The organism is Bacillus sp. 7705b (genome assembly GCF_002289525.1).
Classification (GTDB): Bacteria; Bacillota; Bacilli; order Bacillales; family Bacillaceae; genus Bacillus; species Bacillus halotolerans.
The window spans coordinates 1-57,671 of the sequence record NZ_NSDH01000013.1; the positions used below are offsets into that span (position 1 = coordinate 1).

At 40.4% G+C, this 57,671-nt stretch carries 47 protein-coding genes, 1 tRNA gene, 3 pseudogenes and 1 riboswitch; of the genes and pseudogenes, 18 read left to right on the forward strand and 33 right to left on the reverse strand.

Annotation, left to right across the window (positions count from 1 at the left end; genetic code table 11):
- Positions 1-358: 358 nt before the first annotated feature.
- From dacB to CJU60_RS04115, 3 genes are all read right to left on the reverse strand, one after another.
- Entirely contained in the window at positions 359-1,834 is a 1,476-nt protein-coding gene (dacB, locus tag CJU60_RS04105) for a D-alanyl-D-alanine carboxypeptidase/D-alanyl-D-alanine endopeptidase (protein WP_095713032.1), read from the reverse strand.
- A 26-nt stretch (positions 1,835-1,860) separates the two neighbouring features.
- Positions 1,861-2,835 carry an aldose 1-epimerase gene (galM, locus tag CJU60_RS04110; RefSeq protein ID WP_095713033.1) on the reverse strand — a complete coding sequence of 325 codons (975 nt, stop codon included), beginning with the start codon at positions 2,833-2,835 and terminating at the stop codon, positions 1,861-1,863.
- A gap of 140 nt (positions 2,836-2,975) precedes the next feature.
- Positions 2,976-4,367: an MATE family efflux transporter gene (locus tag CJU60_RS04115; RefSeq protein WP_095713034.1), complete on the reverse strand. Its 1,392-nt coding sequence runs from the start codon at positions 4,365-4,367 to the stop codon at positions 2,976-2,978.
- Positions 4,368-4,655: 288 nt separating this feature from the next.
- On the opposite strand from CJU60_RS04115, the gene CJU60_RS04120 reads away from it, so the two are divergent.
- Positions 4,656-5,201 (forward strand): IseA DL-endopeptidase inhibitor family protein, encoded by a 546-nt coding sequence (locus CJU60_RS04120; protein ID WP_095713035.1) that lies wholly within the window; start codon positions 4,656-4,658, stop codon positions 5,199-5,201.
- 89 nt (positions 5,202-5,290) lie between these two features.
- On the opposite strand, the gene CJU60_RS04125 is transcribed toward CJU60_RS04120, so the two are convergent.
- The 3 genes from CJU60_RS04125 to CJU60_RS04135 all read right to left on the reverse strand — a co-directional run bounded on the left by CJU60_RS04125 (position 5,291) and on the right by CJU60_RS04135 (position 6,509).
- Positions 5,291-5,363 (reverse strand) — tRNA-Arg (locus CJU60_RS04125).
- Positions 5,364-5,417: 54 nt separating this feature from the next.
- Complete coding sequence (locus CJU60_RS04130) at positions 5,418-5,963, reverse strand: site-specific integrase (protein WP_095713036.1); 546 nt, start codon at positions 5,961-5,963, stop codon at positions 5,418-5,420.
- 315 nt (positions 5,964-6,278) lie between these two features.
- Complete coding sequence (locus CJU60_RS04135) at positions 6,279-6,509, reverse strand: excisionase family DNA-binding protein (RefSeq protein WP_024121629.1); 231 nt, start codon at positions 6,507-6,509, stop codon at positions 6,279-6,281.
- Positions 6,510-6,691: 182 nt separating this feature from the next.
- Here CJU60_RS04135 and ggt point away from each other — a divergent pair, with 182 nt between their 5' ends.
- The gene (gene ggt, locus CJU60_RS04140; RefSeq protein ID WP_095713037.1) at positions 6,692-8,455 is read left to right on the forward strand and encodes a gamma-glutamyltransferase; all 1,764 of its coding nucleotides are present in this window, start codon (positions 6,692-6,694) and stop codon (positions 8,453-8,455) included.
- A 280-nt stretch (positions 8,456-8,735) separates the two neighbouring features.
- On the opposite strand, the gene yofA is transcribed toward ggt, so the two are convergent.
- Complete coding sequence (gene yofA, locus CJU60_RS04145) at positions 8,736-9,605, reverse strand: LysR family transcriptional regulator YofA (protein ID WP_095713038.1); 870 nt, start codon at positions 9,603-9,605, stop codon at positions 8,736-8,738.
- A gap of 128 nt (positions 9,606-9,733) precedes the next feature.
- Between yofA and CJU60_RS04150 the strand changes: the two genes are divergently transcribed.
- Complete coding sequence (locus tag CJU60_RS04150; protein WP_095713039.1) at positions 9,734-10,723, forward strand: zinc-binding dehydrogenase; 990 nt, start codon at positions 9,734-9,736, stop codon at positions 10,721-10,723.
- Positions 10,724-10,778: 55 nt separating this feature from the next.
- Here the strand turns inward: CJU60_RS04150 and gltD are convergent, their stop codons facing one another.
- Positions 10,779-12,260: a glutamate synthase small subunit gene (gene gltD, locus CJU60_RS04155; RefSeq protein WP_095713040.1), complete on the reverse strand. Its 1,482-nt coding sequence runs from the start codon at positions 12,258-12,260 to the stop codon at positions 10,779-10,781.
- A 16-nt stretch (positions 12,261-12,276) separates the two neighbouring features.
- Positions 12,277-16,839, reverse strand: coding sequence for a glutamate synthase large subunit (gene gltB, locus CJU60_RS04160; RefSeq protein WP_095713041.1), 4,563 nt, complete (start codon positions 16,837-16,839; stop codon positions 12,277-12,279).
- A 146-nt stretch (positions 16,840-16,985) separates the two neighbouring features.
- Here gltB and gltC point away from each other — a divergent pair, with 146 nt between their 5' ends.
- Positions 16,986-17,888 (forward strand): glutamate biosynthesis transcriptional regulator GltC, encoded by a 903-nt coding sequence (gene gltC / locus CJU60_RS04165; RefSeq protein WP_024121635.1) that lies wholly within the window; start codon positions 16,986-16,988, stop codon positions 17,886-17,888.
- A 59-nt stretch (positions 17,889-17,947) separates the two neighbouring features.
- Here the strand turns inward: gltC and proB are convergent, their stop codons facing one another.
- From proB to rtp, 3 genes are all read right to left on the reverse strand, one after another.
- Positions 17,948-19,045, reverse strand: coding sequence for a glutamate 5-kinase (gene proB, locus CJU60_RS04170; RefSeq protein WP_483294924.1), 1,098 nt, complete (start codon positions 19,043-19,045; stop codon positions 17,948-17,950).
- A 27-nt stretch (positions 19,046-19,072) separates the two neighbouring features.
- Positions 19,073-19,951, reverse strand: coding sequence for a pyrroline-5-carboxylate reductase (gene proC, locus CJU60_RS04175; protein ID WP_095713073.1), 879 nt, complete (start codon positions 19,949-19,951; stop codon positions 19,073-19,075).
- A gap of 146 nt (positions 19,952-20,097) precedes the next feature.
- Positions 20,098-20,466, reverse strand: coding sequence for a replication termination protein (rtp, locus tag CJU60_RS04180; protein WP_010334473.1), 369 nt, complete (start codon positions 20,464-20,466; stop codon positions 20,098-20,100).
- 304 nt (positions 20,467-20,770) lie between these two features.
- On the opposite strand from rtp, the gene CJU60_RS04185 reads away from it, so the two are divergent.
- Positions 20,771-21,988 (forward strand): cytochrome P450, encoded by a 1,218-nt coding sequence (locus tag CJU60_RS04185; protein WP_095713043.1) that lies wholly within the window; start codon positions 20,771-20,773, stop codon positions 21,986-21,988.
- 30 nt (positions 21,989-22,018) lie between these two features.
- Here CJU60_RS04185 and CJU60_RS04190 read toward each other — a convergent pair whose 3' ends face one another.
- Positions 22,019-22,735, reverse strand: coding sequence for a 3-ketoacyl-ACP reductase (locus CJU60_RS04190; RefSeq protein WP_059293344.1), 717 nt, complete (start codon positions 22,733-22,735; stop codon positions 22,019-22,021).
- A gap of 149 nt (positions 22,736-22,884) precedes the next feature.
- Between CJU60_RS04190 and CJU60_RS04195 the strand changes: the two genes are divergently transcribed.
- From CJU60_RS04195 to CJU60_RS04205, 3 genes and pseudogenes are all read left to right on the forward strand, one after another.
- Complete coding sequence (locus CJU60_RS04195; protein WP_095713044.1) at positions 22,885-23,190, forward strand: DUF948 domain-containing protein; 306 nt, start codon at positions 22,885-22,887, stop codon at positions 23,188-23,190.
- 68 nt (positions 23,191-23,258) lie between these two features.
- Positions 23,259-24,037 (forward strand): annotated as a pseudogene (locus tag CJU60_RS04200) (hypothetical protein).
- Positions 24,038-24,080: 43 nt separating this feature from the next.
- Entirely contained in the window at positions 24,081-24,608 is a 528-nt protein-coding gene (locus CJU60_RS04205; protein ID WP_095713045.1) for a GNAT family N-acetyltransferase, read from the forward strand.
- A gap of 380 nt (positions 24,609-24,988) precedes the next feature.
- Here the strand turns inward: CJU60_RS04205 and CJU60_RS04210 are convergent, their stop codons facing one another.
- From CJU60_RS04210 to CJU60_RS04220, 3 genes are all read right to left on the reverse strand, one after another.
- The gene (locus CJU60_RS04210; RefSeq protein WP_095713046.1) at positions 24,989-26,233 is read right to left on the reverse strand and encodes an MFS transporter; all 1,245 of its coding nucleotides are present in this window, start codon (positions 26,231-26,233) and stop codon (positions 24,989-24,991) included.
- A 93-nt stretch (positions 26,234-26,326) separates the two neighbouring features.
- Positions 26,327-27,805, reverse strand: coding sequence for an FGGY-family carbohydrate kinase (locus CJU60_RS04215; RefSeq protein ID WP_095713047.1), 1,479 nt, complete (start codon positions 27,803-27,805; stop codon positions 26,327-26,329).
- A gap of 16 nt (positions 27,806-27,821) precedes the next feature.
- Positions 27,822-28,844 carry a 2-hydroxyacid dehydrogenase gene (locus CJU60_RS04220; RefSeq protein WP_095713048.1) on the reverse strand — a complete coding sequence of 341 codons (1,023 nt, stop codon included), beginning with the start codon at positions 28,842-28,844 and terminating at the stop codon, positions 27,822-27,824.
- Positions 28,845-28,941: 97 nt separating this feature from the next.
- A riboswitch (SAM riboswitch) is annotated at positions 28,942-29,033 on the reverse strand.
- A gap of 148 nt (positions 29,034-29,181) precedes the next feature.
- On the opposite strand from CJU60_RS04220, the gene CJU60_RS04225 reads away from it, so the two are divergent.
- Both CJU60_RS04225 and CJU60_RS04230 read left to right on the forward strand, forming a co-directional pair.
- Entirely contained in the window at positions 29,182-31,224 is a 2,043-nt protein-coding gene (locus tag CJU60_RS04225; RefSeq protein WP_095713049.1) for a molybdopterin oxidoreductase family protein, read from the forward strand.
- A 112-nt stretch (positions 31,225-31,336) separates the two neighbouring features.
- Positions 31,337-31,633: a hypothetical protein gene (locus tag CJU60_RS04230; RefSeq protein ID WP_024121653.1), complete on the forward strand. Its 297-nt coding sequence runs from the start codon at positions 31,337-31,339 to the stop codon at positions 31,631-31,633.
- Positions 31,634-32,069: 436 nt separating this feature from the next.
- Here the strand turns inward: CJU60_RS04230 and exlX are convergent, their stop codons facing one another.
- Entirely contained in the window at positions 32,070-32,768 is a 699-nt protein-coding gene (gene exlX, locus CJU60_RS04235; protein WP_044155645.1) for an expansin ExlX, read from the reverse strand.
- A 281-nt stretch (positions 32,769-33,049) separates the two neighbouring features.
- Positions 33,050-33,727, reverse strand: a complete 678-nt coding sequence (locus CJU60_RS04240) for a YoaK family protein (RefSeq protein ID WP_095713050.1) — start codon at positions 33,725-33,727, stop codon at positions 33,050-33,052.
- 169 nt (positions 33,728-33,896) lie between these two features.
- Here CJU60_RS04240 and CJU60_RS04245 point away from each other — a divergent pair, with 169 nt between their 5' ends.
- Complete coding sequence (locus CJU60_RS04245) at positions 33,897-34,934, forward strand: polysaccharide lyase family 1 protein (protein ID WP_095713051.1); 1,038 nt, start codon at positions 33,897-33,899, stop codon at positions 34,932-34,934.
- A gap of 298 nt (positions 34,935-35,232) precedes the next feature.
- Here the strand turns inward: CJU60_RS04245 and CJU60_RS04250 are convergent, their stop codons facing one another.
- Entirely contained in the window at positions 35,233-36,006 is a 774-nt protein-coding gene (locus CJU60_RS04250; RefSeq protein WP_095713052.1) for an acetoin reductase, read from the reverse strand.
- 248 nt (positions 36,007-36,254) lie between these two features.
- Positions 36,255-36,567 (reverse strand): annotated as a pseudogene (locus CJU60_RS22135) (thymidylate synthase); the annotation flags it as partial.
- A gap of 845 nt (positions 36,568-37,412) precedes the next feature.
- Between CJU60_RS22135 and CJU60_RS04255 the strand changes: the two are divergent.
- Together CJU60_RS04255 and CJU60_RS04260 are read left to right on the forward strand one after the other, a co-directional pair.
- Entirely contained in the window at positions 37,413-37,877 is a 465-nt protein-coding gene (locus tag CJU60_RS04255) for a VanZ family protein (RefSeq protein ID WP_255238274.1), read from the forward strand.
- A 239-nt stretch (positions 37,878-38,116) separates the two neighbouring features.
- Positions 38,117-38,662: a hypothetical protein gene (locus CJU60_RS04260; protein ID WP_095713053.1), complete on the forward strand. Its 546-nt coding sequence runs from the start codon at positions 38,117-38,119 to the stop codon at positions 38,660-38,662.
- A 298-nt stretch (positions 38,663-38,960) separates the two neighbouring features.
- Here the strand turns inward: CJU60_RS04260 and CJU60_RS04265 are convergent, their stop codons facing one another.
- On the reverse strand, positions 38,961-39,317 hold the full coding sequence (locus CJU60_RS04265; protein WP_095713054.1) for a DUF3221 domain-containing protein: 357 nt from the start codon (positions 39,315-39,317) through the stop codon (positions 38,961-38,963).
- Positions 39,318-39,670: 353 nt separating this feature from the next.
- On the opposite strand from CJU60_RS04265, the gene CJU60_RS04270 reads away from it, so the two are divergent.
- Complete coding sequence (locus CJU60_RS04270; RefSeq protein WP_095713055.1) at positions 39,671-40,027, forward strand: YoqO family protein; 357 nt, start codon at positions 39,671-39,673, stop codon at positions 40,025-40,027.
- 153 nt (positions 40,028-40,180) lie between these two features.
- Here the strand turns inward: CJU60_RS04270 and CJU60_RS04275 are convergent, their stop codons facing one another.
- The 3 genes from CJU60_RS04275 to CJU60_RS04285 all read right to left on the reverse strand — a co-directional run bounded on the left by CJU60_RS04275 (position 40,181) and on the right by CJU60_RS04285 (position 43,074).
- Positions 40,181-40,660, reverse strand: coding sequence for a DUF4944 domain-containing protein (locus CJU60_RS04275; RefSeq protein ID WP_095713074.1), 480 nt, complete (start codon positions 40,658-40,660; stop codon positions 40,181-40,183).
- Between the two features lie 288 nt (positions 40,661-40,948).
- Positions 40,949-41,425, reverse strand: a complete 477-nt coding sequence (locus CJU60_RS04280; RefSeq protein ID WP_095713056.1) for a hypothetical protein — start codon at positions 41,423-41,425, stop codon at positions 40,949-40,951.
- Between the two features lie 233 nt (positions 41,426-41,658).
- Positions 41,659-43,074 (reverse strand): sugar porter family MFS transporter, encoded by a 1,416-nt coding sequence (locus CJU60_RS04285; protein WP_095713057.1) that lies wholly within the window; start codon positions 43,072-43,074, stop codon positions 41,659-41,661.
- 601 nt (positions 43,075-43,675) lie between these two features.
- Between CJU60_RS04285 and CJU60_RS04290 the strand changes: the two genes are divergently transcribed.
- Together CJU60_RS04290 and CJU60_RS04295 are read left to right on the forward strand one after the other, a co-directional pair.
- Entirely contained in the window at positions 43,676-44,287 is a 612-nt protein-coding gene (locus CJU60_RS04290) for a thermonuclease family protein (RefSeq protein ID WP_176471066.1), read from the forward strand.
- 79 nt (positions 44,288-44,366) lie between these two features.
- Complete coding sequence (locus CJU60_RS04295; protein WP_141243763.1) at positions 44,367-45,806, forward strand: flavin monoamine oxidase family protein; 1,440 nt, start codon at positions 44,367-44,369, stop codon at positions 45,804-45,806.
- A gap of 311 nt (positions 45,807-46,117) precedes the next feature.
- On the opposite strand, the pseudogene CJU60_RS21710 reads toward CJU60_RS04295, so the two are convergent.
- The 3 genes and pseudogenes from CJU60_RS21710 to xylA all read right to left on the reverse strand — a co-directional run.
- Positions 46,118-46,232, reverse strand: a pseudogene (locus CJU60_RS21710) (glycoside hydrolase family 11 protein); the annotation flags it as partial.
- Between the two features lie 139 nt (positions 46,233-46,371).
- On the reverse strand, positions 46,372-47,871 hold the full coding sequence (xylB, locus tag CJU60_RS04305; protein WP_095713059.1) for a xylulokinase: 1,500 nt from the start codon (positions 47,869-47,871) through the stop codon (positions 46,372-46,374).
- A 161-nt stretch (positions 47,872-48,032) separates the two neighbouring features.
- A complete protein-coding gene (xylA, locus tag CJU60_RS04310; protein WP_095713060.1) occupies positions 48,033-49,370 on the reverse strand; it encodes a xylose isomerase in 1,338 nt (445 codons plus the stop codon).
- Between the two features lie 257 nt (positions 49,371-49,627).
- Here xylA and xylR point away from each other — a divergent pair, with 257 nt between their 5' ends.
- Complete coding sequence (xylR, locus tag CJU60_RS04315; RefSeq protein WP_095713061.1) at positions 49,628-50,782, forward strand: transcriptional repressor XylR; 1,155 nt, start codon at positions 49,628-49,630, stop codon at positions 50,780-50,782.
- Between the two features lie 151 nt (positions 50,783-50,933).
- Here the strand turns inward: xylR and xynB are convergent, their stop codons facing one another.
- The 3 genes from xynB to CJU60_RS04335 all read right to left on the reverse strand — a co-directional run bounded on the left by xynB (position 50,934) and on the right by CJU60_RS04335 (position 54,839).
- A complete protein-coding gene (gene xynB, locus CJU60_RS04320) occupies positions 50,934-52,535 on the reverse strand; it encodes a xylan 1,4-beta-xylosidase (RefSeq protein ID WP_095713062.1) in 1,602 nt (533 codons plus the stop codon).
- A gap of 54 nt (positions 52,536-52,589) precedes the next feature.
- Complete coding sequence (locus tag CJU60_RS04325) at positions 52,590-53,981, reverse strand: MFS transporter (RefSeq protein ID WP_095713063.1); 1,392 nt, start codon at positions 53,979-53,981, stop codon at positions 52,590-52,592.
- A gap of 576 nt (positions 53,982-54,557) precedes the next feature.
- Positions 54,558-54,839: a hypothetical protein gene (locus CJU60_RS04335; protein ID WP_049809935.1), complete on the reverse strand. Its 282-nt coding sequence runs from the start codon at positions 54,837-54,839 to the stop codon at positions 54,558-54,560.
- 541 nt (positions 54,840-55,380) lie between these two features.
- On the opposite strand from CJU60_RS04335, the gene CJU60_RS21720 reads away from it, so the two are divergent.
- A complete protein-coding gene (locus tag CJU60_RS21720; RefSeq protein ID WP_044155615.1) occupies positions 55,381-55,611 on the forward strand; it encodes a membrane protein in 231 nt (76 codons plus the stop codon).
- 12 nt (positions 55,612-55,623) lie between these two features.
- On the opposite strand, the gene CJU60_RS04350 is transcribed toward CJU60_RS21720, so the two are convergent.
- From CJU60_RS04350 to CJU60_RS04365, 3 genes are all read right to left on the reverse strand, one after another.
- Positions 55,624-56,019 (reverse strand): UPF0715 family protein, encoded by a 396-nt coding sequence (locus tag CJU60_RS04350; protein ID WP_095713065.1) that lies wholly within the window; start codon positions 56,017-56,019, stop codon positions 55,624-55,626.
- Positions 56,020-56,102: 83 nt separating this feature from the next.
- A complete protein-coding gene (locus CJU60_RS22040; RefSeq protein ID WP_024121681.1) occupies positions 56,103-56,378 on the reverse strand; it encodes a hypothetical protein in 276 nt (91 codons plus the stop codon).
- A gap of 544 nt (positions 56,379-56,922) precedes the next feature.
- Positions 56,923-57,543 (reverse strand): lytic polysaccharide monooxygenase auxiliary activity family 9 protein, encoded by a 621-nt coding sequence (locus tag CJU60_RS04365; protein ID WP_095713076.1) that lies wholly within the window; start codon positions 57,541-57,543, stop codon positions 56,923-56,925.
- Between the last annotated feature and the right edge of the window lie 128 nt (positions 57,544-57,671).

The following is a 57,671-nucleotide window of genomic DNA, read 5'->3' on the forward strand; positions in this document are numbered from 1 at the left end:
ATATAATCCATATATGCATTATATTAACCGAATTTTTTTAAAGTACAATAAAAAATATAAAATTTTTATAACATTTTTTTGAATATAGTATTAATTATTTATTTTTTTTGATTAATTTTATTAGGATTTCGAATGTAAAGTTATGAAAGTATCGATTTTTAATAGTTCTTCATAACTAGATTTTTTCTTCATTTATTTAATTTCATATGAGGATAGTGTTGAACCGTTTATAAGATATTCTCCGCCTCAGTATCAGTTACATTTCTACAATATTTAGATGGATGTTTTAAAAACAAGCGCAATAATGTAAAAAGAAATATAAAAAAACCTGTTTTCGCGGAAAACAGGTTTAGCGTTTTTATTGATTTGCCAAAATAACAGCAATTTGATCCTCAATGTCTTTGCCATCCGAGTCATCAATCAAACCGTTTAGAAGAATAGAGAAAACGAGCGTTTTTCCGCTCTTTGTTTCTGCATAGCCAGACAGAGAGCTGACAGTGCTTAAGGACCCGGTCTTTGCCCTTATTTTTCCTTCTGCCGGAGTGTCTTTCATGCGGTTTCTTAGCGTCCCGCCTACCAGTCTGTCACTGTTCCCCGCTTCCGGCAGAGCATGCAGATAAGGTTGAAACCACTTTTCATCTTGGATGTCATATAACAGCTTTGTGATTTGGTCTGATGATACGGCGTTGATATGAGAGACCCCGGAACCGTCCCTCAAAATAAGTGTTTTGGGATCAACGCTGAAATTCGGAAGCGTACTGTTTAGCACTTCAAGCCCTTTTTCCCAGCTGCCCTCTCCTTTTTCCACTTTCCCCATCTCTTTTACAAGTACCTCGGCGTGTCCGTTATTGCTTAATTTCATAAAAGGGAGAAATAGCTTAGACAAAGGCATTGAGTGATGAGTGGCCAGTACGTCTGAAGAGTCGGGCGCTGTGCCCATTATGATTTTCCCTTTTACTGTAATGCCTTGTTTTTTAAGAGCCTGCTTAAATAAATCTAAAGCATATCCTGCCGGCTCCCAGACGGAAATCCACTCTTTTGTTTTGCTTGCATCAACCGGTATGCTCCCTTTAATCGTGATGGTATTGGTTCCATGTTCTCTTTCGATAGAAAGATCTTTCTTTTTTCCCGCCTCAACTGTTTTCGCCTCATTCTCAATCGCTACATAATCCGTTTTTGGTGACACTGATATTGCTGGCTTTTGTCCTTCTTTCTTTCCCGGGCTGGCTTCTACTATCACAGTGCCTGCATCATAGTCCTCATTTGGAGACGCTGTCAGTGCGGAAATTTGCGCGCCGTAATAAGTGTACTCATCACTCCATGGCAAATCAGGCGAATAGCGGATATGATCATACCATGAGTCATCGGCGACAAGATTGCCTTTTATGGACTTGATGCCGGATTTTTTCAGCTTTTCGGCCATTTGATCAAAATCAGATGGTAAAAGTGTCGGATCTCCTTTTCCTTTCAGATAAAGGTTGCCATTCAGTTTTTGTCCTTTAAGGCGGCCGTCTGTCCGCACTTCTGTTGTGAAAGAATAATCCTCACCGAGAACAGAAAGTGCCGCAGCGGCTGTAAAAAGCTTCAAAGTAGAGGCGGGTCTCATCCGGACATCCCCTAAATGGTCGTAAATGACGTCGCCTGTTTCTGCAGAACGGACAGTAATGCCGGCCATTGCGCCTTTTAAAGCAGGTTCATTGGCTAAAATGGTTTCAATCTGCCCGGCAAGTGTATCCTGTTCTTCAGCCGCCTGTACAGCATGATGCATATATGGAATGGAAGCAAAGATGAAAAGCAGCAATATTACAAAATAAAGCTTCATGCTTTTTCCCATTTTCTTATCCCGCCTCTCCTGATTGGCTATCGATGATTACGCTCAATCGTGATGCTGCTTTTTACTGTCTTCTCTTCACCAGGCTCTAACACATGTAAGCCAGTGAGTGACGAAGGGAGATCAAGGTTAACTGCGTTTGTCACCCATGTATAAGGCTCCGGGCATAAATACCCTTGTGTTCCATCAGCATTATACACAACCCAATGCTTAAATTGTTCATCCGCCTTGTAGATCATATTCAGGTGTGCATGCTGATGGTAAATGACGGCCTGATTTTCTCCTCCTCTCTTCTGATAAGAAGATAAAAAGACATCATCAAGCTGCTGCCGCAAGAGCATTCCTTCGTGCAAAGCTTCCTGATTTGGTATATCGATCAGCTTTCCGGTCGGCAATAAACGTTCATCCAATTCCCATTGCTGATCAGCAGTAAGAGAAAATAAAGAGCTCTCTTCTGGGAAAACGAAGGTCGTATGATAACCAAGCCCCCAAGGAAATGCATCCTTCCCTTTATTCATGATCGTGGCATGCTTATAAAGAGTGTTATCTTTTAAAATGTATGTCATCCGTACAACAGCATGATGCGGAAATTGTTTATAAACATGGGGAATTTCCGATAGATCAATTTCAGTTTCTATGATCACTTCTTCGTCTGTTTGTTTCATCGTTATGATGTCCCACTTTTTGTCATAGAGAAAGCCGTGGAGGTGATGGTGTTTATCTTTTTCATTGATATCAAAATGATACGTTCTGCCCCGGAAGCTGAATGTTCCGTCACTTATGCGGTTAGGCGGAAACAAAATAGGGATTCCATACAATGTAGGTGTGTCATGAAAGCTATTGGTTGTTTCCGGTTCACGTAAAAGGTGCAGCTTTGTTTCTTTGTCTACGAGAGAAATGACGTTGCTTCCCCACTCAGGCACAACTATCATTTCCAAATGCTCATTACCCGCTTTGACAGCTGGTGTTCCTAAATACGTCATCTTTTCAATATAATTTGTCATATGTACTCAACCTCTCCTTAGTTCAATGCTTATATAATACATTCAATTCTGTGCGCAATATTTCCTCCATTTTATGTTTTCCCTTTAGTCTTTACGTAAACAAAAAACACTGCTCAAAATGAACAGTGTTTTTTTGGAGTTTATTGAATCAGACGTGTGATCTGCTTCTTTTTCCAAATGAATTGATAATACCCGTAAATCAAAAGCAAGCTGACGGCAAACGCAGCCGGATAGCCAACCCAGACGCCGAGTATTTCAAGCTTGGTGTAGTGGGACAGAACAAACGCAACCGGCACCTCGATTCCCCAGATGGCAAAAATACTGATGAGAGTCGGCCATAAAACCGTTCCGCTTGCACGCATCGTCGCAGAAATAATTTGGGCATTCCCAAACAGCAAATAGCTCCATAATGTAATCATCAAAAGCCTGTGTGCAATGTAAAGGGTATCTTTCTCGGTCAAAAATAATGCTAAAATCTGATGTGCAAAAAGATAGATAAGGAGGATCAGCACTCCGCCAATGATATAATTCAGCCAAATACCGACCCGAATGACTTGCTTTAACCGGTCAAACTCATTCGCTCCAATAGATTGAGCGGCGAAAATAGACACCGCGATCCCCAGACTGACAGCCGGCATTTGCACATAGCTGGCTACCTGATTGACCACGCCATATGCTGCGGTTGCATCAGAGCCATAATGATTGACGAATGAAATGACTGCTATTTCCGATAGTGAGACGAGAATCATGTTAATGCTTGACGGAATACCAAGACGCAGCAGAAGCGCCAGCAATTCCTTATCCATTTTCAAATAACGCCGTACTGTCTTATCAAATTGCAGCGGGTGTTTCGTTTTCCGCAGATACACCAATAATACGATAAAGGTCACAATTGTAGAAATAACGGTTGCGTAAGCAGAGCCGTAAATGCCCAGCTTCGGCAAGCCGAACATGCCGAGAATGAAGATTGGTAAAAGTGCTATATTGATGACTGTGCTTACAATCAATGTATAAAACGGTGTCTTAGAATCTCCTGTCCCCCGCAAGAATGTGGTATAAGCAAAATATAAAAACATAAACGGCATTGCGCAAAATAAGATACGCGCATAGCTGACACTTACATGAATTACATTTTCCGGCGTTCCCATGAGACGCAGAATATCTAAGGTGAATATACTGCCGATCACAGCTAACACAATTCCTAATAAAAAGGTGAATGTCAGCGTTGTTCCGACAACGGCCTTTAACCGTTCCTCATTTTTTGCCCCATAGGCTTGCCCGATAAGAATGGAACTGCCGGAACCGATGCCGATCGTAAATGAAATGAGAAGAAAAAACAGCGGGAAAAAGGATGAGACAGCTGCAAGCGCATCTACGCCAAGCCATCTGCCCACAGCGACCATCCCGACTAATTGGCCCACTGATTGCAGCACATTGCTCAGAAGGAGCGGCACTAAAAATAGTGACATTGACCGCCAAACAGATGGATTGCTCTTCTTCTTAGATACGGGATTTTCTTGTAATGTTTCCATATGAATGACTCCTTTATTTAAACTCGTTTCACTAACGTGCTCCCGTTTCTTTTGAAATGAACACGACATGCAACATGTAACTATTCACCACAGTACTTATAAAACCCTTCCCGATTCTCCTATTTTTACACATTTTTCAATCTGCAAGAATAAACTAGTGCGATACAGCATAGTCTTTTGGTGAGATGAAAGAATAAAAAATAATTTATGCAAAAGTATTGTAATCTAAACGTAACTATTGTAACATTTGTAACATAAGAGAAAGAGATTTTAAAGGAGAGAGCCACATTGAAAAAATATCTTCTATTTCTAACCACTATTGCACTTATTCTGTCATTAAACACAAATGCATTTGCGAAAAACACATCCGGAGATTTATCACAAAAACAAGCATTGCAGCTGGCACTAACAGCAAGAGAGCATTTTTGGAATACAATGAGCGGACACAATCCAAAAGCGAAAAAAGCAGTTTGCCCATCAGGCACATTCGAGCATCAAAATCTTCAGTACGTATACATGTGCAGTGACCTTGGCACAAAAGAAAAAGCTGTGAATTACTTAACACCTATTTTCTCAAAAACAGCGATTGAAAAAGGCTTTAAAGACTATCATTTCATTGTCTCAAAAGGAAAACTGGCTGTTCCGGTCGGTGACGGAGACAATCTCTTAAATTGGAAAAAATCAACCGCTAAACTCATTTCTAAAAAAGGCGGCACAGTCACATATGAATTTACCGTTCCTACTTTGGACGGATCACCTTCAGCAAAACGGAAAGTGACATTTGTAAAAGAGAACAAAAAGTGGAAAGTAAATCGCTTTGACGCAGTTATATAAGAAAAAAACGCCCGAGAAAAACGGGCGTTTTTTATGTTAAGCATAAAAAGGGCAACGGACGTATCGTCCATTGCCCTTTTGTTTTATTACGCTCTAGGAGAGATTCGAACTCCCGACCTGCAGTTTAGGAAACTGCTGCACTATCCGCTGTGCTACTAGAGCTTTTTTGATATCTATATAGTAGCTCCGATTGTCACGATTTTCAAGCCATTTGATTTACAGCCCTCCAAATACCTTATAAGCAGCTCTTGTTGTATCTTCATCGATTCCAATATAACGCATTGTAATTGAGGGTGATGAATGATTAAGAATCCTCTGCAGCTCAGCGATATCTTTTGTCCGCTGGTAGAAGTGATAGCCAAATGTTTTCCGGAGCGTATGGGTCCCTATTTCCTCAAGTCCGCACGCTTCGGCTGCCTCTCTTAAAATTCTGTATGCCTGAATGCGTGAAATTGGCTTTCTGGTTCGGACAGATTTAAATAGGTATTCATTTTCTTTCATATCTTTCGTATACTCGTGTATTTCTGCTTTCAAAGATTCTAAAATGAGAATCTTCCTTTTCTTTTTAGTTTTACTTTCAGTAGCCCATAAATGGTCTTTATTTCTGACATCTTTCACTTGAAGCGGCAAAATATCAGAAATTCGGAGCGCGCTGTTAATGCCGAAAATAAACAAAAAATAATCACGCTTGTTTTTGCTGCGTAAATAATGTTTTACATCTTGAATTTTCTCTAAACTGCGGATCGGCTGTACAATATGCATCAAAAAACTCCTTAAAAACCGTTATGTAACGTTTTGAGGTCTATGTTACTATTATAGCGGAAAAACGTTGAATGTCAAAGTTCGGAGGCATTTATGTAACATAATATACATAGTGTTACATAAGCAGAAAAGAGATCTCTTGAAACGCCCTATCTTCTGAAATGGCATTTACAGGCTCATATAAAGCTTTTTCACCTCCTGAGACAAATCACTCTGACCCTTCCCGAAAAAGCCCTTATAACGCAATATGACGCTTTTCTTTTCGAGATGCTCACAAAAAATATGCAAAAAAAAGACACAATTTGAAATTGTGTCCTAGTCTTCATCCTTTACATCAATATCTTCTGGGATCGGTTCATTTAATATTTCCTGCACGAGCGCTTTGTAATTTTCCAGCTGTTCGAGATGCGTTTTGAACTGTCCCTTATAAATCAAAAATTGCTCACCGTCATGAACGGCCCTGATTTTACCTTCGAGCACCAAACTTTTAATATAATCCTCTGAAAGATTTGCATATTCTGCTGTTTCTTTAATCGTTAAATACATATAGCATTCCTTTCTGAATCCGTATGCTGTTTCTACTATAGCACATGACTCACCCCAATATAATCAATTTCACACAGAAATAAGGCCGAATGATATAGATAATATACCATTTGTCACTTGTGAAACCGCTGTATTTTTTTTACGCTAAGATTGTAACATAACAGCTTAATAGGAGGGAGAACATGAAAAAAACGTGGAACGTCTGTTTAGCAGCCATGCTTAGTGTTCTGTTAGTCGCTGGAAGTGCTCCATTTCACGCGGAAGCTAAAAAGCCGCCCAAAGGCTATGACGAGTACAAACAAGTAGATGTAGGCAAAGACGGAATGGTTGCGACTGCGCATCCTCTCGCTTCAGAGATCGGAGCTGACGTCCTGAAAAAAGGCGGAAATGCCATTGACGCGGCGGTTGCCATTCAGTTTGCGCTTAATGTCACAGAACCGATGATGTCAGGTATTGGCGGCGGCGGTTTTATGATGGTGTATGACGGAAAAACAAAAGATACGACGATCATTGACAGCCGTGAACGCGCTCCCGCAGGCGCAACTCCGGATATGTTTCTCGATGAAAACGGCAAAGCGATACCTTTCTCCGAACGTGTCACAAAAGGTACTGCCGTTGGTGTTCCAGGTACACTGAAAGGGCTGGAAAAAGCCTTGGATACATGGGGAACCCGTTCGATGAAACAATTAATTTCCCCCTCTATAAAACTCGCTGATAAAGGCTTTCCGATTGATTCAGTGTTAGCAGATGCGATTTCTGATTATCAGGAAAAATTATCACGGACTGCCGCTAAGGATGTATTTCTGCCGAATGGCGAGCCGCTTAAAGAAGGCGATACGCTCATTCAAAAAGATCTAGCCAAAACCTTTAAGCTCATTCGTTCGAAAGGCATAGACGCCTTTTACGAAGGCAGATTTGCCAAAGCCCTTTCTGATACTGTTCAGGATTTTGGGGGATCAATGACCGAAAAAGATTTAGAAAATTATGACATTACAATTGACGAACCAATTTGGGGAGAATATCAAGGCTATCAAATCGCAACGACTCCTCCTCCAAGCTCTGGCGGCGTTTTCTTGCTGCAAATGCTAAACATTCTCGATGATTTTAACCTTTCACAATATGATATCCGCTCATGGGAAAAATACCATCTGCTCGCTGAAACCATGCATTTGTCTTACGCTGACCGTGCGGCTTATGCAGGCGATCCCGAATTTGTAAATGTTCCTCTCAAAGGTTTGCTTCACCCCGACTATATAAAAGAGCGCCAGCAATTAATCAGTTTAGATGAAGTCAACAAAAAACCAAAAGCCGGTGATCCTTGGAAATACGAAGAAGGAACCGCAAACTATAAGCAAGTCGAACAGCCGAATGATAAAGTAGACGGCCAAACGACACACTTTACCGTCGCGGACCGCTGGGGCAATGTTGTTTCCTATACAACAACAATTGAACAGCTGTTTGGCACAGGCATTATGGTTCCTGATTACGGCGTCATTTTAAACAATGAACTAACAGATTTTGATGCGGTTCCAGGCGGAGCCAACGAAGTTCAGCCGAACAAGCGGCCATTAAGCAGCATGACACCGACGATTTTGTTTAAAGATGACAAACCAGTTCTCACCGTCGGATCTCCTGGAGGGGCAACGATTATTTCTTCCGTGCTGCAAACCATCCTCTATAATATAGAATATGGAATGGAATTAAAAGCAGCGGTTGAAGAGCCGAGAATTTACACAAACAGTATGAGCTCCTACAGATACGAAGACGGAGTTCCAGAGAATGTACTCAGCAAATTAAAAGACATGGGCCATAAATTCGGCACAAGTCCAGTGGACATCGGAAACGTGCAAAGCATTTTTATCGACCGTGAAAACGGCACCTTCAAAGGAGTAGCCGATTCAAGCAGAAACGGCGCAGCGATCGGAATTAATTTAAAACATAAATAAAAAAGAAAAACTGTACTCATTTTTGCCGAGTACAGTTTTTTGCTGTGAACGATTAATCTTGCCTATGGTACCCGCAAACTCCTTAACGGTCGGTACGAATACCTTTCAATATAACATCCAGACATGTGCCAGATAACAATTCGAAACACATAAAGGTTTGATCAGCTAATCAATTCATAGACCTTAAAGCTTCTTTGTTTTTTTGAAAACCGTCTCTCCAGCTTACGAAACCAAAAATCTATCCCGCATCCCCTGCTATTGTTGAACCTTCTCTTCTTGATTAGACTAATGGGATAAATTTGGTTTCGTTCAATTCTGCAATAAACCGCTGAAATGCACTGGTCATAAAAAAGTCTTTCCTGTAAATAAACACAATCGTCATATCCTGATATGATGCGGGAAGCTGGTGAACGTACACCCTTTGGCGATGGACAGAGCAGGCAATAGCCGACTTTGGCAGCAGCGCAGTTCCCAAACCAGCGGAAACACCTCTGATAACGGCTTCCAATGTGCCAAATTCTATGATTTTTTGCTGTTGAATACCTGCTTCCTCCAATAATCTTTTGACCCTATCGCGATGAGAGCAGCCGGTTCCAAAAAAGAGCATCGGCAGCCTTAGCATGTCCTCTATCGCCCCTTCCTCCGGTGAAATCAACACCAATTCCTCATAGGAAACAGGAATTTGTTTGATATCCATGTATTCAACAGGACCGTACACAAAAGCGCCATCCACCTTATGATCTAGAACTTGCCGAACCAAGCTGTGCGTATCACCTGTGTTCACTGATAAATCAACTTCAGGAAAACGTCTGAGGAATGAAGCTGCATGTTCAGGCAGGTGAGTGACCGCTGTTGTTTCCAATGCTCCAAGCCGCAACGGCCCTTTCGGATGCTGACTTAACTGCGCTGATTTCTCAGCTTCGTCTAATAATGTTAAAACTTGATCTGCGTATTGTAATAGGTTTTCCCCCGCAGCCGTTAACGTCATTCCACGATTTGTCCGGTGAAATAACTTGATATTCAGATCTGTCTCAAGCTTATGGATTCTGGCTGTTACATTAGATTGAACATAATTCAGCTGCCGGGCTGCTTTTGTTATACTTCCTTCACGGGCAACAGCCCGGAATATCTTTAATTCTCCGCTTTCCACACACTGTCACCTTCTTGCTATGATTAAATGTGATACCGGCAATCATTTTTGTTCATTTTACTTGAAGAAAACCGCTGTGTAAAATATGTGAAGATCATAGATTACGAGGAATATAGGAGGCAGACGGCATGAAAGCGGTTATTCATAACGGAAAAAGAGGACTTCGGGGGTTAGCGTATCAGGACATCCCTTCTCAAAATCCCGGATACGGAGAAGTGAAAGTAAAGTTGAAAACGGCCGGATTAAATCATCGGGACCTGTTTCTCATGAAAAATAAAACTGAACAAGATCCTGAGTTTATTCTGGGCTCTGACGGTGCTGGTATTATTGAAGCGGTCGGTGAAGGTGTAGATCATCTGGCTGTTCAAACAGAAGTGGTGATTTTACCGACTTTGAATTGGGAAGTAACAGATGATGTACCTCCTGTTCCGGATATTTTGGGAGGCCCTTCAAACGGAACACTGGCTGAATATGTGATCATTCCTTCACAAAACGCAGTGAAAAAACCTTCTTATCTATCCTGGGAGGAAGCAGGCGTGTTGCCATTATCAGCTCTGACCGCATATCGAGCACTTTTTACAAAGGCCCAATTAAAAAAAGGCGAGCATATTTTGATACCCGGAATTGGAAGCGGCGTTGCAACTTACGCACTAGTAATGGCTAAAGCAGTTGGAGCAACTGTAAGCGTGACTTCTCGAAGCGAGGAAAAAAGAAAAAGAGCAATACAATTAGGCGCTGACCACGCTTTTGAAAGTTACAGCAATTGGTCTGAACATCTTCAAGGACAAAAAGCTGATGTCATTCTCGATAGCATAGGGCCGGCCCTCTTTTCAGAATACTTTGATCATGTTAAACCGAACGGCCGTATTGTCAGCTTTGGTGCAAGTTCGGGTGATAATCTCAGTTTTCCGCTGCGTTCTTTATTCTTTCCGCAAATCAATATATTGGGAACGTCAATGGGAAGCCGTGATGAATTCCGTGAAATGCTGCATTTCATGGAAAAACATAAACTTCGGCCCGTGCTTGACCGGACATATCCTATAGAACAAGCACATGAAGCATATACCAGTATGCTGGAAGGCAGCCAGTTTGGGAACATCGGAATCACAATAGATTAAAAAAGAAACCGGCTGACAAACAGTCCGGTTTCTTTTTTTATATAATCCCCTTTATTTACGGCAGAACTGAACTCCCCATCAAATATCGGTCAACTTCACGCGCCACTTCACGGCCTTCATTAATCGCCCATACGATTAAGCTTTGGCCTCTTCTTGCATCCCCTGCGGCGAAAACACCATCGATATTTGTTTTATAATCCCCATATGCTGCGCTGATTTTGTTGTTATTAGAATCAACACCAAATTGTTTTAAAAGCGGCTGTTCTGTGCCTTCGAAGCCGATAGCGATAAAGACGAGCTGAGCAGGCCATACTTTTTCAGTTCCAGGCAGTTCACGGAACTCGTATTTTCCATGCTCATTTTTCATTTTCTCCATTTGAATCGTATGGAGCTCTTTCAATTTGCCGTTTTTATCGGCAACCAATTTTTTTGTTTGGATCGAATATTCTCTCGGATCTCTTCCGAATTTTGCTTCTGCTTCTTCATATGCATATTCAAGCGTAAAGACGTGCGGCTGTTCAGGCCACATATTATCATTCGTGCGAGCCGGAGGAAGTTTCGGGTGTTTGCCGAATTGGTGCACGCTTTTGGCTTTTTGGCGCAAAGCGGTAGCCACACAGTCAGCTCCTGTGTCTCCGCCTCCGATCACGATAACGTCTTTCCCCTTCGCATCAATGAATCGCTTGTCTTTAAAGTTAGAATCTAAATAGCTTTTTGTAGCAAGCGTCAAGTAATCCATCGCATAGTGAACACCTTTTGATTCGCGTCCCTCGATTAACAGATCCCGCTGTTTTTGAGCACCTGTGCAAAGGATCACGGAATCAAATTGCTCTTTCAGCTCATCAGCCGTTATATCAACGCCAATTTCCGTATTTGTAACAAAATCGATTCCTTCTTGCGTCAGCAACTTAATGCGGCGTTCGACAATTCCTTTTTCAAGTTTCATGTTTGGAATGCCGTAAGTTAAAAGTCCGCCCGCTCTGTCTGCGCGTTCAAATACAGTGACAGAATGTCCAGCTTGGTTCAGCTGGTCAGCACTCGCCAGTCCGGCTGGGCCCGACCCAACGATGGCAACTTTTTTGCCTGTTCGTTTTTTCGGAATTCTAGGCTGAATCCAGCCATTCTCAAACCCTTTATCAATTATGGTCCGTTCAATATTCTTAATCGATACGGCCGGGTCGGAAATCGCTAGTGTACATGACCCTTCACAAGGAGCGGGACAAACCCGCCCTGTGAATTCAGGAAAGTTGTTTGTTTTTACAAGCCGTTCTAATGCTTCTTTCCATCTGCCTCGGTAGACAAGATCGTTCCATTCAGGAATTAAGTTGTAAATCGGACAGCCGGATGTAAATCCGTTAATGTCAGCACCGATCTGGCAAAACGGTGTACCGCAATCCATACACCGCGCCCCCTGCCGTTTCGACGCTTCTTCTGAAAAAGGAGCAGAATATTCCTTCCAGTCCTTTAAGCGAGTGAGAGGGTCTCGCTCAGCTGGTTTTTCTCGTTTGATTTCCATAAATCCAGTTGGTTTCCCCATGTTCCTCTCCCCTTCCTTACTGTACTACCGTTTGTTTTTGTCCCGCCGGCGCTTTTTTCTGCTTTGGTTTCGTATTGGCTTCAAACGCGTACATGACGGCTTCTTCCTCAGATAAGCCCGCAGCTTTTTGCTCTTCGATGCTCGCAAGCATTTGTTTATAGTTTTTCGGAATCACTTTAATGAATGTTTTCACGCTGTCTTCCCACTGTTCAAGCAGGTCTGCTGCTTTTTGGCTGTTTGTATACGCGGCATGCTTTTCAAGCATTGCTTTAACTTGTTGAATTTCTTTTTCATCCTCTAATGACTCAAACAAAATCATTTCAAGGTTGCATTTGCGTTTAAATGCTTTTACATCTTCGGCCAATACATACGCGATTCCGCCGGACATACCAGCCGCGAAGTTTTTGCCGACATCACCCAGTACGACAACACTTCCGCCTGTCATGTATTCACAGCCGTGATCACCGATGCCTTCAACAACAACATTCACACCGCTGTTCCGAACGGCAAAGCGTTCACCTGCACGGCCGTTAATATATGCTTCTCCGCTCGTCGCGCCATAGAATGCCACGTTGCCGATAATTACATTTTCATGTGATTCGGAGTTGAATCCTTCCGGTGATTTGACAATGATTTTTCCGCCAGACAGACCTTTTCCGACATAGTCATTTGAATCTCCGTCTAAATAAAGCGTCATGCCTTTTGGAACGAACGCTCCAAAGCTTTGGCCGGCTGAACCTGTGAATTGCAGCTTAATCGTATCTTCCGGAAGTCCTTCTTCTCCGTAACGTTTCGAAATTTCACTGCCTGTTACAGTGCCTGCTACACGGTTTGTGTTATTGATTTCGACTGAAATATCAGCTTCTTTTCCCGATTCAATGGCATCTTTTACAGCAGGTAGAATTGTTGTGATATCGAGCGATTGATCAATTTTATGGTTTTGCGGCGTTTGGAATGTCCGTATCCCTTTCGGCTGATAAAGAAGTGTGGATAAATCAAGCTGACTCGCTTTCCAATGCGCCTTTGCCCGCTCACTCACGTTAAGTGCGTCAGTGCGGCCGATCATTTCATCGAACGTTTTAAAACCTAATGCAGCCATGTATTCACGGACTTCTTCAGCAATAAACAACATGTAGTTCACAATATGATCAGGATCTCCCATGAACTTTTTGCGAAGTTCAGGATTTTGAGTCGCTACCCCGACAGGACATGTATCCAAATGGCAGGCGCGCATCATAACACAGCCGAGAACAACTAACGGAGCAGTTGCGAAACCGAATTCTTCGGCGCCGAGCAATGCGGCCATGACGACGTCGCGGCCTGTCATAAGCTTTCCGTCTGTTTCTAATACAACACGATCACGGAGTCCGTTCAGCATTAAGGTTTGGTGCGCTTCTGCAAGGCCAAGCTCCCACGGAAGCCCTGTATGTTTAATGCTTGTTTTAGGTGAAGCACCTGTACCTCCGTCGTAACCGCTGATAACGATGACATCTGCAGTTGCTTTAGCAACACCCGCAGCGATCGTTCCGACACCAGCTTTTGAGACCAGCTTCACGCTGATTCTTGCATCACGGTTCGCATTTTTTAAATCGTGAATCAGCTGGGCTAAATCCTCGATTGAATAAATGTCATGGTGAGGAGGCGGTGAAATCAATCCGACCCCAGGTGTTGATCCGCGGACATCGGCAACCCAAGGATACACTTTATTGCCTGGCAGCTGTCCGCCTTCTCCCGGTTTTGCGCCTTGCGCCATTTTAATCTGCAGCTCATCGGCGTTGACTAAGTAATGGCTTTTCACACCGAATCGTCCTGAAGCAATTTGTTTGATCGCGCTTCTTCTGTCATCGCCGTTTTCATCAGGCACAAAGCGTTTTGGATCTTCTCCGCCTTCACCGCTGTTGCTTTTTCCGCCCAAGCGGTTCATCGCAATCGCTAATGCTTCGTGGGCTTCCTTGCTTAATGATCCAAATGACATCGCACCTGTTTTAAACCGTTTGACAATCGATTCAGCAGATTCTACTTCCTCCACTTTTAGAGGCTTGCGGTTTTCGTCAAATGAGAACAAGTTTCTCAGGAATCCGATTCGTTCTTCATCTGCCGCTTTCGTATATTGTTTAAACAGATTGTAATCATTTCTGCGGCACGCCCATTGCAAGGTATGAATCGTTTTCGGGTTAAATGCGTGATGCTCTCCGCCGTTTCTCCATTGGAAGTCACTTCCCGGTTCAAGCGTTTTGCTGTAGTCATCCTTATAGGCTTCCTGGTGGCGGCGCTGTGCCTCTGCCGCAATGGTATTTAAGTTAATGCCGCCGAGCTGTGATGCTGTTCCCGTAAAATAACGGTCAATCACGTCACGGCTGATTCCTACCGCTTCAAAGATTTGGGCGCCCCTGTAGCTCTGTACAGTAGAAATCCCCATCTTCGACATCACTTTTACGACACCTTCAGTAATGCTTTTTCCATACTTGCTGACAGCTTCTTCATAGCTGATATCCAAGCGGCCTTCGTCAATTTCCTGCTTATAGGTCGCATATGCCAGATAAGGATTGACAGCATCAGCACCATAGCCGATTAGAGCTGCAAAGTGATGAACTTCACGTGCTTCGCCCGATTCAACGATAATGCTGACTTTCGTGCGCAATCCTTTTCGGATTAAATGCTGGTGCAGTGCGCTGACTGCTAACAGCGGCGGAATTGGCGTTAACTGCTCATTCATTGCTCTATCGGACAAAATCAAAAGACTGACGCCTTGGCTGATTGCTTTCTCAGCTTGGGTGAACATGTCTTTTAACCCGCGTTCAAGATCTTCTGAAAACAGCACATTCATTTTTTGGCTTCTTAAATCAGGATGGACGATGGTTTTCAGCGCATAAAACTGCTCATTGGATAACACGGGTGTATACAGCTTGATTCGGCGGACGTTTCGTTCATTCGGATGAAGGAGATCGCCTTCTGCTCCGAGCCAAGTCATTGTTGAAGTCACGAGCTGCTCGCGAATCGCGTCAATCGGCGGGTTGGTAACCTGTGCAAACAATTGCTTAAAGTAGTTAAACAGCGATTGCGGGCGATCAGACAAAACAGCAAGCGGCGAATCGTTCCCCATTGAGCCGAGAGGATCTTTTCCTTCTTTAATAACAGGAATTAAATATTTTTGAATATCCTCATATGTGTATCCAAACGCTTTCTGACGCGTAAGAAGATCCGTGAACTGCTCTTCCTCTCTTGTTTCCGGATCAGGATTCACTTGCACAAGCTCTTCCTCAAGCCATTTTTGGTACGGATATTCAGTTGCGATTTGTGTTTTTACTTCTTCATCAGAAATAATGCGGCCTTCTTCCAGGTCAATTAAAAGCATTTTTCCTGGTTCAAGGCGGTTTTTATATAAAACGTTTTCCTGTTCAACCTCAATAACGCCGACCTCAGATGAGAAAATAATATAATCATCTTTTGTCACATAATAACGGGCCGGACGTAAACCATTTCGGTCGAGTATTGCGCCGATTTGTTTTCCGTCAGTAAATGAAATGGCAGTCGGACCGTCCCAAGGCTCCATTAATGAGCTGTGATACTCATAAAACGCTCTTTTTTCTTTAGACATGTGCGTATTTTCTGTCCATGGCTCAGGAATCAGCATCATCGCCGTATGTGCCGGCTTGCGTCCCGCCATAACGAAAAACTCAAATGCGTTATCTAAAATGGAAGAGTCACTGCCGTCAGCATTCAGAATTGGAAGAATTTTATTGAGATCCTCACCAAAACTTTCAGACACAAATTGCTGTTCGCGTGCTCTCATCCAGTTGATATTTCCTCGAAGGGTGTTAATCTCACCATTGTGAACCAAATAACGGTTTGGGTGTGCTCTTTCCCATGTAGGGAAGGTATTCGTGCTGAAGCGTGAATGAACTAGTGCAAAAGCGGATACGAATGCCTCATCTTGCAGATCGGAATAAAACGCATCAACCTGTTCAGGTGTTAAAAGGCCTTTATAAACAATAGTTTGGCTTGAAAGACTGGCAAAATAAAAATCTAGACCTTCCGTTACTCCCCAGTTTTCAGCCTGTTTACGAATGACATACAATTTTCGCTCAAAGCTCAAATCATCCTTCAGGTCAGAACTTGCGCCAATGAATACTTGACGGACAAACGGACAGCTTTTTTGTGCTACTGTTCCGATTTTTCCGACATTTACAGGTACAGTTCTCCATCCAAGCACAACTTGGCCTTCCTGTTCAATCAGTGCATTGATTTGCTTTTCGATCTTTTTTCTTTCATCTTCCTTCTGCGAGAAAAAGACCATTCCTACCCCGTAACGTCCTTTTTCCGGCAGATTGATGTCTTTGCACTCTTTCTTAAAGAAAGCATCAGGGATTTGAACCAGTAAGCCGGCGCCGTCTCCCGTATCCGGATCACTGCCTTGACCTCCTCTGTGGTCGAGCTGGCAAAGCATCTGCAGCCCCTGTTTGACGATGTCATGTGTCGCCTTGCCTTTTAAGTGCGCATATAGGCCGATTCCGCATGCATCATGTTCAAATTCAGGACGGTAGAGACCTTGAGCTTTTGGCATTTGATTGTAAGTCATAATTCCTCTCCCCCGATCAGTTTCCGATAATACCGGTCATAAAATCTAACAACTCTAATATTATTGTAGGTTTTCAAAACGATATAAACAATATATAATTTAGATCAAAAGAATCTCAAAATGAGATAGATGGATGTGAGACTTACATGGAGCTGCGCCAACTGCGTTATTTTATGGAGGTTGCTGAACGGGAACACGTTTCAGAAGCCGCTGATTATCTGCATGTGGCCCAATCAGCAATCAGCAGACAAATTGCAAACCTTGAAGAAGAATTAAATGTTACTTTATTTGAGCGTGAAGGGAGAAATATCAAACTCACTCCGATTGGAAAAGAATTTTTAATTCATGTCAAAACAGCGATGAAAGCCATCGATTATGCAAAAGAACAAATTGATGAGTACCTTGACCCGCATCGCGGAACCGTAAAAATCGGCTTTCCTACAAGCCTCGCCAGTCAGCTACTGCCGACTGTCGTTTCGGCATTTAAAGAAGAATATCCGCACGTAGAGTTTTTGCTGCGCCAAGGCTCTTATAAGTTTCTGATTGAAGCTGTCAGAAACCGCGATATCGATTTAGCGTTATTAGGCCCGGTGCCGACGAATTTTCCAGACATAGCAGGAAATATTTTATTCACGGAAAAAATTTACGCGCTTGTACCTTTAAATCATCCGCTCGCCAAACAAAAAACGGTGCATTTAATCGATTTGCGCAACGATCAATTTGTGTTGTTTCCGGAAGGATTTGTGCTCAGAAAAATGGCGATTGACTCTTGCAAACAAGCCGGGTTTGCCCCTCTTGTCTCTACAGAGGGTGAGGATTTGGACGCTATCAAAGGATTGGTGTCCGCAGGTATGGGTGTCACCCTTCTGCCGGAGAGCACTTTTGCTGAAACGACACCCCGATTTACTGTGAAAATTCCAATTGAGTTTCCTCAAGTGAAACGGACTGTCGGGATTATTAAGCCGAAAAACAGAGAGCTTGCACCTTCAGCGCAGGATTTTTATGAGTTTGTCATTCAGTTTTTCTCGAAATTGGAACAGTATCAATAAAAAAAACCCGAGCTTCTCTGGAGAAGTTCGGGTTTTTTGTTCCCGTGTATTTCTTCTATTTAATATACAGGCAAAGATAAATCCACATGGCATACAAACGCTTCTGGATCAATCACAGCTTTGTTTTTCATGCCTTTATTTTTTTCGGGTGTCTCAAGCTGCGAGGAAGAATAATTGACGATCCCGAGGCCGATGTCTTCACCATGAGAATCAGTCAGGCGGACAACAGCGCCGCTTTTAAATTTTCCTTTAATCTCCCTTACACCATCTGGGTATATATGCGATTGACCGTCAGCTATTTGGCCGGAACAGTCATCTGATAAAACAATTTCACCTTCTGGTCCGGAATTAAAAGCGATCCACTGCTCTTTTTGATTCAACGGAAGCGTTCCCTCAGCTTCAAAATAGGTGCCTTCCGCCTCTCCATGAACAGCTTGATATAATATATCTGCAGCGTCTGCCTGGCCAAGAAATCCTTTTATGCCGGATGCCATCACAATTTTAAACGCATCCAGTTTGGACCGCATGCCTCCGGTGCCGACCTCGCTGTCTGTATCGCCTGCACACGCTTCAATTTCCGGTGTAATCTCACTGACCCGCTGCACTCTTTTCGCTTTTGGATTATTTCGCGGATTGCCGTCATATAAACCGTCGATATCCGATAAAATCACAAGCAGATCTGCATCGATTAATCCGGCGACTTTGGCCGCGAGTGTATCATTATCGCCAAACTTAAGCCGATTGACGGTCACTGTGTCATTTTCGTTAATTATCGGGATAATACCGCGTTCGAGCAGTACATTCATTGTGTTCCGAACATTGTGATATCGGTATTCATCAGAAAAGTCGCTTCTTGTAATTAAAATTTGGGAAGCCACATAACCGTGCGCCAAAAACAGCTTTGAATAAGCCTCCATCAGCAACCCTTGACCGATTGAAGCAGACGCTTGTTTTTCAGGCAGATTATCTGGTCGCTGAAGAAACCCGAGCTTGCGATATCCTGCAGCTACTGCGCCGGAAGAAACCAGGATGACTTCATATCCGGCGTCTTTTAGTTTGGCGACCTGGTCCACTAAAGCTTCCAGTTTGCGAATGCTGATTTCCCCATGAAGACTTGTTAATGAACTGCTGCCGATCTTCACGACAACTCTTTTCATTTCAGACGTCACTTTATCACTCCTGTTTTATAGCGGTGCCGCTGTTTTTTCGATATCATCGCTGATTTCCTTTGAACGCTTAGCCGCATGTTTAATGGCTTGAGAAATGGCTTCTCCTCCGCCGCTCTTCTTCAAAGCCTGCAATCCGGCAGCAGTCGTTCCATTTGGCGAGGTGATATTGTCTCTCAGCACCTCAGGCTGTTCTCCTGTTTCCATCAGCATTTTTGCAGCACCTAAGAGTGTCTGTGCACCGATGCTTCGTGATAATTGTTTATCGAGTCCCGCTTCTTCGCCCGTCTTTTCGATGAATTCCATTAAATAATAAAAATAAGCAGGTCCGCTGCCGGCAATTCCTGTGAAAATGTCCATTTGATTTTCCTGGATGGTATACACTTCACCCATACAGCCGAGCAAAGCCGCCGTCAGTTTTTCTAAATCATCTGTTACATGCCTGCCAAGCGCGATGGCAGTTGCAGAAGCGCCGATCATACTTGATGTGTTAGGCATTACTCTGACAACCGGCTGTTGATTATGCAATGATTGTTCAATATAAGAGGTGGTTATGCCGGCTAGCACCGACAAAATTAATTGATGGGGTTGGATACGTGTTTTTAATGATGACAGAGCGTGTTCGGCATCTTTTGGCTTCATCGCCAAAATGAGTACATCCATGTCTTCAATACATAAGTGATCCGGCGCCACGCCTTTGATTCCATATTGAAGTTCAAGCTCAGCTAATCGCTCTGTATTGCTGCGGTTTGTAACGCAGATGTTTTGTTTTGGGATTTTATTGGCACGAACGATACCTGATATCATTCCTTCCGCCATAGATCCGGCTCCGATAAAAGCTACTTTTTTTTGATCAAAGATCGGTAACATCTCCTTTGTTCGCTTTTTTGTTCGTATTTTCACACGTTTAAAATGTTACCACGTGAGGAAATGATGTCAAGTTTGAAGGTCACTATTGATTTGTATTGTTTCATTTCGACAAATATGTATAATGAAAAACAGAAAACACCCGATACTCGTGACTATGCCGGGTGTTTTCTATGTTAAAAATTATCTGACAGTGCTTTTTCAATCAGTTTCTTGCAGCGATCCAGCTCTACTTTCAGCTGTTTTTTATACAGCTTGGCTGCCTCGTAATCTTTAAATTGATAGAGGACCACTTCTTGGAGCTTAGCCCCTTCTTTCTTTACTTTGATTTGTTTTAATATCCCATCATCAAGAAGCTCATGCAAAGACCGGTAAACCTCTGTATGGTTTGGTTTAAAACCAATCTCTTTAAATTCTGATCGAAGCACTTCCAGAAGCTTTAACCCGTAAAGTCTTTTCTGCTCAGTCATGGTAATCATATAAAGCTTCAAAAACGCGCGCTGCTTGACTAAAAATCCAGTGGAACTTCTTTTTTCTTCTTTCATCGGTCTGCACCCCTTCTCTGTAAACTGAGAACACCATGTACTAAATATTCAATTTTTTCCTGTTGTTCTCCTTCTTCTATTCATAACATGATCATCAAGTTATTTTGTGTTTGGTGTTTGTATGGCTGGTGGGAATAGAAAAAGATAAAATGAACATTTGGTACATAGTTTGTTTGGTTCATTATAACTTGTTTTCACTATGATCTTCAATTTAAAACTATTGTCCGTTTTACATTTTCTTCAATATATGTCCGTTGAATTGAAAAACAGCCTTTGATAACGTAGCGATAAAGGAGATGATAAAATGACAAAGCAAACAGCGCGCCCTGCCAAAGAAGAACGTTACGCCAACTTGATTCCCATGAAAGAATTGCAATTCGAAAAGGATCGTCTTTTCCCCTTCCCGATTTATGAAAAGCTTCGGAAATCGTCTCCTGTTCGCTATGACAAACAGCGTGATTGCTGGGATGTTTTTAAGTATGATGACGTTCAATTCGTCCTGAAAAATCCCAAACTTTTTTCATCCAAACGCGGCATACAGGCAGAAAGCATTTTAACAATGGACCCTCCGAAACATACCAAATTACGTGCACTCGTCAACAAATCGTTTACTCCAAAGGCAGTGAAACAAATCGAAACCCGCATAAAAGACGTTACAGCATTCCTCTTACAGGAGGCGCGGCAAAAAGACACAATCGATATGATAGATGATATAGCAGGCCCCCTTCCTGTTATTATCATTGCTGAAATGCTTGGAGCACCGATTGAAGACCGGCACATCATCAAAACATACTCCGACGTGCTCGTTGCCGGAGCGAAGGACAGTTCAGACAAATCTGTCGCTGACATGGTTCAAAAACGCCGGGACGGCCACGCTTTCTTAAGTAACTATTTTAAAGACATTCTATTAAAACGACGGGCCCAGCCAAAAGAAGATTTGATTACGATGCTTTTGCAGTCAGAAGTCGATGGAGAATATCTAACAGAAGAGCAGCTGCTCGGTTTTTGCATTCTACTTCTTGTCGCGGGAAACGAAACGACTACTAATTTGATCGCGAATGCTGTTCGCTATATCACGGAAGACACAGCCATGCAACAACAGATAAGACAGAATACAGACTATGTGCCTAATATAATAGAAGAAACACTCCGCTATTATCCGCCTGTTCAAGCCATCGGACGAGTTGCAGCAGAAGATATAGCGCTTGACGGAGCATTGATAAAGAAAGGATCTTCCGTTATCAGCTGGGTCGCGTCAGCCAATCGGGATGAAGCTAAATTTTCTGAACCTGATCGTTTTATCATTAACCGCCCCTCCTACCCCCATCTCAGCTTTGGATTCGGAATTCACTTTTGCCTCGGCGCACCATTGGCCAGGCTTGAAGCAAAAATCGCTCTTTCCTCCCTCTTGTCTATGTCAGCTTATATTAAAAAAGCTGATGATGAACAGAAACTCGAAGCGGTACCAAGTCCTTTCGTGTTTGGTGTTAAACATTTACCTGTGCGGATTGAATTCAAATAAAAAAAGCCTGTCGCTAGACAGGCTTTCGTTTTACGGATTTGTTGACCACAATCCTGCAGATTTAATGAAAATACGCGGATCTAATTTCAATTGAGCTACCATATATTCAGCAAGATCCTCAGGCTGCATAACCTTTTCAGGATTACCGTCTGTCAGGTTCAGTTCAATCGACATATCACTTGCGACAGTGCTCGGCGTTAACGCGCTGACTCTGATATTATGCTTTCTCACTTCTTGCATGAGAGATTCTGTTAACCCAAGAACGGCAAATTTGGATGCGCTGTAAGCGCTTGTGACAGCTGCTCCTCTTTGGCCGGCTGTAGAAGAAATATTAATAATGTCACCAGCTTTGCGTTCAATCATTTCAGGAAGCACCGCACGAGTAACATGGTATACACCCATTAGGTTCACTTGAATGATATTTTCCCACTCATCAGCGGATAGATCTAAGAATCCGCCAAACTTGCTGATTCCCGCATTGTTAATGAGAATATCAATCTCGCCAAGCTCCTCTTTAATAGAAGCCACAGCTTGATCAACATGCGCCGCATCCTTTACATCCGCAGCGGCAAACGCAGCTTTCACACCAAGTGCTTTTACTTCTTCTGCGACTTTCTCAACATTGGCGGCAGTTCGTCCGATTAAACCGATATTTACGCCTTCTTTCGCAAGCGCAAGAGCTGTCGCGCGTCCAATCCCTCTGCCTCCGCCTGTGATAAGAGCAGTTTTATTTTGTAAACTTTGCAATTGAAGCACCCTTTCTTTGTTTACATATGTACGATAACACATTATAAGCACAAGAAAACCAATACGCAAATCATATGAACTGACCAGATAACATTTCACCTGATTATAATAGGCGAAATAGGGTATGACATTAGAAAAGGGGTGAACATATGGTTATCGTTTATATCAGTATCGCAGTAATAGCCATTTCAATCATTTACTTAGGGATAAATGTGATTCAAAACAAGAAGAAAATAGATCCCGCCATGAAGGAACTCACTGCAGTTACGCAATCCATGCAAAAACAAGTTGAAATGGTAAAAACGGAAGCACAGCAGCTGTCTCAAAAACAAAAAATGATTCAGTACGATGTTGAAATGAAAAAAACCGCGTTGCAGCAGACTGCTGCTGAAGTGAAAGAAGCCCCTCAAGCAGCTAAAGAGGTGTGGCACGCAGGACATTTGAATAGAGGTTAAATATGAATGATATCCCGTTGTAACGTTTAAAATGGACAATGGGATATCATTTTTAGGGAGGTTCACCCATGATTGGAAACCGCAGCGGTTTAGCAGCATTTGCAGAGAAATTAAATACTCTTCCGGTATCAAGACCGCTTTCGAAAACGGATTTGCTCACTTCCCCATTTCGCATACACCAAGAAAACGCGCTTGAAATGTACTATTCACCTCATAATGAATATATCAATCAAGATGCTTCAGCTGTGATGTCAGGCATAACGCCGGGTTTTTCACAGATGAAAACAGCTTATGAAACAGCCGCAGAAAGCTTGCGCAAAGGCCGATCTCTAGAACAGATAGCTTTAGACACCAAAAAAGCGGCAGGACTTTCTGGAACTATGAGAGATAACCTGATTACGATGCTGGATCAATGCGGGCTGCCGCAGGTTTTAGGCATTCAAAGCGCCGCACAGCTTTTCGGCGACTTGCGCCATATGCTTCACACCACTTCTGTTATCAAATACCCTGTTTTCATTCAACAGAAAAACTATACAGGACATCGTCCGGCTATCCCCCGCTCATCTATGCTAAGCACTTATGCATATAAGCATTTTCCCGCTGAACTTGAAAAGCTATCGAGCCCTGCTCTTCTTATCCCGCTAGGCAAAGCAGCCGAAACAGTCTGTGAAACACTGATCAGGGAAAACAGCAAATGGCGGCTGACCTGCCTACACGGCTTCCCTCACCCATCGGGCGCGAACGGCCATCGAACGAAACAATTTAATAAAAACAAAGAGGAATTAGAAAAACAAATCCGCTCCTTTGCTTCATCAAATTCGATTTCGTTATAGAAAAGAGGAAATAAAAGGGATATGATAAACCTACATACACCATAAGGGAGGGATTCGGTGTTTCCTGAATTAGAAACCGTCAGGCTTATTCTAAGAGAGTTGACAGAGAAAGATGCGGAAGCCATTTTTACTTGTTTTTCAAACCATGGCGTCACACGCTACTACGGACTTGATCCCTTTGAAAGTATAGATCAAGCAAAAACAATGATTCATCAGTTTGCCGACAATTATCAAGAAAAGCGGGGAATACGGTGGGGAATTGAAAGAAAAGACACCAAAGAACTCATCGGTACGATTGGCTTTCATGCTTTGGCCCCCAAGCATAAACGTGCAGAAATCGGTTATGAAATCAGCCCGGCGAATTGGCGAAACGGCTATGCGTCAGAAGCCATTTTAGAAATTGTGTCTTTCGGCTTTGATATCCTTGAACTAACGAGAATCGGTGCAGTTGTTTTTATGGAAAATGAAGCGTCAAATCGTTTGCTGTTAAAAATGGGATTTGAAAAAGAAGGCGTATTAAGACAATTTATGTACCAAAGCGGTGTCCCTTATGATACAAATGTTTATTCTATGATAAAATCATGAAAATCAGAGAATGAGCAGAGATTATAGCTGCTCTTCCCTAAGTCTCTCGTCTGTTTTCACTCCGCAGGGTATATTGCAGAAACAAGATAAACTGAATGCTATCCAACGAATTTAGTTAGCGTGCAGCAACTGGCTGCGCGCTCACACTTCCTGTCACACACCGCTTTGCCCCAAACCCGCCACTCGATCATGTGCTTTTGAAACATCATCCATGAGAGTTTAAAAAGCGATATAAGTGCAGAAGCGATCGCCCAAACTATTTATTGAGCGGACTCCTAATGATAAAGTCCCGTCCAGACAATCATTTGCGCGGCACTCTGTAACTGAAACCATTGCTGAAAAAAAATCATAAAAAGCTTCCTGTTTCAGGGCGCTTTTCATCAGGATGCATATTGAGGGGAAGTCTCTTTCTGTACTTCTTTTTCTTCAGGTAGCTTAATACATTTCGTCATGACTGCACTCGCAAGATAAAGCACCGCAAAAATCCAGACAACGCCTTGTGCACCAATGAGTCCGATGAACATCCAAGCTAAAGCAGGTCCGACAAATGCCGATAAGCCGGCTGCGAGGTTCAAAACGGACATGGCGGCTCCTTTGTCTTTTCCGGCAACTGTCGGCACGATCGCACCAATCGGCACGTAGCCTGCCAGCAAGCCGCCCCAGATAAAGCCGATGATGCTCACAACCGCCACATTCCCGCCTGAAAAAACAGGCGCATAGTATAATAAAACAGTGAAAATGCCGCAGCCGACTCCTCCAAACCAAATGACGGTGTTTTTCCATCCGAATTTATCACCGACAATTCCAAAAATGAGGTTAAATACAATGTTGCCCAGAAAAATCGTTCCCCAAATCTGCAGCCACACATTAGTTGAAATGCCGTGCTGAGCCATGTGCATCGGCAAAAACACAGGGAAACCATATGTGCCGATGCTGTTGATGATTCTAATCATTCCTCCTGTCAGCACCCGCGGATTGGTAACAAGAATGGTAACCCCTTTTAAAAGCTCCTCCGCCGTTTCTGATCTTTTTCTTTTCTTTTTTCCAAACCGGTCTTTATTAATAAACAACGCGAAGACTGCACCGAGGCATACCCAGAAAATAGAACTCCACAGCGTATTTAAATAACCAAACGTTTTAATTGCATAACTTGAATACCAAGCACCGAAAACAAACATGCCCAGACAATACGCAATCCAAAACCAGCCGACAGCTGTGCTGAGCCTGTTCTGGGGTGTTCTGTAGATGACCCATGTCAAGAAGGAATAAGCAAAAAGCGGGTATCCTAAGCCTTTAATAAAGTAAGTCACATACATGACAGGCAGATTTAGCTGTTCAAATCCGAAGACGATAAAAGCCGCTGTACCGATCACATAAAACAACAACCCCATAAACATCGTCCGCTTTGCGCCAAATGCTTCCAGACACACACCCGAAAACCATGAAGCGATGGCCAGTGAAATGCCGTATATACTAAAAATCGAAGCGGATTGCTGAACGGTGAGCCCATTTTCAATCAGAAAAGGACTGAGCCATCCTTGTTCAAGACCGTCTCCCATCATAAACAGCACAACCCCTAAAAACCCCCATGCCAGCCGCTTTGGTATACCAATTTTATCTAACATATCTGTATCCTCCTTAGATGCTTATATCAATTACCGCATTACCTCATTAAAGTAAGAAAATGTATAATTCCTCAATTAGCAGCAAATTCCGCCTTATACTAATACCTTGTTTCCCGATGACGGCTCTAACCCTGAAAAGAAGCGTTGGACCTGCTTCCACTCCTCGTATAAAGTCATTTCTATCCGGCAATCCTGCGGTTCTATCACCCGAACACTTCCAGACATTTCTTCGGTCAATCTATAGGCCTCATTGCAAACCACCGCAGCACCAACGACTGATGCCTGACTGTACCCTTCTTTGACATAAATTTTTTTCTGAAGAAGATTGGCGATATATTGTGTAAATGCTCTGCTTTGGAATCCGCCTGCGCAACCCCACACATAGTCACGATCAAACGGAGTGATCTCTGTTAAAATGTCAAAGTTCCATTTGATTGAACATGCAATCTCCTGTAAGGCCGCGCGTACAAAATGCGCTCTGCTTAAATGGGCTGAAAGCGGTACATCAAAGAGAAAGCCGCCTTTCGTCAGGGCGTTTTTTTCTGCCGATAAATACGAACCGAGGGAAGATACACATGCATGATCTTCCTTAGCAAGAGCAGCAATCTCTTCTTCCATCACATCGTACGGTTCATTCGGATAGAAAATATCCTTTAATTTTTGAAAATTCAGACCTGTTACCCCGGGATTTGTCTCCGCAAGCCACTGTCCTTGATCTGTGTGGCAGTTCAGCCAGGCTTTATTTTGTCTGTCCTCATGAATTTCATCAATAATTTTGGTAATCGGTGTTGTCGTACCTGATACAATGACTGCGTCTCCGAGAGCAGCACCAGTGCTTTTGACAGCAAGCTGTGTATCTCCCCCACCCGCTATAACCTTCGCATGATGTGATAGTCCCAATTCTGCCGCATACTCATCTGTTATCGATCCAATGACTGTTCCCGCTTTTACTAGAGGCGGAAGAATAGATGGCGAGAAACCGAATATATTGCACATCTCTTCTGACCATGTATTTTGTTTTACATCAAACAGCAGCGTTTCCGTCGCCTGTGACGGTTCATATGTCAATACTCCGCTCAACTGATACGTCACCCAATCACTGATGCTTGTGAAGCTTGCAGTTTTTTCCCATAAGGAGGGCTGGCGGTGCTTTAAACCATAAAGCTTGAGCGCTGAAAAAAGCGCAGTCGGCAGACGGCCTGTTCGGCTGTATACTTCTTCCCGATTCGGTATGTTTTCCTCCCACTCCCTGCCCCGATTGTCAATGTTGGGCAGACCGAGGAAAGACTCACCATTTTGATCAAACAGCACGATCCCCTGTCTTTGACTTGTTGAAGTGAGACCAATAATTTCAATATGATGAGAACGAGAAATCGCACGTTTAGCCAGATTCATGATTTGATTCCACAGCGCCTGTGGAGAAAAATAGCGGCTGTCCGGGTAAAGCGGCTCGGTCGTATATACAATGTCCTCCCGTTCAACCGTTTGAACGCTTCCCGACACACTTACGACCGCAACTCTAGCATTGCCAGTGCCAATGTCAAATACGAGATAACCTTTTTGTTTCGTCATCCTGATGCCCTCCTTTTTACACCTCTGCTTTAAGATCGTTTTTGTTATATAAAGTCGGAATATTGAGAGTTTTTTCATCCTTCCACTTTTTAAGCGCTTCGTTCAGAATGGTAACGTGATGATCCTCTACTTCAAATGTTGCTCCTGCTAAATGCGGTGTTGCCAGAACATTAGGCAATGAAATAAATTCATAATCCGATTGCGCTGGCGGCTCATGATAAAAAACGTCTAATATCGCACCTCTGATTTTACTTTCTTTCAGTACAGATAAAAGATCCTCTCGGTTTACCACGACAGCTCTTGATGTATTCACGAAAATGGCGCTCTCTTTCATCAAGTCAAAATACGGCCGATCAATGAGGCCAAGCGTATCATCTGTACGCGGCAGATGAACAGAAACGATATCACTATCTGAAAAAACCTTCTCCAGAGATACTTTTTCATATTGCGGATAATCGTGCTGTACGTATGGATCGTAATACAAAACCTTGCAGTCAAACGCAGTCAGCAGTTTTGCAATTCTTTGCCCAACCGCTCCGAATCCGACCATACCCACGGTTTTTCCTGTTATTTCATTACCTTTGAATTTGGCATACGCCTGCAAATAATCGCTGTTCCATTTTCCATCCTTTAGCCATTGATTAGAGGTATTCGTATGCCGGAGAAATGAAATCACATTTCCAATAAACATTTCAGCAACAGCTTGTGCGTTGCGCCCAGGTGTATAGAAAACCGGAATGTCTCTGTTTGACGCTGCTGCCACATCAACATTGGAAGGCATTCCCCTGCATACTCCCACAAATGAAAGTTCCGGCATTGATGCAAACACGTTTTCTGTCACCTGATCAAGCTCAGTAATCAAACCCGTCGCATTTGATCCTTTTAATAGCTGAATCAATTCATCTTCCCTGTATGCCCGGCCGTTTTCTTTCCAAGACTGATAAACAACGGAACCGAACAATTCTTCAAGCTCTTTTCGTCCTTCTTCGTTGTACGGTGCTGTAATCAAAACCGTCATGATGCAAAACATCCTTTTCATCGTTATTTTTCACACAAAAAAATCTCTCTCCAAAGATGGAAAGAGATTCATGTATAGGCGCACTCTGCCACAGACAGAAGCCGGTATAAACCTTACTTTCCTATCTTTCAAGCTGAGGCTTGCTGGAATTGGCACAATAATGTTGCCGAGGTTTCATAGGGCCAGTCCCTCCACCTCTCTTGATAGAAAATGTTTTGTATGTAATTTTCAGAATTGAGAATACGTTAATCATAAAGAAGACCCAGATTGATGTCAATGTCTTTTTTTCAGAATTGACGTTATCATTCGAAATGTTATAATTCTTACAATATATCTAACTAGGGAGAGGAACTGGGCTATGAAATCGTTCGCCACTCAACAAAACGGCATTTTTAAATCCGTTTGCTCACTGGACTGCCCGGACCAGTGCGGATTGCTGGTACATAAAAAAGACGGGAAAATTGTGAAAGTGCAGGGTGATCCTGATCACCCCGTGACAGCCGGAAATATATGCAACAAAGTACGAAATATGGCTGAGCGCCTCTATGATGAAAAGCGGCTGACGACTCCGCTGAAACGAACAGGTGTGAAGGGCGAGGCAGAGTTTAAACCAATTTCTTGGGAAGAAGCGATTGACACCATCACATCCCGCTGGAAACAGCTGATTGATGAAGAAGGAGCTGAAAGCATACTGCCTTACAGCTTTTACGGCAATATGGGAAAATTAACGGCTGAAGGAATGGACCGCCGCTTTTTTTACCGCTTGGGCTCAAGCCAGCTTGAGCGCACGATTTGCAGCAAAGCAGGATCAGAGGGCTATAAATATACCATGGGTGTGAGTGCTGGAATCGATCCTGAAGAAACGATCCATACGAAACTGTTTATCTTTTGGGGAATTAACGCAGTCAGCACAAATATGCATCAAATTACAATCGCCCAAAAAGCACGGAAAAAAGGCGCAAAAATTATTGTGATTGATGTGCATAAAAATCAGACAGGGCGTCTAGCAGACTGGTTTATTCCTATAAAACCCGGTACCGACAGCGCGCTTGCCCTCGGCATCATGCACATTTTATTTAAAGAAAATCTTCACGATGAAGCGTTTCTTTCAAAATATACAGTCGGCTATGAAGAACTGCGCGAGCATGTGAAACAGTACCATCCAGAAAAGGTATCCCTGATCACTGGTATCAGTACCGACGATATCTATCAGCTGGCAAAAATGTATGGTGAAACCTCCCCTTCCTTTATCAGAATCGGAAACGGCCTTCAGCATCATGACAACGGCGGAATGATTGTAAGAACGATTGCCTGTCTTCCGGCAATTACCGGTCAATGGATGCATACAGGAGGCGGTGCCATCAAGCATAACAGCGGGATTTTAGAATATAACACCACCGCGCTTCAGCGTCCTGATTTACTGAAAGGCCGCACACCGAGATCGTTTAATATGAACCAGCTGGGCAGAGTTCTTCTGGAAACAGACCCTCCTGTTCGCTCCCTCTTTATTTATGGGACGAATCCAGCCGTTGTGACGCCAGAAGCGAACAAAGTCAGACAAGGCCTCCTGCGGGATGACTTGTTCACCGTGGTTCATGATTTGTTTTTAACAGAAACGGCCAAATATGCGGACATTGTACTGCCCGCTGCATCTGCTTTTGAAAATACTGATTTTTACACCTCATACTGGCATCATTACATTCAGCTGCAGCAGCCGGTTATTGAGAAATACGGAGAAAGTAAGTCTAATACTGAGGTATTCCGGTTATTGGCTGAAGCAATGGGATTTACGGATCAGGAGCTAAAAGACTCAGATGAAGATTTAATCCGCCAGGCGCTTCGCCATCCGGATAATCCTTATTTAGCAGAGATTACTTATGAATCACTTACTGAACGTTCGTTTATGAAGGCGAAGCGTGAAAAGCCGCTGTTTCCGGGTACATTGCCGACACCGAGCGGAAAAATAGAATTATATTCAGAAAAAATGAAACAAGCCGGTTTCCCGCCGTTACCGACACATACGCCGCTTGCGCCGGATCATGAATTCCCGTTTATGTATGTTCCCGGGCCGAATCATAATTTCTTAAACTCAACGTTTTCCAATAATGCAAAACACGTCAAACTTGAAAAGACACCGAAACTCTTTATCAACACGATAGATGCCGAAAAACACGGCATCACTGATGGTGAAGCCGTACGGATTTGGAACAGCCGAGGTGAGTGTGAACTAACCGCCGCAGTCGGAGAACAAGTGCTTCCAGGTGTTGTCGTCAGTCAAGGATTATGGGCAGATGAACCAGGCAAAAATCAGCTTGTTAACGCCCTAACCCCCGACCGCTTGGCTGATATGGGCGGAGGCGCCACTTTTTTCTCAGGCCGAGTGCAGATTGAAAAAGCATAGAAACCGTCCAGAGCTTGCTCTGGCGTTTTTTTTGTGTACACAGTCAACATAAATGAAACCAATGGTATAGATTGACCGTATAACATGACGATTACATAATGGAGGCATACACATGGACGTTTTTTTAGGAATCGGTATTGCATTGGCTGGATATTTTATCGGAGAAGGATTAAAGCATATTAACAACCCAAAAGCTAACGAAAAAAATGACATCATGCTGATTAAAGAACGAGATATTTACTTTTACATCGGGCATTTTTTAGGAATAACCCAAGCGGAGGCGAAACTCTTAGCAAAGGATCTCACAGACCTCCCTCATATTGATATTAACGGAAAAAGATATGTGCAAAAACATATCTTAAGAGAATGGGTATTAACATTAGGAGAGAAACAACAAGCGAAAGATTAATGCGAATTTTTCAATAAGACGAGCTATGAAATTTCTTTCCCAAACACAACAAAAAACAGGATTGGAAACGCTTTTTGATCAATTTATTGGTTCTTTAGTTATTTATTTAATTTGAAACCAATCAACACATTAACGAAAGCAGCCCACATATGCAAATATTGATTTTTACTTATCAAGTATAGGTATTGCTGTCTTTGGTAGAGGGGTTGCCAAATGAATACAGAGTCACCATCTAGCATCCAAGTAGCTGAAAGACAAAGACCAGTCGCAGGATTCGTTTAGCCCTTTTTCTTGAGCAGGACTTTTCATTTAAAATGTTCCTCTACCGTTGCTGTGCCAACTTGCATAAGTAAGTCACAACATTCTTATTTCATAATCATTTGCACGTATAAAAAAACGGCGGAAAATTTAGATTTTCCGCCGTTTTTCAAAGGTTTTATTCAGGAAACTGAACATGCCCGGGAACTGTGTACGCCCCAGATGTTCCGTTTGCAGGAAGCTTTGGAATCGTGTCTTTTACAACTTTTCCTCGAATGTCAGTGATTCTGACTTTAAGAGAGCCCGTTCCTAAATTGGTGCTGAGGAAATGATTATAGTCCGTTTTCTCCATGTTGATCCACTTTCCGTCTTTGTAGTATTCCATTTTCATAACGGGATACTTGTGATTTCTAACTTGGATTGCCGCCCACCACTGGCTGCTGCCTTCTTTAATCCGGTATGTGAAATTGCCAGTGATTGGCGCTTTGATCACACGCCATTTGATTTTGATTTTTCCATCTTTCATAGCACCGATTTTGCTGAAGGCATTGGGTGAAAGATCAAGGGCTCCTGGGGCACCCTCAGGATATAGATCGGTAACATAGACGATCGTCTTCCCCTTTGGCCCTTCCACTTCAAGATAAGAGCCGGCAAGAGCGGCTTTCACACCGCCGTAATTAAGATCCTTTGGGTTAATTGCCGTAATCTCCATGTCAGATGGGATAGGGTCAAGAAGGAAAGCTCCTCCTGAATAGCCTGATCCGGTATAGGTTGCATAGCCTTCGTGCAAATCGTTATAGGCTGCCGAAGCCTGCGGGCAAAAACAAAGAATCATCAACATAACCACGCTAATAACAGCACTGATCTTCTTTTTCATAGACATCCTCCTAATCCAAATTTCGAATGAGAATCATTATCATTGTAATACTCATTCGATATGGATTGAAAGAGGACATAGATTCATAGATTGATTTATGCCTAATTCACTATTCTATATATATCAAAGGGTGCGTTTTATACGACTATGTAATACTTATGTTCAGATGCACATATGAGCCAAAATTCTTGTTTCATTAATATGGATAGCTATAGTGAGGATCTGAAGTATATCAGCTCAAAAAATTCCCATCCCCGCTTGAAATCGCAAGCGGGAGAATATCACTTTACCTTTTGCAACTTGGTCAGAGCAGTAAGTATAATACCTAAAATGAGCACAATCGGAAACCAGATAATAATGTAATGAAAATGTGGATCTGCAAAAGCTACAATAACAGCCCCCACACAATATAATATGATGGCCAGCGCCCTTAACACAGCATCTCTTAAGAATGTTTTATTCTGTTTAGAGAAAAACAACCGGCCGGAAAGATCCTCTAAAAGAGAAGCCAATGTTCCGGTCAAAACTGTAGAAGAAATGCCTGCAATCCCCAGTTGTTTAGCTGCTGTTGTTTGTATCCCCATGGCAATACTCAAAAGGATAATAAGGATGTACACCGGAACGAAAGCAGCAGATATTGAAAGACAAGCAAAAACAAATAAAATGAACGCTTCAATTGCCAGAGCTTTTGTTACAGCGGATGGCCAAAATGTTTTCTCTGCCTTTCCAACAATGATCGTGCTAACAATCACTCCCACGATAAAGCCGATTAGCGCAGTTAAAGAATGAAAAACAGTGACTTGAAGAGATTTTCCGATTGCTAATCCCAATAAAACGATATTTCCCGTCATATTAGCAGTGAAGACGTGTCCTAGGCTTAAATAACCGATTACATCCACGATTCCCGCTGTTAAACAAAGAAGAGAAAGCAAAGTGTTTCGATATGCTGCAGCAGTCAATGGTGTATCAATCCTTTCGTGTGGTTCCAACTGTAACTCTTTTATTTGCATCAAAAAACATATAAAATCCCGGTTTTGATCAGGAATATAGACTCTATTCTTACTGTTGTCCAACTGTAATAATAATCCATATGTAAATTATTTAAATTTGAAAGGAAGCTGAGTGGCTTTGAAACGATTTTCTTTATTATTTGCCGTATTAAGTTTATTATTGCTTCTCTTGCCTGAAAAAGCTTTAGGCGCCGTCGATTTTCCAAATACCTCGACGAATGGCATTTTAGGTTTTGCCGGAAATGCAAAAAATGAAAAAGGAGTCTCTAAAGCCAGCACAACCGGCGGAAAAAACGGCCAGATCGTTTATATCCAAAGTCTAAATGATTTAAAAACCCATCTGAGCGGATCAACACCTAAAATTTTAGTGCTTCAAAATGATTTAACCGCTTCTTCAAAAACAACGGTAACGATTGGTTCAAATAAAACACTTGTAGGTTCTTACGCTAAAAAAACGCTGAAAAATATTTATTTAACAACATCTTCTTCATCCGGAAACGTCATCTTTCAAAATCTGACCTTTGAACACAGCCCGCAGATTAATGGAAATAACGATATACAGCTTTATCTAGATTCAGGCATCAACTATTGGATCGACCATGTTACATTTTCAGGACACAGCTATAGTGCTGGCGGAAGTGACCTGGACAAGCTGTTGTATATCGGTAAATCAGCTGATTATATCACCATCAGCAACTCAAAATTCGCAAATCATAAGTACGGTTTAATTTTAGGATATCCTGATGATTCCCAGCACCAATATGACGGCTATCCGCACATGACCATCGCCAACAACTATTTTGAGAATTTGTATGTAAGAGGCCCGGGGCTGATGAGATATGGCTACTTTCATGTCAAAAACAATTACAGCAACAATTTTAACCAAGCAATTACCATCGCGACAAAAGCAAAAATATATTCTGAATACAATTATTTTGGAAAAGGCAGCGAAAAAGGCGGAATCCTTGATGACAAGGGCACCGGATACTTTAAGGATACAGGAAGCTATCCATCCTTGAACAGGCAATCCTCACCGTTGACAACATGGAATCCAGGCTCCAATTACAGCTACCGGGTACAAACTCCGCAGTACACAAAAGAATTTGTCACAAAATATGCCGGATCACAAAGTACAGCATTGGTTTTTGGCTACTGACACAAAGAGGGCTTGCATAACGCCAAGCCTCTCTTTATGGCTATGTATTGTTCGTCTGGCTTGTGTCTAAAACTCACATGCGCCACGATGTTGCTTGTCCAACATATCATTCCTGCACAAGATGAACATGCTGACGGACCAAATATTTTTTTGCCAACATGTTCACTCCATTTTCATTGAATGAACACACGGACCTCTGAATTGCTTTTCTCATTATACAACTAGGTCATTATGGTTTCATCTCAAACAAAAAGAATCCATTTCTAAAATGGATTCTTTTATTTTACTGTACATTCTATCATCTATAAACCAGGCCGCCATCAGTTAAAATAGCTTGACCGGTGATATAATCTGAATCATCTGAAGCTAGAAATGAGACTAAATTGGCCACATCTTCAGGTGTTTGATATCTTTTTAGAGCAATGTCTGAAGAGAATTTTTCAAAAGCTTCTCCTGGTTTTAAATCATCGCTATGTTTAACCATTTCCTCATCAATGCGATCCCACATTTTTGTTTTTGCAACACCAGGACAATATGCGTTAACTGTTATTTGATATTTGGCTAACTCTTTAGCAGCTGAATGTGTAAAAGATTTCACTGCGTGCTTCGTTGCGGAATATGTGCCAAGCATTTCAAATGATTCGTGACCTGCTATACTGCATGCGTTAATGATTTTGCCTTTTGTTTCTTGCTTAATGAACTGATCAGCAGCTGTTTGAGTACCAAACACAACGCCATTGACATTAACCTTGAACAATTGATTCAGTTGTTCTTCTGTTATTTCTAAAAATGGCGAAACTGTCTCAATGCCTGCATTGTTTACAAACACATCCAAACGGCCAAATGTATCTGCCGCTGCTTTAACTAAATTGAATTGGTCATCACGCTTGGATACATCCCCTTTTACTCCGATAACATGATAGCCTTTTTCTTTGAAGTCTGATACAGTTGCATGCAGCAGTTCCTCGTTAATATCATGCAGAACGACACTAAAACCATCCTTGCACAATCTCTCTGCTATCCCTCTCCCTAATCCGCCTGCGGAACCAGTAACTATCGCTACCTTGGTCATAAATATTCCCCTTTCGCAATGAGGTATAGTGACGATATATTTATTTTAACAAATCAGTGTTTCTCCACATAATGTAAACTGCTGTCTCAAAAGAAAGCTTGTATTATATTAATTAATTCAAGTTGAAATCATCGTGTGTAAAGTAATAAAGTTCTTCACTTCAGGATTGATCCCTTAATTGAAATGATCTATAGGACGTGTGTAACCGAGCCCTCATTATTGTTAAAGATATGGACATCGGGCTCTTATCCATTTTCTTTAGTATTCATGTGCTGTAATACATTGTATTGGATTTCATTAGACCGGTACCCAATGTTTCATTGCTACGGTCTTACCCCTAAATGTAGTTTTCCTTGCTTAACATACCTTTGAATTTCGTATAAGCATAGTGTAAATGCCATTGAGTTTAATTGGTCTTGATTCCAAAGCATGCGTAATGAAGGTCGCTCTTTAACTGATGAAGAAGATCATCGACCTGGTCAACTTTTTCATCATTTAACATTTAATTTTCTTAGCAAGCTTATAATCATATGTATTGCCGCTGCTGCCGTCCTCTTGTTTCTTTGTAATTCTTTAAGCTGCAAGCTTTTTCTGGCTCCTACTTGGTTTAAATTCTTCAACTGAGATATCTTTATTTATAATTGAGATGTATCGTTTATCAAATAGAGTTATCCCAATTTACTTCCTTTTTTATCAGATTCTTAATTTTTAATTTATATAATGTGGTTTTAAAGAGGAGAAAGTCCCCTCTTTTACACTGGTATTTCTTCATAACATAATCTGTCACATAACTCATAGTTGCCGCCAGTTTGATACATGCAACGTTGATAACATCGTTGTGGATCATAAGAGATTGTTTGGTATTGAGGCACATGATAATTCAGGTAGTAAGGTATTTGTGTATACCAAACTGGATATTGTCTAAACACATCGAACCCTCCATTCGCCCCTCTAGTTTACTGTATTGTATTTACCTCACAGCCAAATGTCATTTGTCCAAACGAAATTAGGCATTCTTTAGAGCCATTGATCTTTTCGCACATTTAGTTGATTTTTTATTCTTTAACAATTGATCAATTCAATATCACTCCAATCATTTTCAACTTTGACTCATATGAGCAATAAACTTCTCCTCAACCGTTTCTTAAAAACATGTCAGCAAACTTGGTTTGGAAATCACTGTCGTTAGTGAGTTTCACCTTCCCTTTCCTCCTTTTAAATCTAAATAAAAGTCTTTTTTATTTAATCTTAATATCTTTCCTAATTATGTTAAAATAGGATCAAAAAAAAGAAATTGTGGTGTATTTATGCTTGACTCAACTTTTCTTTTGTCATTCATGTTTGTACTTTATTTTTGTTTTATTCTTTATAGAATTATTAAGCGATTTATATTTAAGAAAGAACGAATGGCCAATGATAAGCATCTTGTTATTGTTTGTTTAATCGTTTACTTCTTTGAACTGATAAGCGTTACAATATTCCCTTTACCTATAGATCATGATTTAATTGCGAACTGGAGGAACGATTCTTATCATCCATTTTTGTATGGAAATAACTTTATCCCGTTTTATTTCTTTGTAGATATTTATCATCTAGGCTTGCAGTTTTATGTGATAAGATCTCTTGGCGGAAATCTGATTTTACTGTTGCCAATTGGCTTGTTGTTCCCTCTTTTATTTGACAAGTTAAGGAACCTAAAAAGAATGTTATTAACTGGATTTTTTATTTCATTGTCTATAGAACTAACGCAACTTTCGATTTCTATGTATTTAAGAAACTCTTATAGAAGTTTTGACGTTGATGATTTAATCCTTAATACGTCAGGTGCTGATAGGTTACTCGCTGTTTTGTATTCTTCGATCGTTATATAAAAAATTACGATTTAAAAATGATTCTTTCATAAACATCTGATCTGTAAACAAGATATGTAGCCCTCATCAAGTACACAATGTAAAGACCAGCCAATGTAACAGATTTTTTGTTGAAATTGAATTAGAAAGACATAATAGGAAAAGGTAAGCATTCACTAGCGCGAGAAATGATGTTTATTGGAAGATCGCAAGTGAAAGGATATAATCAACATAACTAATCATTTTAAGGTGATACGAAAATGGACAGTATAATGAAATCTCATTTTGAAAATCTAGAAGCAAAGGACAAAAGCCTGCAATTAGAAGCCTTTCAGAATATTATTAACGCCACAAATGAAAAAGTAGACTGGGCTTATGAAGTATGGGATCAATTAATAGGATGGCTGACCGATCCGGATAACCACAGGCGAGCGAGAGCTGCACAGTTTCTTGCTGGTTTAGCAATCAGTGATCCGGATAAGCGGATGCTGCACGACTTTCCAGCGTTATGGGAAGTGACCAGGGATTCAAAATTTGTAACTGCTCGGCATAGTTTGCAAGCAATCTGGAAGGTTGGCTTAGCTGGGCCAGAACAAAAAGAACTGGTGCTTACTCATATTATTGATCGTTTTAAAAATGGAATGAACGAAAAACATTATACATTGATTCGCTACGATATGATTGTAGGATTAAAAAAATTATACGATGAAGATAAAGATGAGCATATTAGGGAAATAGCAATGGACATGATTGAGATCGAGAAAGATAGCAAATATCGAAAGAAATATTTGTCAGTCTGGAAATAACCACTTTTATGCAATGCTCTGCAAACGTTAAAACAGCACTACATCTTCGTGTGAGTGCTGTTTTTTATGCTAAACTTGCCGCCCTCGCCCATCATGCTGCTTTTATACAGCAACAAGCTGCATTGATTGTGTAAGCGATGTTCATGCCCTTGCGCGTGGTAAAGAGAACATCTGTGTTTATTGATTTTTTTCAGCCATCTCAGTATTTGAATATAGCGCTGTTTATGGCAGTACCATTATAAAATATAATAATTGTAGAACTTTCTATTAAGCGATCATATGCGGGGGATGCCAACCTTTATAACCAATTGAATTTTTTAATTGTTGCTTTTGGAGGATCAGATTCTTTAAGAGTGTTGAACCACACCTTCATTTTTTTACCTGCCACAAGGTCTTCTTTGTTTTCAATTTGACTTAATCCCAATATCACAACATGATTTTTATATTTTCTTATTAGTCTATCTTGAGACAATTCAAAGTCCTCTTTTTCAGGAGCATGTTTGCCCTCAAGAAAAACAGCTGACTTGTCATCCTTAAAAAGGATAAAACCAACAAGGTTCTGCATCTTTGGCGTTTTTATTTTATTTTCTTCCTTATCATTGCAGCCTGAAATAAAAGCAAAGAACGCTAAGACCGATATCCCGATTTTACGCATTTATCTCTCCTTTTTTGGTGTATGTTTTATAACAGTGAAAAAAGGCAAATCATTTTAGAGGTAACTTATAATTAACGCGACACAAGAGTACTGACCCGGAAAGACAGTACAAGTTTATAGATTTGAAGAACAGATTTACCATGGGTAAACTCTCTTCAATTCAGTTTTGCCTTTCCGTTACACATCATTCCCTAGTGCCCGCACATAAAAAACGATTGAATATTTAGTACATGGTACAATAAGATAAAAAAACCTATTTCGTTAACCAATTGATTAATTTACTGCCATCGCATTGTGCCTATTGTGAAAAACTTGTAAACTTTTTGGGTAGCCATAAAATAAGGAGCGATTTTTTGTCTAAAAACTTAGCATTTTTTCTTTTCATCTTATGTATCATCATTTCGAAAGTCATGAAAAATATTGATGTAATAAGCACTGCAGCATCCTTTTGCTCTTTAGTTCTCGTTTTCATTTATTTTAAAGATGAGTTTAAAAAGCTAAAACCAAAAGCAAGGAGCATTCTGTTTTCATGCTTTTTAGTATTAACAGGAATTATAACTTTTATCATTTTAGAAGGACAGGTATTCATTAAAAACCACGATTTTTTTAACGGCTGGGAGACCATAGCAGTGATTATTTTGTTTGCAGTCCCTTTGATATCTGGTACTGTTTGCTTTAGATTGCTTTACGAGCATTTGAAAGAAATGTAAGCATTTTATGTACAGGTAAGGAACTAAACTCGCATGTTTTATTTTTACTTTGAATAAAAACATGCCTTTATCATGACATGTACTTATCAATCAGATGTTTCTGAAAGCAGACCTATATTTTGGACGTTCATCCCTAAACTTGCCATTGCAGATTTATCTTTTATACCATGATTTCTCTTGTAATCTTATTTTATCTGTATGTTTCTCCCTACCGGTCTTCCACTCCACCTTAACAACTACATCATGTCCAATTACTTCATCTTCAGGCATAAAATCAAACGTAGCAATGTGGTCTTCCATTTGTCCTCCGCCTGGCATTTCTTCACCTGTGTACTCTGATAAATCATAATCTTCTCTGTCATCGTACTTTTTACCATCTATATACAATATGATTTTTTCAACAATGGTTCTTTTCGCTTCTTTCTTGTTCCCCTGCCAGTATAAATTCAAGAAGTAATTAGGGCCAATCGAAGTTTTATCTGATTTTTCAATGGTAGAAACCCATAATCCGTTCCTGCTGCTTCCCTCATATTTTACTTTGTCTCCTGATATCATTGCGAAGAACGTTACTAAACAAATCAATAATAGAGCTGTAATGATTAGTGATTTTTTGATTTTATTTTTGCTTCTCATGTTTCCCCTCGCTTTCTTCATTTTATTAGTAGAATAAATGGGCAAAATGTTACTTGAAAAAGAATATAAAAAAAGCTGCTCATAAAGCAGCCCAATCATTGTCTTTTCAGTTTTGCAGCCATATAAGACTTTCTTCATTGTTCTCAGCTTTGTGATTCGAAGCGCGTCTATATCTGCCTTTAGACCGACCAGGTGTTGATTACCTGCCTGATAACCCAAATGGAAACAAGTTTACTTACAAGTATTTTAACTCCTATGTAGGTCACTACATTGTCTAATTCACCTCTTCTAACTGAATGTAAAGGTTTGTTTTAATTGGCGTCCTTCTTTTCCTTTTTGTGTCCAAATAATAACAACCTCTAATTCAGATGCCTTTTCAGTCACCATAAAATGGTTAAACTTCAGCGGTGCACCATCGTTTAAACTTTTGGCTAAGCTTATTAAATCCTCCTTCTGTCTCACACAGTTTTCGGGACAGCCAAAAAGTGAAAACCTCGTGGTTGAATCAGGATCATTTCTATACAATTGTACATCCACTGTGGCTGCGGCTTCCCCTATGTTTTTGATCTCCATTGAATATACGTTATATTCCCCCTTTTTTGGACTCGCTAATTCCTTTGCATTTTTTGCTTCAGCTATTTCGACTGACCATTGTTCTGTTTTTTGTTTAATTGGCAACTCTGTAAATGTCAGGGCTTGAGTCTTTGTTTGAACAAAAGTCAATGCAAATAATAAAACACATAAGGAAAGTAAATGCTTCTTCACTTCGTATCTCCTTCTTTCTTTTTCATTAGCTTCCCCAATATAAGTGTCCGGTATGACGCATAATAAAAAGCCCTCATATAGAGAGCTTTAATTACAAATGCAATACTATTAATATGTTCATAGACAGAAGTAAAATTTTCAAGAAGATTAGTCGAAAACAATTACTTGTTATTGTCCACTTGATGAAAGTGCGCTGCTTAACCATTGCATTCAATATCATTTTAATAAGATAATCACGCTTCATGAATTGATTTTTCAGAGTCATAATTTCTATCCATTGAACGGAAATGCTCTTCTAGTTCCTCAAGTGTTCGTCCCTTAGTTTCCGGCATGAATTTGTACACAAAACCGATTGCCAAGATACCCAAAGCGACAAATATAAAGAAAGTAAAGGATAAGCCTGCAGAGCTAAGCATGATTGGAAAAGCAAATCCAATGATAAAGTTTAAAATCCAGAGGAAAAATACACTGATGCCAGAACCAAGCCCTCTTACTCTTTGCGGGAATATTTCTGCAATGACCAGCCATGTTACTGGTCCGACACAGCCCTGCATAAAGGCTAGAAATAAAACGGTCAAAGATAGCACGATATACGGGAGTGCTGCTGATCCATCAAGCACGATTGAGAATATGGCAATGAATAAAAGCGCTGTGGTGGTTCCAGATAAACCAATCATCAATATCGGGCGCCGGTTCACCCTGCCAACCAGCCAAATGCCGATGATAACGGCAATGACTGATATCAATCCATTCCCAATATTAGCGATTAAAGCTGCCTTTGTACCAAAACCGGATTCTTGCAGGATTTGAGTGCCGTAATACATAATCGAATTGACGCCTGTGATTTGATTAACGATGGCAACACCGATCCCAATCCATAAAAGACGGCGCAGCCATGGTGTAGAGAACTCTTTGATCGATGCCTTCTCTACATTTGAATCTTTGACTGCCGCTGCTTGTATTTCTTTAAATTCTGCTTCTGCCCTTTTCTCGTCACGTATGAGTTTAAGAACGCGCAGCGCCTCGCTTTTTTTACCTTTAGAAGTTAGCCACCTCGGGCTCTCCGGAACCATGAGCATACTTGCAAATAATAGGAGAGCCGGTATGGCACAAAGGACAAGCATGTATCTCCAAACATGCCCTGTATCAGCCATTGCAACACCAAGAATCGCATTAAAAACGTAGGCTAAAAATTGCCCGCCAACGATCATCAGTTCATTTTGCGTTACCATACGCCCTCTTTTCTCATACGGCGCCATTTCTGCTAAAAAGGCCGGTACCATTGATGATGCCCCACCGACAGCCAGTCCCAGCAAAAACCGAAAGATAACCATCGTTAAAACATTCGGCGCAATTGCTGTTCCGAGTGATGCCAGAAAGAATAAAAAGGAAAGATTAAGGATCATTTTACGTCTGCCATAGCGGTCAGCCAATTTGCCGCACAGCAATGCACCAAACGCTGCTCCTAATAGAAGTATGCTTGTAACCAGCCCTTCTGTGACCGGTGTTAAGTTAAGTTGATCAGATCTTGCCATAAAAGGCAAGGCTCCATTTATAACTCCGGTGTCATATCCAAAGAGAAGCCCGCCAAATGTTGCTGAAATCATTATCAACTGCAAAAACGACCTGGGATTTCGTTGTTCTTTCATACCCTTTCCCCACCTTTATGAAGAATGCTTTATACATTTTTTCATTCTGTCAACCGAGTGTGCTGGATTCACCCTTTCTCTTTTAAAGAGCAATACTCGTTTCAGCCAGTTTTTTTATTTCCCGAGATCTTATCAATCTGAAAATTAGCAATACTCAATGCAGCGAATGAGGCTTTTACAAAAACAACCTAATTGAAATCGCTTTCATTTTCCCACAAGAAACATATCCACTTTTTTTGTTATGTCCTAGTTATATTTTTGTTATATCCTTGTTAGGTTTGATATTATCATAATTTTAAAAGCGTTTTCAGTCAATAAAAAACTTCTGAAGTTTTTTAGCAATCATAGGATTTTCTCACATAAAACGCCTAACACCAAGATTACATACTAATCCCCTTATGCTCCGAATGATTTCAGGAAATTCAGCTGAACATGTTCTTCATGGTTACATTTTTGAAACCTTTTTGTGATATTTGAATATTGATCAAGAGCTTGTACTCAAATATAAATGTGTTAAGAAAAATACATTCACAATAAATAGCGATATCATTATAATGAATGATGGTTGATTGAGATAGAAACAGAAGAAGGGGAAATGGAATTGAAGAAAGTAATGTTAGGCTTTAGTCTATTAGCTTTGAGTTTTTCTTTGGCAGCCTGCGGATTAAATGATACTGCTGAAAAAAGCCATTCAGATATTAAACAGCCAGTTGCCAAGAATTCTAACTCTGAAGCAAAAAAAGGCTTGGTGGATGCTGTGTTAGAAAGGCCTGTTGACGGAGATACGATCAAAGTTAGCTATAACGGCAATATTGATACGGTTCGCTACTTGCTCATTGATACTCCAGAAACTAAAAAGCCACATTCATGTGTTCAGCCATATGGCGAGGATGCATCTAAACGAAACAAAGAATTGGTTAGCGGCGGAAAGCTGCAATTAGAATTTGATAAAGGAGAGCGCAGAGATAAATTCGGAAGGCTGTTAGCTTACGTTTATGTCGATGGCAAGCCTGTTCAAGAAACACTGTTAAAAGAAGGATTAGCCAGAGTAGCATATGTTTATGAGCCAAATACGAAATACATAGACCAGTTTAGAAAAGATGAACAGGAAGCACAAACGAAAAAACGTTCTGTTTGGAGTAAAAACGGTTATGTGAATGCCAGAGGATTTAAAGGCTGTGTTGAGCAGCACTCAACTGAAAAACACAAGTGAAAAAAGGATATAGTTCGTGATAGATACCCTTTTGAATGAATATAATGCAATAAATCTAAAAAGAGGGTGCCTCACAAAAATGAATTCTCTACTAAAGAACGAAGACATGATTGCGATTATTAGAAATGGTCTTAGCACATCACAATACCCAAAGCACATTATTATCGTTGGCGCCGGGTTGGCCGGGCTTGTTTCTGCATCTTTGCTGAAGAATGCGGGACATAAAGTGACGATTCTGGAAGCGAGTGATAGAGTCGGGGGCAGAGTTTGCACGTTGCGATCTCCCTTCAGTGCCGGGCTGTATTTCAATGTTGGACCAATGCGTATTCCGGATATCCATACTCTAACCTTGGAATATATAAAAAGATTCAGCCTGCCAACTAGTGTATTTTTGAACAGAACTCCAATGGACATCATTTACGCCAATGGCATTCAAACACGTCTTCATCATTTTGAAAGCAATCCGGGTATCTTAAGATACCCAGTTGCAGCAAATGAACAAGGAAAAACGGCCGAAGAGCTGATGCTTTCTGTATTGCAGCCTATCCTCAATTTTATTTATGTAGATCCTGCGAGAAATTGGCGGATCGTTGAAACACAATACAGGAACCATTCGTTAGGCTCTTACTTGAATACTTATTTTTCATACGGTACAATCGATATGATCGGCGTACTTTTGGATATGGAAGCATATATGGGGATGTCCCTTGTTGAAGTGTTACGGGAATCCATCTTTTATACGTCGCCAACTCGTTTCTATGAAATAACAGGCGGCATGGATCGGCTTCCTCAAGCATTTCTTCCTCAATTAAAAGAACATATTGTCTTCCATCATAAAATGGTGAAAATATCTCAAAACCAAAACAATGTTACGGTTAACTGCATTCATCAACAGACAGCAAAACATTTGGCAGTGACAGGCGATCTCGCTATCATAACCATTCCATTTTCAACATTGCGTTTTGTACAAGTTGAACCATATGATTCATTTTCCTATTATAAACGGCGGGCCATTCGTGAACTCAACTATATTGCCGCAACAAAAATCGGAATAGAGTTTAAGAGCCGTTTTTGGGAAAAAGCTGGGCAGCGCGGCGGCAAATCGATAACTGATCTTCCGATTAGATTTTCGTATTATCCCAGCATTGACATTGGATCGAATGGACATGCTGTCGTTGTAGCGAGTTACACATGGGCGGATGAGGCACTGATATGGGACAGTCTTTCAGAGGGAGAGCGCCTCCGCTATACGTTAATGAATTTATCGGAAATCTATGGTGATGTTGTATGGTCAGAGTTTGTGACCGGCGCTTCTTTTAGCTGGACCCAAAATCCATATTCAGCCGGGGGTTTCACAGCTTTCGAACCAGGACAGGAATTACAGCTGTATCCATACATCCCTGCCCCTGAAGGGAAAATACATTTTTCTGGAGAACACGCCTCACTTACTCACGGATGGATGCAAGGAGCGATTGAATCCGGAATACGAACGGCGTATGAAGTGAATCGTATAACTTAAATCCTACGTTTTTTATATTCGTTTTAGCGACTCCTTTAGATAGATTGATATTGCTTTTTAATGACGAACATTGATTTTGTTGAATATTATAGAAACAGCAATTAGATCGTGTAGCTTATCAAAAACACCCCTTCACATTTAATGTGAGGGGTTATTTGTGCGTAGACAATACTTCAGATTTGATCGTAAATCCAGAGTTTGGACTGATACCAAATCAGGATTTGAATCAAAAATTAAAAGGTTGATTTACTGCTTGAATTTCCTCCCGGATTGAAGGTTGCGTTGTAATGAATTGACATGTTTCCAAGTTATGAGTGAGTCTTGGTTGTATCAAATTTTTTGCCTTTTCGGAATAAAGCATTCCCACTGGGCACTAAACAACGCGTCGCCGCTATTGAGCGTCATACTGGTGTTCCCATAATCCTTCCGCATTCATATTCATAGCTAAGGAGCCGATTTGAGCTGTAGTTTTGTCATCAAATGCCTTTGTTGATGATTAGTCGTTAATTGTTTTTTCGTTGATCCCCTGACAAAAAAATACACTCTTTACGAACCACACTTATAATTAGTTTTTTCGAAAGCTCTTCAAAGCTGTATTTAGATCCTTTGTGTGAGTGTAAATTTTCTTATACACATCGAATAGTGTTTTATATTTTTGAACATTTTGTTCCTTTGGATAAAATGTAGCAGCCTCACGAATGAACTGCTCTGCACACTCTTCAAGAGATTCAAACCACCTACTTCCAAAGGCAGCTAGCATAGCAGCACCCATGGCTGGGCCTTGTTCATTTGCCAACTTTATCACCCTCGCATTGAAAATATCAGCTTGCATTTGAAGCCACGTTTCATTTTTAGCTCCTCCACCAATAGAAACAACGGTATGCACTGATTTTCCCGCTTCTCGAAATAGCTCAATTGATTCATGTAAAGAGAATGTAATGCCTTCCATAACCGCCCTCAAAAAATGCTCTCTTTTATGTGCTCCATCCATTCCAATTAAGCTTCCCCGAATAGAAGAATCAGCATGTGGCGTTCTTTCACCTACCAAATAAGGAGTGTATAGTAGTCCATTTGCTCCTATTGGAATAGATTCCACCCCCTGCAATAATTGCTCAAACGATTCGTTTGGGGCAAACGTTCTTTTGAACCAGTCCAAGCTGTACCCTGCAGCGAGCGTGACTCCCATCGTATAAAAAGAATCCTTTTTTCCATGATTAAAAAAGTGCACTTTCCCTTTAAAGTCTCTTTCTTCGCCTTCTTCGTATGAAAGTATGACCCCTGACGTTCCAATACTGCATAATGTTTTTCCGGAAGAAAGAATGCCGGCTCCAATCGCACCACAAGCATTATCTGCTCCCCCAGCGTACACTTTTGTTTTTTCCGACAGCCCTGTCTCAGCCGCAACGTTCGGAAGCAGCGATCCTACACAACCATGAGATTCAACAAGCGGAGGACAAATATCTGCAGAAATGCCAAATCGATTGCAAATATCATCGCTCCACTCCTTGCGAGTAATATGTAAAAGTAACGTTCCTGCTGCATCGGAGTATTCGGTGTGAATGGCACCGGTCATACGAAATCTCACATAGTCTTTCGGAAGCAAAAAAACAGCCGTTTTTTTAAAAAGTTCAGGCTCATGTTCCTTCACCCACAACATTTTAGGTAATGTAAACCCTTCTAAAACACGGTTTTTTGTGATGTTAAGCAGATTATCACCGAATTTCTCGGTCATCCTAATACATTGAGGCGTGGTTCTGGTGTCATTCCAAAGAATTGCATGACGTAACACCTGCCGATCCTGGTCAAGCAGTACTAACCCATGCATTTGTCCTGAATAACTTATCCCGTCAATATCCTTGGCTTGAACGTTGGATATGGAAACCAATTCAGCCAATGCATCAATTGTTTGCTGCACCCAGTCTTCAGGATTTTGCTCACTATACCCTGCCTTCTCTTGAATGAGCGGATAACTTTTGGATGTTTCTGCACAAACCTTGCCGTTTTGATTGACTAAAATCGTTTTAACAGCACTCGTTCCAAGATCTATTCCAATGACATACTTCATTTTTTCACCTCTTACCCTTATAAAAAAACCATTCACTCTAAATAAATCCCAATTATAGAAAGTACCCGTCATAACAATAAGCAAAAGGTAAGGAATCATGACGGGCAGTCTCAGGTATTAGCTATCATGCTATACCTTTTTATAGCGGTTCTCTTTATCTGTTATACTTCTAAAATGTATTGGTTCAATATAGCTTTTAATCGCTCCTGTCTTCCTGATTCGTTTTTGATTGCTGTATTATTTAGCGCATATTGCTCAAGAGTATGGAAATTAGCTCTTCCTTCTGTAATTTCAAGACCTATTCCTTCAGTAAAGCTGCGATAACGATGTTGAATCACATCATCAAACACACGATCTTCGATTAATTTATGGGCTACTCTCAATCCTCTTGCAAATGCATCCATCCCCGCAACATGGGAATATATTAAATCATCAGGCTCAAAAGAAGACCTTCTGACCTTCGCATCGAAGTTTAATCCGCCGCTTCCAAGGCCGCCATTTTGCAGGATTTCGTACATTGCTAATGTCGTAGAATATAAATCCGTCGGAAATTCATCTGTATCCCAGCCTAAAAGAGGATCACCCTGATTCGCGTCAACAGAGCCAAGAAGACCATGTACTCTTGCCATCCGTAATTCATGTTCAAATGTATGCCCTGCTAATGTGGCATGATTGGCTTCGAGATTTAGTTTAAAATGATTGTCTAAGCCATATTGCTTTAAGAAGGCAATGGTTGTTGCTGCATCTGTATCATATTGATGAGTGGTCGGCTCTTTTGGTTTTGGCTCAATCAAAAACTGCCCTGTATATCCGATTTCCTTCGCATAATCCACTGCCATATGCATGAATCTCGCCAAATTATCAAGCTCCAATTTTAAATCGGTATTTAACAATGTTTCATATCCTTCACGGCCGCCCCAAAATACATAGTTCTCGGCGCCAAGCTCTTTTGCTGTTTCTAACCCTTTTTTTACTTGTGCTGCAGCATACGCAAACACATCTGCATTGCAGGAAGTCGCCGCACCATGGACGAAACGGGGATTCGTGAACATGTTTGCAGTATTCCATAATAGCTTAACGTTGCTATTTCTCATATACTCTTTAATCATGCCCACGATGATATCTAAATTTTGATTTGTCTCTTTTAACGTACTTCCTTCTGGTGCAACATCCCGGTCATGAAAAGCAAAGAATGGTGCATCTAGTTTTTCAAACATCTCAAATGCTGCTTCTACTCTCGCCTTCGCCAGATCCATTCCTTTATAGTGATCCCATGGCCTTTGCATCGTAGCTGCCCCAAAAACGTCTGTTCCATCAGCGGTAAATGTATGCCAATAGGCAATAGAAAACCGCAAGTGCTCTTTCATCGTTTTTCCGCCGATTACTTCTTGAGAATTATAATATTTAAATGCTAAAGGATTAGTGGAATCTTTCCCTTCGTAAACCACTTTGTTTACGCTTTCAAAATAGTTGACTGAACTAGAATGAGATTGAGCCATGTTATTTCCCCCTTAAAAATCATTTCAAATACATGTGCATTTTATTTCATATTGTAAGTAAGTTGTCTATTAGTTTGTTGTTCGAACAAACTAACTTATTTTAATCTTATATAACCTCATCAGTATTTTCAATATTTTTTTTGTTTTTTATGAACACATTAGATATAGTAAAGGTAAGATTAGCTATGTACTATGTCTCATACTGAAAATAATACATTTCAACTTAATGTAAAGATTATACAAATGGAGTGGATTAAGTGGTTATCGCTGATCAAACCTTTGTCAAAAAAGTAAATCAAAAGTTATTATTAAAAGAAATTCTTAAAAATTCACCTATTTCAAGAGCAAAATTATCTGAAAAGACTGGATTAAATAAATCAACTGTTTCATCACAAGTAAACACGTTAATGAAAGAAAATCTTGTTTTTGAAATAGGTCAGGGACAATCAAGTGGCGGAAGAAGACCTGTCATGCTTGTTTTTAATAAAAAGGCAGGATACTCCGTAGGAATAGATGTTGGTGTGGATTATATTAATGGCATTTTAACAGATCTTGAAGGAACGATCGTTCTTGATCAACACCATCATTTGGAATCGAATTCTCCAGAAAAAACCAAAGACATTTTAATTGATATGATTCATCACTTGATTACGCGTATGCCACAATCTCCATACGGGCTTACTGGTATAGGCATATGCGTGCCTGGACTAGTTGATAAAAATCAAAAAATTGTTTTCACTCCGAACTCCAACTGGAGAGATATTGACTTAAAATCTTTCATACAAGAGAAGTTCAATGTGCCCGTTTTTATTGAAAATGAGGCGAATGCTGGGGCATATGGAGAAAAAGTATTCGGTGCTGCAAAAAATCACGATAACATTATTTATGCAAGTGTCAGTACAGGGATAGGGATCGGTGTTATTATCAACAATGATTTATATAGAGGGGTAAGCGGATTCTCTGGAGAAATGGGACATATGACAATAGACTTTAATGGCCCTAAATGCAGTTGCGGAAACCGAGGCTGCTGGGAATTGTATGCTTCAGAGAAGGCTTTATTAAAATCTCTTCAGACTAAAGAGAAAAAAGTGTCCTATCAAGATATTATAGACCTTGCCCACCGGAATGATATCGGAACTTTAAATGCATTACAGAATTTTGGATTCTATTTAGGAATAGGCCTTACCAATATTCTAAATACATTCAATCCTCAAGCCATCATTTTAAGAAACAGCATAATAGAATCGCATCCTATGGTTTTAAATTCAATTAGAAGTGAAGTGTCGTCCAGGGTTTATTCCCAATTAGGCAATAGCTATGAATTATTACCGTCTTTCTTAGGAAAAAATGCACCGGCATTAGGAATGTCCTCCATTGTTATTGATCATTTTCTGGATATGGTTACAATGTAATTTATTATTAAAATGTACAGATCTCTATGTCCTGCGCTCATCTTTAAAGATGAGCTTTTTGTTTGTTATATTGATGAATGAATAGGAGTATTTTTGAAGGGTATGAAAAAAGGAGTTCTAAAATAGAAGTCTCCTTTTTTCATGAAACAAATTATTTTTCTTTATAGCGAAAATATCTAAAGTCGGCCGGAATATGATTACCACTGGTATCTTGGCATTGCATCCCTACAAAGGCTCCCGTGAAAAATCCTCCTCCACGGATGTAATCATCTGATAATTTTTTCGATTCCAATGCAATGTCAATTTTATGCCAATCTTCTTTGTTAAAAGAATAAAAATAATAATAATTTTCCTTTTCAATATTTACTTTTAAATATACATACTTTACTTCATCTGGAATAACAATTTTATTTTTTAATGGTTGTGAAAAAGAAAAGTTATCACATATTGTTAATTCAAGAATACGGCCAAGGTCTTCATCATGCGTGACTTGAAGAGCAGTCCAGTTCTCTGTATTGTAATAGTTCACCAATCCAGCGGCTTGTTGAAAATTCTCCGGATAAAACTCAACAGCTGTTTCCGCTTCAAAATGGAGACTTTGCCAACGCCTGGCTACAAATGCCTGAGTAAATGTCGAGGTTAATGATTCATGGCCGTATAATCGTAAATGATTTGGCACTTGAGTTAATGAACCTAATTCATTCGTAAACGGGATCCTTAAAGTTTGAAAATTTATATTTAACTTTGAGTCCTCAAATTCATCAACTTCCGGGTACGTTGCTTGAAACATTGTATTAGGTATAGAAGGCGCTTCCACCTCCAAGCTTCCTTCTTTTCCACCTACTACATAAGGCCAATCATCTTTCCAATCCAGTTTTTGAATAGCTGTTTCTCTGCCTAAAGGACAATATCCTCTCTGCTGAAAAATTGAATCATCGTCAGGATGAATAGGACGTCCCGTTAAATGAGCTAAATACCACTCATCTGTATGTGTTTGAACAATGGATGCATGACCGCATTTTTGCAATGGATTTCCAGGATCATGCCATGATGTTAAGATTGGATTATCGGGATGAACTTCATATGGACCCTCAATATTTGTAGAACGGGCAATTGTAGCAGCGTGTTCAAACCGTGTTCCTCCTTCTGCAGTCAATAAATAATAATAGTTCCCGATATGATAAAGGTGCGGAGCTTCTGTTAGTTTTCTATCGGTCCCTTTAAAAATAACTTTCGGTTTACCAATTAATTTTTTCTCCTCATCAGAATATTCCTGTATGACAATTCCTCCAAATGAATGCCGATCAATACGCTGATCCCATAACATATTTAATAAATATTTTTTTCCATCCGTATCATGGAACAAAGAAGCATCAAATCCTGAGCTATTTAATTTGATCGGATCCCCCCAATCACCATTAATCGTTTCACAAGTAACTAAATAATTATGACAATCTTTCCAAGCGCCATCTACTACCTTAACATCCGTATAGATCAGCCAAAACTTTCCGTCACTATAACTTAAACATGGTGCCCAAACCCCGCCTGAATTAGGGTTTCCTTTCATATCTAATTGTGAAACTCTTTGTAATGGATGTGCGACTAAGTGCCAATTCACTAAATCTTTTGAATGATGTATCTGGACACCTGGAAACCACTCGAATGTAGATACAGCGATATAATAATCCTCTCCTGCCCTACAAATACTTGGATCGGGATTGAATCCTTTAAGTACTGGATTGATAATCTTCATTTGAACTCCTCCTCAGCTATTTTCTTAATAGGCTTCTCTTATTTGGTGCCATTTTCATGCCTTGAATTCCTCAATATTATCCAAATAAATTTTATCTCTATTCTCTAATTCTCGTACCATTTTTTTGTATTTCTCTTCATCTAAGTTATAGAAATTAATATCAATCATGGCTAGAACCAGCAAGAACACGGGAATGATTGTTGCTGTAATTAAAATTCCCGTTAATGCCTCCGGGGTTTGTGTTTGATTTGCCACGTATCCAAACTTATCTAAAACCAACCCAGGAACAATCCCTCCCAGTGCCATACCGAATTTAAAGAAAAATCCGATAATAGCATAAATGAGCCCACCCATCCTTTTCCCAGTCCTATACTCTCCATATTCTATTGTTTCAGGAATGAGCGCCCACATATATCCCCCAGCAGTGAGACTTCCGGCAGCAGCAATTAATCGAAAGAAGAGTATTAGATATACATTACTTGGCGGAACAAATAGTAAAGCTAAGAGGCCGATAATATTCAGTAATAATGCATAGTTTAGTAGTTTTTTCTTCCCCAATAATTGATGAAGCCTTGGAATAAACGGTAAAATGACCAAAGCAGGCAAACTTCCAATCAAACCGTACCACTTCACTAAATCCTCTCTTCCCAAGTTATATGTCACATAATAGATGCCAACTGAATTACTTATTGAATTCACTCCAAAAATAATAATAAAGAAAATGCTTAATACAACAAGTGGGCGATTCACATGAAATTGCTCAAATATATCCGATAATTTAATTTTCTCCTCAGACTTTTGAAGAGTGACACGCTCTTTTGTGCTTTTAAAACAAAAGATTAAAAGGCACCCACCTATCATTCCCAAAATACCCATGGTTAGCTGCCAGCCAAGAGATTCGTTGCCGGAAGTATCGCTTAAATTGGCAGCCAATAAGGGAACAAAAAATGCAACGACAAGTCCCCCAAGATTCGCAAATAACATACGAACAGATGTTATACTAACAACTTCTTGATTATTTCTAGTCATTGCAGAGGTTAACGCGCCATATGGAACGTTTATGGTTGTGTATGTAAGCGACAAGCCAACATAGGTCATATAGGCATATATTAATTTCCCCATATCTGAAAAATCTGGAGTTGTAAAACAGAGTAATGCAAGTACTACAAATGGGAAAGCTCCGAATAAAAGATACGGTCTAAAGCGTCCAAACCTGCTATTTGTTCTGTCTACTATTGTTCCAATAAAAGGATCAGCGAGAGCGTCGATGATTCTAACCACTAAGAACATGGTACCGGCTGCTGCTGCCGATAAACCAAATACATCTGTATAGAAGAACAAAAGATAAGTAGACACCGTTGCATAAATTAAATTACATGCAAAATCTCCAGAAGCATAGCCAACTTTTTCAGTCATGCTAATCTTCTTTAAATTTTCACTGACCATGATTTTTCCTCCCTTTTCGATCATTAAATAAGGAACAGTATGAAATGGTATAAAAATTTCTCAAACTCACCTCGGCCGGTAATCGTTTATAAAAGCGCTTTCAAAAAACCACAAAAAATATGAGTGGTTTAACTTCACAGATTATTCTTCATCGAACAAAATGATCTGATCAGCAAGCAGTAAATTCATCTTTTTTCGTTGCACTCGTATACTTGGGAAAGGATTAAAGATACACTCTTTTGTTTTATATATTGTTTAGCTCCAATTGAATCGAGCCTTTTATTCCCCCTTTATATTTAGAAATAACCTTATCTTATGGAACTAATAAAGTCACCTTCATTAGTTTGTTGACTGGACAAACTAACTTGACTTAATATTATAAAATCCTATCAACTTTTTCAATGTTTTTTCAGAAAATTTAAATTCCTGCAGCAAATATTGATTATTGCTTTTTTTAACAGTCAGTTTCTCAAATATCCTGATTATTCTCTTCAAAAAGATTTCATTCCTTCTAAGAACCCTGTAAAATTTTAAATTCATATAAACTTCACTTGAATAAAACAAAAAGCAGTCTATTCAGAACTGCTCCTTAGTGTTCTCTTCTTTTAACTTTTTGTTTAGCTTGAAACCAATTAAGACATTGATCATCGCAGCTGGAAAATATAAAAATCCTGCTCCCATTATTCCTAACGCAGTGCTTGAACCTACTATAAAAGCCTGCATTTCTGTATTTCTTGACTTCAAACTAAGTAACACTAGAATACCCGCTATTACCCCTATAAATCGAGCAATGCCTGGAATAAAGAAATCGGTTAGGATTCCAAACATTTGCCCAATAATTGATAACGCAATTCCCATAAAACTGGATAATACAACTAATGTTTTGATAGCTTTTCACCCCTTTTTAAATCCGTTTCCATTATTAAACCGCTTTTGATACAGGTCTACAAGTATAGCAGCCCGCTCTACAAACCCTCTCAGCTGCCATGCTTTTTGACTCACCATTCTCTTTCCGCTCTATTCCAATACAAATAAACACTCCTTACCCTGCGACAATGGCGATTAGCTTTATTCAAAAACTCTGCAAAGAGCGGTGTATTCTTACATGAATGCCGGAGATGTGGAATAGAAAAGAGCATTTAACTTAATACTCTTTCAGAATTCTCACAGTCCGTTTCCAGAAACTTATATACTTTACTTTTCTTGTTTAAGCACTTTCTTTTTATTCCTTTTGTAACCTGCATAAGAGCCGCCAAAAATAGCTATAAATATGGCAATTCAAATAAAAATGTTCAAGTCAACTCCCCCAATTTTAAATAAAACACTTCTTTTGCTTTTTCCTCTCCAATAAAAGCTCATACCGTGTTATGGTTTAAAAAAACTTTCAAGGAGTGGTTCTTTGCTTAAAGCTTCAAAAATTTTGATCTCATGTGCAGCTTTAATCCTATGCGTATATTCTTTATATAATCAAAGTGAATTCCTCTTGGTTTCTCTCCAAGTATTAGTTGCACTTCTCTTTGTTTTAATGGGAGTGGAGACACTTTCAAAGAAACAAACAAGGTCTGCGTATTTGTTGTTCGGATCAGCGGCTTTTATACTTGTTGTGAACGTTGTGAAATGCATGATTTAAATAGTAAATAAACTAATTCCGCAGGCATATGGAATCCCAGAACCAATAAATTAACGCAGCAACAATGCTCATTATGTAATAATTTAAGCTCCTGAACACTGTAAGAGCACTAGGCGGATAATCAACAAACCAGAACACGAACACAGCCAAAAAAGCTACTGCAGTATAAATTAAAAAATGGATCAAACTGAACTTTCTGGGATATCTCCTTAGTAATAATTGTAAGGGAAAAGCAAAGATTAAGTAAGTGATAAAAGAGTAGAATGCAATGATGCCTATTGTGATTAAGGCGATCGCCATAAATCCCGAATAAACAAACATATACAAGCCAAAGACTAGACCATATGACAAACTCGAGAATACCAGAGTATAAACATAACTGTTTAACGTCTTTTGATTGAGGCTCAAATCAGCACCCCCTACCATGTATCCTTTTTAACCAGTTATCCAATTGTTCAAAATCTTCATCGATTTTCACGTCTTTTTAAAAATTAGACTCCGAATAACAAAGTTCCACCTATAAAAAAGAAGAAAGGGAATAGTAACAAAATTGAATTTAAAATGATTCCCCATATAGCCCACCGTTTATTTGTCTTGATTGAAACTAACGCGAGCATTATCCCTATAGGTGAGAGTAATAAAGGGAACAATACCGGCATTCCTTGCCACGGCATTGAAATAATCCCAGTCAAAAAATTAATTATTAATATAGCTGAGATAATTGGAAAAGCAAATGAAAAGATGACTGCAGCTTTTTTAAAATTCATATTAAAAGTAAATCTCCGTTCTCTTTAAAATCGTATTTTTATTAAAAAATATATTAAGAGGTCATTGTCTCCGTGCTATGCTTCAACAACAGCTTTATTATAATTTCGAGAGATGCTTCAAACCTTGCCTCAGTTCACACTGAGCTTAATTCTTTTCTCATATCCCGAAAATAGGGTTTATATTAATGGTTTTCTATTCGTTATTATCAAGGAAGTGAAGAAGCTTAATGCCATTCTATTCTATGTATTGAGTAGACTTCAATTAAAATTTAAAAAAGATCGGAAGATGCACGAACATCTAACCGATCTGCAATAGATAGCTGATTCTCGTACTTCCACACTCAAACACTCTGTGTTCTCCCGGTTCCGTTACAGTTTCCTTCATTGTACTGTAGACGTTTCACTAGCTGGTGATGGCTTCACAACTATTGGCAGCTGTTAAAACCTTAGCGGTATACACTGTGCCAGATTTGATGGCAATTTTCTGATTAAGCCTCATATTCTTGTTCATTAAGATTAAGATTTGTTCGATGGAGGTTCAACATCATTGTATTAGGTTTACATCAATTACGTTATAAAAGGCATTAGAGGTATCCGCAACGTCCCACACCCCTAAAATGACATGATAACCACTGCGATCAGTTGGTACATAAATCTTATGAGAAAGATTAGTATCTGCCTTTGAACCATCGTGATCTACTGTTCCAATTAATTCAAACTCATCTCTTGTTAATGGTTTGTTTGGATTCCAATCTTTCTTGGTTATATAATAGTGCCACTTTGATGTTGCGTGAGGAGCAGTATAGTGCCAAGTAAAGGTGTTTAGACCTCCATGCATGTTTTGTTTTACCCAATGATCTGCAGTCTGCCTGTCTAACCCAAAGTCAATTTGACCAAAGCCTCCATTTGCCGATGCAATTTTTCCATCTGGCGGACCTCCGGCTGGAAACCCTTTAGGTCCTTCTACCGATTGAGGATTATCAACTACAGAACCATACTTTTGTGTAGCTGCTGTCCAACCAATTATTTGTTTTTCTAATGATCCCATGTACGCTCTACTAGCAGGTTCTTTTATATACCCGTGTGCAGATACATCACCTGCAAATAAAGTAGCACCCACACTTAGAGCAGCAGTTAGAACAGCGCCTTTGATAAAACCCTTCATTACCAACTCATTCCTCCCTTTGCTGTAAATTTTTTCTCTTTCCTACTATAATAATTCATTATATGTCAGGTAAACTCCTTCTTTATTTTTGATGGCGTTACACTTAAAGAACTTCATACTCCCCAGCT

Bases quoted from the DNA above. Each gene is read 5' to 3' on its own strand.
- CJU60_RS04285 (WP_095713057.1), bottom strand. From the start codon at position 43,074: ATGAAAGAACAACGAAATCCCAGGTCGTTTTTGCAGTTGATAATGATT.
- proB (WP_483294924.1), bottom strand. From the start codon at position 19,045: ATGAAAAGAGTTGTCGTGAAGATCGGCAGCAGTTCATTAACAAGTCTT.
- CJU60_RS04335 (WP_049809935.1), bottom strand. From the start codon at position 54,839: ATGGGAATTGCGTTATCAATTATTGGGCAAATGTTTGGAATCCTAACC.
- CJU60_RS04150 (WP_095713039.1), top strand. From the start codon at position 9,734: ATGAAAGCGGTTATTCATAACGGAAAAAGAGGACTTCGGGGGTTAGCG.
- CJU60_RS04195 (WP_095713044.1), top strand. From the start codon at position 22,885: ATGGTTATCGTTTATATCAGTATCGCAGTAATAGCCATTTCAATCATT.
- exlX (WP_044155645.1), bottom strand. From the start codon at position 32,768: ATGAAAAAGAAGATCAGTGCTGTTATTAGCGTGGTTATGTTGATGATT.
- xynB (WP_095713062.1), bottom strand. From the start codon at position 52,535: ATGAAGATTATCAATCCAGTACTTAAAGGATTCAATCCCGATCCAAGT.
- xylA (WP_095713060.1), bottom strand. From the start codon at position 49,370: ATGGCTCAATCTCATTCTAGTTCAGTCAACTATTTTGAAAGCGTAAAC.
- CJU60_RS04135 (WP_024121629.1), bottom strand. From the start codon at position 6,509: ATGTATTTAACGATTAAAGAAACAGCAGAATATGCAAATCTTTCAGAG.
- dacB (WP_095713032.1), bottom strand. From the start codon at position 1,834: ATGGGAAAAAGCATGAAGCTTTATTTTGTAATATTGCTGCTTTTCATC.
- CJU60_RS04225 (WP_095713049.1), top strand. From the start codon at position 29,182: ATGAAATCGTTCGCCACTCAACAAAACGGCATTTTTAAATCCGTTTGC.
- CJU60_RS04215 (WP_095713047.1), bottom strand. From the start codon at position 27,805: ATGACGAAACAAAAAGGTTATCTCGTATTTGACATTGGCACTGGCAAT.
- gltD (WP_095713040.1), bottom strand. From the start codon at position 12,260: ATGGGGAAACCAACTGGATTTATGGAAATCAAACGAGAAAAACCAGCT.
- CJU60_RS04295 (WP_141243763.1), top strand. From the start codon at position 44,367: ATGAATTCTCTACTAAAGAACGAAGACATGATTGCGATTATTAGAAAT.
- ggt (WP_095713037.1), top strand. From the start codon at position 6,692: ATGAAAAAAACGTGGAACGTCTGTTTAGCAGCCATGCTTAGTGTTCTG.
- CJU60_RS04365 (WP_095713076.1), bottom strand. From the start codon at position 57,543: ATGAAGGGTTTTATCAAAGGCGCTGTTCTAACTGCTGCTCTAAGTGTG.
- CJU60_RS22040 (WP_024121681.1), bottom strand. From the start codon at position 56,378: ATGAATTTTAAAAAAGCTGCAGTCATCTTTTCATTTGCTTTTCCAATT.
- galM (WP_095713033.1), bottom strand. From the start codon at position 2,835: ATGACAAATTATATTGAAAAGATGACGTATTTAGGAACACCAGCTGTC.
- CJU60_RS04230 (WP_024121653.1), top strand. From the start codon at position 31,337: ATGGACGTTTTTTTAGGAATCGGTATTGCATTGGCTGGATATTTTATC.
- gltC (WP_024121635.1), top strand. From the start codon at position 16,986: ATGGAGCTGCGCCAACTGCGTTATTTTATGGAGGTTGCTGAACGGGAA.
- xylB (WP_095713059.1), bottom strand. From the start codon at position 47,871: ATGAAGTATGTCATTGGAATAGATCTTGGAACGAGTGCTGTTAAAACG.
- CJU60_RS04185 (WP_095713043.1), top strand. From the start codon at position 20,771: ATGACAAAGCAAACAGCGCGCCCTGCCAAAGAAGAACGTTACGCCAAC.
- CJU60_RS04250 (WP_095713052.1), bottom strand. From the start codon at position 36,006: ATGACCAAGGTAGCGATAGTTACTGGTTCCGCAGGCGGATTAGGGAGA.
- CJU60_RS04210 (WP_095713046.1), bottom strand. From the start codon at position 26,233: ATGTTAGATAAAATTGGTATACCAAAGCGGCTGGCATGGGGGTTTTTA.
- CJU60_RS04220 (WP_095713048.1), bottom strand. From the start codon at position 28,844: ATGAAAAGGATGTTTTGCATCATGACGGTTTTGATTACAGCACCGTAC.
- CJU60_RS04115 (WP_095713034.1), bottom strand. From the start codon at position 4,367: ATGGAAACATTACAAGAAAATCCCGTATCTAAGAAGAAGAGCAATCCA.
- gltB (WP_095713041.1), bottom strand. From the start codon at position 16,839: ATGACTTACAATCAAATGCCAAAAGCTCAAGGTCTCTACCGTCCTGAA.
- CJU60_RS04265 (WP_095713054.1), bottom strand. From the start codon at position 39,317: ATGCGTAAAATCGGGATATCGGTCTTAGCGTTCTTTGCTTTTATTTCA.
- CJU60_RS04325 (WP_095713063.1), bottom strand. From the start codon at position 53,981: ATGGTCAGTGAAAATTTAAAGAAGATTAGCATGACTGAAAAAGTTGGC.
- CJU60_RS04260 (WP_095713053.1), top strand. From the start codon at position 38,117: ATGGACAGTATAATGAAATCTCATTTTGAAAATCTAGAAGCAAAGGAC.
- CJU60_RS04275 (WP_095713074.1), bottom strand. From the start codon at position 40,660: ATGAGAAGCAAAAATAAAATCAAAAAATCACTAATCATTACAGCTCTA.
- rtp (WP_010334473.1), bottom strand. From the start codon at position 20,466: ATGAAAGAAGAAAAAAGAAGTTCCACTGGATTTTTAGTCAAGCAGCGC.
- CJU60_RS04130 (WP_095713036.1), bottom strand. From the start codon at position 5,963: ATGCATATTGTACAGCCGATCCGCAGTTTAGAGAAAATTCAAGATGTA.
- CJU60_RS04255 (WP_255238274.1), top strand. From the start codon at position 37,413: ATGGCCAATGATAAGCATCTTGTTATTGTTTGTTTAATCGTTTACTTC.